Annotated in this window: 41 protein-coding genes and 1 tRNA gene; 18 read left to right on the top strand and 24 right to left on the bottom strand. The window is 74.5% G+C overall.

What is annotated here, in order from left to right:
- Nucleotides 1-346 precede the first annotated feature (346 nt).
- Nucleotides 347-423: transfer RNA gene (locus tag O4J56_RS05430), tRNA-Met, on the bottom strand.
- A 104-nt stretch (nucleotides 424-527) separates the two neighbouring features.
- Nucleotides 528-3584 carry a UPF0182 family membrane protein gene (locus O4J56_RS05425; RefSeq protein WP_270684010.1) on the bottom strand — a complete coding sequence of 1019 codons (3057 nt, stop codon included), beginning with the start codon at nucleotides 3582-3584 and terminating at the stop codon, nucleotides 528-530.
- Nucleotides 3585-3837: 253 nt separating this feature from the next.
- Here O4J56_RS05425 and O4J56_RS05420 point away from each other — a divergent pair, with 253 nt between their 5' ends.
- Nucleotides 3838-4362 carry a PPA1309 family protein gene (locus tag O4J56_RS05420; protein WP_270684008.1) on the top strand — a complete coding sequence of 175 codons (525 nt, stop codon included), beginning with the start codon at nucleotides 3838-3840 and terminating at the stop codon, nucleotides 4360-4362.
- Nucleotides 4363-4455: 93 nt separating this feature from the next.
- Here O4J56_RS05420 and O4J56_RS05415 read toward each other — a convergent pair whose 3' ends face one another.
- The 3 genes from O4J56_RS05415 to O4J56_RS05405 all read right to left on the bottom strand — a co-directional run bounded on the left by O4J56_RS05415 (nucleotide 4456) and on the right by O4J56_RS05405 (nucleotide 7415).
- Nucleotides 4456-5517 (bottom strand): YlbL family protein, encoded by a 1062-nt coding sequence (locus O4J56_RS05415; protein WP_270684007.1) that lies wholly within the window; start codon nucleotides 5515-5517, stop codon nucleotides 4456-4458.
- A 57-nt stretch (nucleotides 5518-5574) separates the two neighbouring features.
- Entirely contained in the window at nucleotides 5575-6018 is a 444-nt protein-coding gene (locus O4J56_RS05410) for a molybdenum cofactor biosynthesis protein MoaE (protein WP_270684006.1), read from the bottom strand.
- A gap of 299 nt (nucleotides 6019-6317) precedes the next feature.
- Nucleotides 6318-7415 (bottom strand): NAD-dependent epimerase/dehydratase family protein, encoded by a 1098-nt coding sequence (locus O4J56_RS05405; RefSeq protein WP_270684005.1) that lies wholly within the window; start codon nucleotides 7413-7415, stop codon nucleotides 6318-6320.
- Between the two features lie 145 nt (nucleotides 7416-7560).
- Here O4J56_RS05405 and O4J56_RS05400 point away from each other — a divergent pair, with 145 nt between their 5' ends.
- The gene (locus tag O4J56_RS05400) at nucleotides 7561-9000 is read left to right on the top strand and encodes a zinc-dependent metalloprotease (RefSeq protein ID WP_270684018.1); all 1440 of its coding nucleotides are present in this window, start codon (nucleotides 7561-7563) and stop codon (nucleotides 8998-9000) included.
- Nucleotides 8997-9557, top strand: coding sequence for an NUDIX hydrolase (locus O4J56_RS05395; RefSeq protein WP_270684004.1), 561 nt, complete (start codon nucleotides 8997-8999; stop codon nucleotides 9555-9557). The genes O4J56_RS05400 and O4J56_RS05395 overlap by 4 nt, the downstream gene beginning before the upstream one ends.
- Before the next feature lie 227 nt (nucleotides 9558-9784).
- On the opposite strand, the gene O4J56_RS05390 is transcribed toward O4J56_RS05395, so the two are convergent.
- The 7 genes from O4J56_RS05390 to O4J56_RS05360 all read right to left on the bottom strand — a co-directional run bounded on the left by O4J56_RS05390 (nucleotide 9785) and on the right by O4J56_RS05360 (nucleotide 15589).
- The gene (locus tag O4J56_RS05390) at nucleotides 9785-10270 is read right to left on the bottom strand and encodes a hypothetical protein (protein ID WP_270684003.1); all 486 of its coding nucleotides are present in this window, start codon (nucleotides 10268-10270) and stop codon (nucleotides 9785-9787) included.
- A 294-nt stretch (nucleotides 10271-10564) separates the two neighbouring features.
- Nucleotides 10565-11125, bottom strand: coding sequence for a M48 metallopeptidase family protein (locus tag O4J56_RS05385; RefSeq protein ID WP_270684001.1), 561 nt, complete (start codon nucleotides 11123-11125; stop codon nucleotides 10565-10567).
- Nucleotides 11126-11289: 164 nt separating this feature from the next.
- Nucleotides 11290-11463 carry a hypothetical protein gene (locus O4J56_RS05380; RefSeq protein WP_270684020.1) on the bottom strand — a complete coding sequence of 58 codons (174 nt, stop codon included), beginning with the start codon at nucleotides 11461-11463 and terminating at the stop codon, nucleotides 11290-11292.
- Between the two features lie 76 nt (nucleotides 11464-11539).
- A complete protein-coding gene (locus O4J56_RS05375; RefSeq protein WP_017627306.1) occupies nucleotides 11540-11818 on the bottom strand; it encodes a WhiB family transcriptional regulator in 279 nt (92 codons plus the stop codon).
- A gap of 191 nt (nucleotides 11819-12009) precedes the next feature.
- Nucleotides 12010-12342, bottom strand: a complete 333-nt coding sequence (locus O4J56_RS05370; protein WP_270684000.1) for a hypothetical protein — start codon at nucleotides 12340-12342, stop codon at nucleotides 12010-12012.
- Nucleotides 12343-12507: 165 nt separating this feature from the next.
- Entirely contained in the window at nucleotides 12508-13413 is a 906-nt protein-coding gene (gene tesB, locus O4J56_RS05365) for an acyl-CoA thioesterase II (protein ID WP_270683998.1), read from the bottom strand.
- Nucleotides 13403-15589, bottom strand: coding sequence for an ATP-dependent DNA helicase UvrD2 (locus O4J56_RS05360; protein ID WP_270683996.1), 2187 nt, complete (start codon nucleotides 15587-15589; stop codon nucleotides 13403-13405). Before O4J56_RS05360 ends, tesB begins: the two co-directional genes overlap by 11 nt.
- 341 nt (nucleotides 15590-15930) lie before the next feature.
- Between O4J56_RS05360 and O4J56_RS05355 the strand changes: the two genes are divergently transcribed.
- Nucleotides 15931-16191 (top strand): mycoredoxin, encoded by a 261-nt coding sequence (locus O4J56_RS05355; RefSeq protein ID WP_270681082.1) that lies wholly within the window; start codon nucleotides 15931-15933, stop codon nucleotides 16189-16191.
- A 100-nt stretch (nucleotides 16192-16291) separates the two neighbouring features.
- A complete protein-coding gene (locus tag O4J56_RS05350) occupies nucleotides 16292-16774 on the top strand; it encodes an ANTAR domain-containing protein (RefSeq protein ID WP_270683994.1) in 483 nt (160 codons plus the stop codon).
- A 33-nt stretch (nucleotides 16775-16807) separates the two neighbouring features.
- Here O4J56_RS05350 and nudC read toward each other — a convergent pair whose 3' ends face one another.
- Together nudC and O4J56_RS05340 are read right to left on the bottom strand one after the other, a co-directional pair.
- On the bottom strand, nucleotides 16808-17800 hold the full coding sequence (gene nudC, locus O4J56_RS05345; protein WP_270683993.1) for an NAD(+) diphosphatase: 993 nt from the start codon (nucleotides 17798-17800) through the stop codon (nucleotides 16808-16810).
- Between the two features lie 53 nt (nucleotides 17801-17853).
- Entirely contained in the window at nucleotides 17854-19230 is a 1377-nt protein-coding gene (locus tag O4J56_RS05340) for a dipeptidase (protein WP_270683991.1), read from the bottom strand.
- Between the two features lie 204 nt (nucleotides 19231-19434).
- Between O4J56_RS05340 and O4J56_RS05335 the strand changes: the two genes are divergently transcribed.
- The 3 genes from O4J56_RS05335 to O4J56_RS05325 all read left to right on the top strand — a co-directional run bounded on the left by O4J56_RS05335 (nucleotide 19435) and on the right by O4J56_RS05325 (nucleotide 23786).
- Entirely contained in the window at nucleotides 19435-21702 is a 2268-nt protein-coding gene (locus O4J56_RS05335; RefSeq protein WP_270683990.1) for an ATP-binding protein, read from the top strand.
- Nucleotides 21703-21711: 9 nt separating this feature from the next.
- A complete protein-coding gene (locus tag O4J56_RS05330; RefSeq protein WP_270683988.1) occupies nucleotides 21712-22392 on the top strand; it encodes a response regulator in 681 nt (226 codons plus the stop codon).
- A 140-nt stretch (nucleotides 22393-22532) separates the two neighbouring features.
- A complete protein-coding gene (locus O4J56_RS05325) occupies nucleotides 22533-23786 on the top strand; it encodes an acyltransferase family protein (RefSeq protein ID WP_270683987.1) in 1254 nt (417 codons plus the stop codon).
- A gap of 17 nt (nucleotides 23787-23803) precedes the next feature.
- Here O4J56_RS05325 and O4J56_RS05320 read toward each other — a convergent pair whose 3' ends face one another.
- The gene (locus tag O4J56_RS05320) at nucleotides 23804-24475 is read right to left on the bottom strand and encodes a GntR family transcriptional regulator (RefSeq protein WP_270683985.1); all 672 of its coding nucleotides are present in this window, start codon (nucleotides 24473-24475) and stop codon (nucleotides 23804-23806) included.
- 124 nt (nucleotides 24476-24599) lie between these two features.
- Between O4J56_RS05320 and O4J56_RS05315 the strand changes: the two genes are divergently transcribed.
- The 7 genes from O4J56_RS05315 (at nucleotide 24600) to O4J56_RS05285 (ending at nucleotide 31230) form a co-directional block, all read left to right on the top strand.
- On the top strand, nucleotides 24600-25373 hold the full coding sequence (locus O4J56_RS05315; protein WP_270683983.1) for an HpcH/HpaI aldolase family protein: 774 nt from the start codon (nucleotides 24600-24602) through the stop codon (nucleotides 25371-25373).
- Nucleotides 25370-26170, top strand: a complete 801-nt coding sequence (locus tag O4J56_RS05310; RefSeq protein WP_270683982.1) for a carbon-nitrogen hydrolase family protein — start codon at nucleotides 25370-25372, stop codon at nucleotides 26168-26170. Before O4J56_RS05315 ends, O4J56_RS05310 begins: the two co-directional genes overlap by 4 nt.
- Nucleotides 26171-26172: 2 nt before the next feature.
- Entirely contained in the window at nucleotides 26173-27285 is a 1113-nt protein-coding gene (locus O4J56_RS05305; RefSeq protein ID WP_270683980.1) for a C4-dicarboxylate TRAP transporter substrate-binding protein, read from the top strand.
- Complete coding sequence (locus tag O4J56_RS05300; RefSeq protein ID WP_270683979.1) at nucleotides 27282-27836, top strand: TRAP transporter small permease subunit; 555 nt, start codon at nucleotides 27282-27284, stop codon at nucleotides 27834-27836. The genes O4J56_RS05305 and O4J56_RS05300 overlap by 4 nt, the downstream gene beginning before the upstream one ends.
- The gene (locus tag O4J56_RS05295; protein WP_270683977.1) at nucleotides 27833-29224 is read left to right on the top strand and encodes a TRAP transporter large permease; all 1392 of its coding nucleotides are present in this window, start codon (nucleotides 27833-27835) and stop codon (nucleotides 29222-29224) included. The genes O4J56_RS05300 and O4J56_RS05295 overlap by 4 nt, the downstream gene beginning before the upstream one ends.
- A 57-nt stretch (nucleotides 29225-29281) precedes the next feature.
- The gene (locus O4J56_RS05290; RefSeq protein ID WP_270683975.1) at nucleotides 29282-29929 is read left to right on the top strand and encodes an RraA family protein; all 648 of its coding nucleotides are present in this window, start codon (nucleotides 29282-29284) and stop codon (nucleotides 29927-29929) included.
- 131 nt (nucleotides 29930-30060) lie between these two features.
- On the top strand, nucleotides 30061-31230 hold the full coding sequence (locus O4J56_RS05285; protein WP_270683973.1) for a type III PLP-dependent enzyme domain-containing protein: 1170 nt from the start codon (nucleotides 30061-30063) through the stop codon (nucleotides 31228-31230).
- A gap of 148 nt (nucleotides 31231-31378) precedes the next feature.
- Here O4J56_RS05285 and O4J56_RS05280 read toward each other — a convergent pair whose 3' ends face one another.
- The 6 genes from O4J56_RS05280 to O4J56_RS05255 all read right to left on the bottom strand — a co-directional run bounded on the left by O4J56_RS05280 (nucleotide 31379) and on the right by O4J56_RS05255 (nucleotide 41655).
- Nucleotides 31379-34855 (bottom strand): ATP-dependent helicase, encoded by a 3477-nt coding sequence (locus O4J56_RS05280; RefSeq protein WP_270683972.1) that lies wholly within the window; start codon nucleotides 34853-34855, stop codon nucleotides 31379-31381.
- 178 nt (nucleotides 34856-35033) lie between these two features.
- Nucleotides 35034-38204 (bottom strand): ATP-dependent helicase, encoded by a 3171-nt coding sequence (locus O4J56_RS05275; RefSeq protein ID WP_270684016.1) that lies wholly within the window; start codon nucleotides 38202-38204, stop codon nucleotides 35034-35036.
- Between the two features lie 164 nt (nucleotides 38205-38368).
- Entirely contained in the window at nucleotides 38369-38698 is a 330-nt protein-coding gene (locus O4J56_RS05270; protein WP_270683970.1) for an MGMT family protein, read from the bottom strand.
- 122 nt (nucleotides 38699-38820) lie between these two features.
- Nucleotides 38821-39180 (bottom strand): SPW repeat protein, encoded by a 360-nt coding sequence (locus O4J56_RS05265; protein WP_270683968.1) that lies wholly within the window; start codon nucleotides 39178-39180, stop codon nucleotides 38821-38823.
- 151 nt (nucleotides 39181-39331) lie between these two features.
- The gene (gene moeZ, locus O4J56_RS05260) at nucleotides 39332-40510 is read right to left on the bottom strand and encodes an adenylyltransferase/sulfurtransferase MoeZ (protein WP_270683966.1); all 1179 of its coding nucleotides are present in this window, start codon (nucleotides 40508-40510) and stop codon (nucleotides 39332-39334) included.
- Between the two features lie 239 nt (nucleotides 40511-40749).
- Complete coding sequence (locus O4J56_RS05255) at nucleotides 40750-41655, bottom strand: alpha/beta fold hydrolase (protein WP_270683965.1); 906 nt, start codon at nucleotides 41653-41655, stop codon at nucleotides 40750-40752.
- A 163-nt stretch (nucleotides 41656-41818) separates the two neighbouring features.
- On the opposite strand from O4J56_RS05255, the gene O4J56_RS05250 reads away from it, so the two are divergent.
- From O4J56_RS05250 to O4J56_RS05240, 3 genes are all read left to right on the top strand, one after another.
- A complete protein-coding gene (locus O4J56_RS05250; protein ID WP_270683963.1) occupies nucleotides 41819-42061 on the top strand; it encodes a hypothetical protein in 243 nt (80 codons plus the stop codon).
- Between the two features lie 354 nt (nucleotides 42062-42415).
- Nucleotides 42416-43057: a TetR/AcrR family transcriptional regulator gene (locus O4J56_RS05245; protein ID WP_270680997.1), complete on the top strand. Its 642-nt coding sequence runs from the start codon at nucleotides 42416-42418 to the stop codon at nucleotides 43055-43057.
- 294 nt (nucleotides 43058-43351) lie between these two features.
- A complete protein-coding gene (locus O4J56_RS05240) occupies nucleotides 43352-44170 on the top strand; it encodes a mechanosensitive ion channel family protein (RefSeq protein ID WP_270683961.1) in 819 nt (272 codons plus the stop codon).
- A 90-nt stretch (nucleotides 44171-44260) separates the two neighbouring features.
- On the opposite strand, the gene O4J56_RS05235 is transcribed toward O4J56_RS05240, so the two are convergent.
- The 3 genes from O4J56_RS05235 to O4J56_RS05225 all read right to left on the bottom strand — a co-directional run bounded on the left by O4J56_RS05235 (nucleotide 44261) and on the right by O4J56_RS05225 (nucleotide 46038).
- Complete coding sequence (locus O4J56_RS05235; RefSeq protein ID WP_270683959.1) at nucleotides 44261-44503, bottom strand: hypothetical protein; 243 nt, start codon at nucleotides 44501-44503, stop codon at nucleotides 44261-44263.
- Between the two features lie 247 nt (nucleotides 44504-44750).
- Nucleotides 44751-45062, bottom strand: coding sequence for a DUF6401 family natural product biosynthesis protein (locus tag O4J56_RS05230; protein WP_017627330.1), 312 nt, complete (start codon nucleotides 45060-45062; stop codon nucleotides 44751-44753).
- 262 nt (nucleotides 45063-45324) lie between these two features.
- Entirely contained in the window at nucleotides 45325-46038 is a 714-nt protein-coding gene (locus tag O4J56_RS05225; RefSeq protein ID WP_270683956.1) for a ferritin-like fold-containing protein, read from the bottom strand.
- Between the last annotated feature and the right edge of the window lie 120 nt (nucleotides 46039-46158).

Genomic DNA, 46158 nt, shown 5'->3' with positions numbered 1-46158 from the left:
TGCGACCTCTGGGTTATGAGCCCAGCGAGCTACCGAACTGCTCCACCCCGCGTCGATGTGCCTCCACACTAGCGCGGATCCGCACAGGTGCCAAACCGAATACCGCGGGCGCGCCGCCGGGACGGTACCGCACCCCGCTTCCCCCGGGACTACCCCCGGGACCGCCCCCGGAGCGGCACCGGACCGCCCCCGGAACAGCACCGAAGCAGCGCCGGAACGGACCGATTCCCTGTGCCGCGGAACACACCGGGCGCCCCTTCGGCGGACCCCTCATGCCTGGGGGAAACGCCTTCCGGTACCGCACGAAAAAGCCCGGCACTCTTTCGAGTACCGGGCCTTTTCCGCTTGGTAGCGGGGACAGGATTTGAACCTGCGACCTCTGGGTTATGAGCCCAGCGAGCTACCGAACTGCTCCACCCCGCGTCGATGTGCCTCCACAGTAGCGCGGATCCGCGCAAGGTCCAAACCGGTTTCCGCCGGGCGGGTCCCGGCGGCCGGGGAGGCATCCCCGGCCGCCGGAATCCGGGCTAGTTCCCGCTGTCCTCCTCGCGCGCCTTCTCCGCGCGCTCCAGAGCGTCGGCGAGCTCGTCCTGGGCCTTGCCGTAGGCCTCCCAGTCGCCGTCCTGCAGCGCCTGCTGGCTGTCCTCGTAGGCCTTGGCGGCGTCGTCCAGCGCCTGGGACAGCTCGTCGCCGCCCCCGCCGCCCCCGCCGCCGCCGTCGGAGCCGGCGTCGCCCTCGGACGTGTCCTGGCCGCCGTCGCCGCCCTCCTCGTCCAGCGGGCCTTCCCCGCCCTCGAAGAGGTTGTTCAGCGCGTCCTGGAGGTTCTCGCCGATGGCCACCTCGTCGCCGAAGGCCACCATCACCTGCTGCAGCAGCGGGTAGCTGGCCTCACCCTCGGCCTGCACGTAGAGCGGCTCCACGTACAGCATCCCGTCCCCGAAGGGCAGGGTGAGCAGGTTGCCGTAGGTCACCGTCGTCGCGTCGCTGTTCTCCAGGGGCAGCAGCACGTCACGGATGCTCGACTCGGCCTGGAAGGCGTTCTGCACCTGCCCCGGCCCCAGGATCACCTTGCTGCGCGGCAGCTCCAGCATCCGGATCTTGCCGTACTCCTCGGACTCGGGGTCGCTGACCACCGACATGAACGCCGCCAGGTTCTCCCTGCCCCTGGGCACGAACGTCGAGGTCAGGGCGAAGTTCCCGTTCTCGTCCCCGGGGTAGCGGATCGTCTGCCGGTACGGGGGCTCGGGGCTGTCGCCCTCCTTGGTCGGGTCGGCCGGGATGTCCCAGAAGTCCTGGCCGCCGTAGAAGGCATCGGCGTCGGTGATGTGGTAGCGCTTCAGGATCTCCCGCTGGACCTTGAACAGGTCGTCGGGGTAGCGGACATGGTCCTCCAGCTCATCGCTGATCTCGGACTTCTTGGTGACCACCCCGGGGAAGGCCTTGGACCAGGTCTGGAGGACCGGGTCCTTCTCGTCCCACCCGTAGACCGTGACGGTGCCGTCGTAGGCGTCCACCGTCGCCTTCACCGAGTTGCGGATGTAGTTCACCTGGTTGCCCGGAAGGGCGGTGGCGTTGTTCCCGCCCTGGCTGAAGGTGTCCTCGGTGGCCTGGGAGAAGTCGATCGGCGTGGAGTAGGGGTAGCCGGAGCTGGTGGTGTAGGCGTCCACGATCCACTTCACGCGGCCGTCCACGACCGCCGGGTAGGGCTTGCCGTCCGTGGTGAGGAACGGGGCGACCTTCTCCACGCGCTGCGACGGGTCGCGGTCGTACATGATCTTCGACTCGTCGGTGATGGCGGTGTTCAGCAGGATGTCCGCCTCGCGGTACTTGAGCGCGTACAGCACGCGGTCGAAGAACGAGCTCAGCTGGACGCCGCCGTCGCCCTCGTAGTGGTTGGTGGCCTGGCCGCCGCCTTCGCCGCCGGCACCGCCGCCGTCCTCGCCCTCCGTGGCCTCGGGGGACTGCTCAGGGGACTGCTCGGCGCCGCCCTGCTGGTCCTGGCCGCCGTCCTGGCCGTCGGCCGGAGCGCGGGCCTCGTCGGCATCGCCGCCGGAGCCGCCGCCCCCGCCCTCGCCTTCGACGTCCTCGGAGGTGGTGATGTCCTCGGTGCTCTCGTCGGCGTCGAGCGGGAAGTCGTACTCCGGCTCGGCGTTGACGATCACGTAGTCGGCGCCCTGCTGGCCGTAGTAGATGCGCGGCTCGTACTCGCCGGTGACCTCGGACAGCTCACCGGTGGGCGGGATGTTGTACTGCGTGAAGACCGGGCGGCCCTCGTTGTCGACCTGGTTGCCCGCGGCCGCCACGATGCCGAAGCCGTGGGTGTAGACGGTGTGCCGGGTCAGCCAGTTGTCCTGGCCCTCGGGCGGCCCGTCCAGCTCGCGTGTGGCGATGATGGTGTCGACCGAGTTGCCGTCCTGGTCCTGGTAGCGGTCCACGTCCAGCACGTCGGGGAACTGGTAGAACCCGCGGACCTGCTGCATCTGCTGGAAGGTCTGGGAGACGACCGAGGGGTCGACCAGGCGGACGCTGGGGATGGTGGAGGCCTCGTCGGAGAGCTGCTCGGGGGTGAGCTCGGTCTCGGCGTCGTAGGTCTGCGTCTCGGCGTCGGCGATGCCGTAGGCGTCCCGGGTGGCCTCGATGTTGCGGGTGATGTAGGGGTTCTCCGCCCGCTGCTCGTTCGGGCTGACCTGGAACTGCTGGATCGCGGCGGGGTAGACGCCGCCGATCAGCACCGCCGAGAGCACCAGCAGCCCCAGGCTGACCAGGGGCACCATGGCGTTCTTGAAGTAGATGTTGGCGAAGAACAGCGCCGCGCACACCACCGCGATGATGGCCAGCACGATCTTGGCGGTGAGCACCGCGTTCACGTCGGTGTAGGAGGCGCCGTAGGTGTAGCCCCGGTCGGAGAAGACCAGGCCGTACTGGTCCAGCCAGTAGGCGCCCGCCTTCAGCAGGACGAACACCCCCAGCAGCACCGACAGGTGCACCCGCGCCGCGGGGGTGGCCCGCTGGCCCTGGGTCTGCAGGCGGACGCCGCCGTACAGGTAGTGCACGATCACCGCGGCGATGAACGCCAGCACGACCGCGGCGAACAGGTAGCCCAGCACCACGCGCAGGAAGGGGTAGGTGAAGGCGAAGAAGGAGATGTCGACGCCGAACTGCGGGTCGGCCTGGCCGAAGGGGGTCCGGTTGGCCCACTGCAGGAAGGTGCCCCACTCCGCGCTGGCCGAGGCGCCGGTGAGCAGCCCCAGGCCGCCGGCGATGAGCCAGAAGAACAGCTTGCGGTGCGGGTCGATCGCCATCCGGTAGCGGTCCAGCCCCTGCTGCTCCAGGCTGGCCGGGCGGGTCAGCGGCCGGGTCCGGTAGGCGAAGTACACGCTCGCGCCGACGAACGCGGTCATCAGCACGGCCGCGCCCACGAAGAGCAGGGCCCTGGTGCGGATCTCGGTCCAGAAGACCGAGGTGTAACCGACCGAGGAGAACCATTTGTAGTCGGTCACGAAATTGGCGGCGACCAGCAGACCCGCGACTATCACGACGACGGCCACCGCGACAGGCGCGAGCAGCCGGTTACGTCGAGGCATGCGCGCGGTCGGTGCGCCGGGCGTTCGGAAGCTCACGCCTCCCCCTCGTCATGTTCGTCAATGGACGGCGAGGGGCAGGGCCCCTCTGTATCGGCAACTTATTGCGTGCGCGCCGGGTTCCCGAAACCCCGCGCCGGGCGGATGACAACATCACATCGGCGCGGCATCGGCGGTGTCTCGGTTGCGCGGCGCCCCCCGACCCTACTCGGCCGGAGCGGGACCGTCAGGGGCCGTGATCGGGCACCATGGACGCGTGACTCTCAACATCCGCGAAGCCGTCATGGACCTGGAGCGCCACGCCTCCGAGCAGGGGTGGGACCAGCCGCCCCGGGTCTACGCCCTGGTGCCCACCGCCGAACTGGCCCGGCGCGAGCCCGCGCTGGCCTCGATGCTGGGGCTGGACGCCTCGGCCGACCCGGCCGAGCTGACCCCGGTCGAGCAGGAGCCGCTGCCCGACGGGATGCCGCTGGAGGATGCTCTGGGCCGGATGGCCTGGCCCGACGCGGTGGCCGGGTGCGCCCTGGTGATGGAGCGCCTGGTGGTCAGGGGGTCCGACGAGACGCTGGACCCGCCGCGCGGCGGCTCGGGCGACTGGGCCGCCGCCCAGGACGGATCCGAGGAGGTCAGGATGGTGGCCGGGGTGCTGCGCGACGGCGGCCGCCACGCGGCGCTGCGGATGCGCGCCCACGACAGCGACGACCAGGTGCTCAACGGCCCGGACCTGGTGCCCGCGCTCACCTCGGCGCTGGAGCTGACCCTGCAGGAGGACGAGGACTGACCGCCCCGCCGTCGTTGATCTCGGGAGAAACGCCCCTACCAACGCGGTTTTAGCGTCGTTTCTCCCGAGATCAACGCGGGGGCGGCGGGGGCGTCAGCCCCCGGGCTCGCAGCGGGGCAGGTCGGACAGGCCCTCGCCGCTCTTGATGGCCTCCAGGGCGGTCAGCGCGTCGCCCAGCTCCTCGACCTTGAGGACCTCCATGTCGCCGGCGGCGGCCGACTCGAAGGTCTGCGGGCAGCTCTCCGCCGGCACCAGGAAGTACTCGGCGCCCTCGTCGCGGGCGCTGACCATCTTCTGGGCCACCCCGCTGACGCCGCCCACGGTGCCCTCGGCGTCGATGGTGCCGGTCCCGGCCACGTCCGCGCCGCCGGTGAGCCCCTCGGGGTCGAGGCGGTCCATGATCCCGAGCGCGAACATCAGCCCGGCGCTGGGGCCGCCCACGTTCTCGATCTGGAAGTCCACGTCGAAGGGGAAGTCCGGGTCGTCGGCGATCATGATGCCCACGACCGCCTTGCCCTCGCCGTCGTCCTCGGTGGTGACCTCGACGTCCTTCTTCTCGCCCTCGCGCTCGACGGTCAGCTCCACCGCGTCACCGGGTTCGCGGTCACCGACCCGCTCGGCCGCCTCGCCCTTGTCGGCCACCTTCTCCCCGTCGACCTCCAGGACCACGTCCCCGGCCTTGAGCCGGCCCTCGGCCGGGGCGTCCTCGGTGATCGCGGCCACGACGGGCCGCAGGTCGTACTCCACGCCCATCTCGCCCAGCGCCGCCGCCACGGCCGCGGTCTGCGACTCGTCCATCGCCATCGTCTGGGACTCGCTGACCTCCTCGGCGCTGCGGTCCGGCGGGAAGAGCGCGGCCTCCGGAAGCACCGACTGGGTCGGCGAGAGCCAGGCGCTGATGACGGTGAGGATGTCCATCCGGCGCCCGGGCCCGCCGGCGTACTGGACGGTGACCATGGCCAGGTCGCCGTCGTGGCGGTAGCTCTCGCGCCCGTCGATCGCGATGACCGGGTCGCCGTCGGCGTCGTCGCCGATGGTGTTCAGCGAGATGCCGGGCGAGGCCACCAGGTAGGGAACCGGGAGGAACGCCGCTCCCAGGGCGATTCCGACCAGCAGAGCGACCGCGGTGATGAGCGTCTTGGCGCGACGGAGCATGGTGACCAGACTACGGCCCTAGGCGGGGCGGATGCCTCCGGCGTGCCGCGGCCCGGGTCAGCAGGCGCCCACCCATTCGGCGTCGCCCTCGGTGAAGCGCTGGTGCTTCCAGATGGGGACCTCGGCCTTGATGTCGTCGATGAGCCTGCGGCACGCGTCGAAGGCCTCGGCGCGGTGCGCCGCCGCGGCGGCGACCACCACCGCGTTGTCGCCGATCTCCAGGTCGCCGACGCGGTGCAGGGCGGCGACCCGCCACACCGGCCGGCCGTCGCGGGAGGTGTCGGCCACGACCTTCTCCATGACCCGGCGCATCTCGGCCTCGGCGGTCGGGTGGGCCGAGTAGGCCAGCCCGGTGACGCCCCGCCCGTGGTCGTGGTCGCGGACGGTGCCCACGAAGAAGGCGGTCCCGCCCGCCCGGGGGTCGCCGACGGCCGAGACGACCTCGTCGATGGTGATCGGGGTGTCGCGCAGTCCTACGAGAGTGATGGCTTCCACATGCATGACCGTATCAACGCCCTACGACGGCAGGAGGAACGTCCAAGCAGCTCACAGGGTGGACGGCGGTACCTTGGAGACCTCTACGACCCGGCCTGCGGTCCCCCATCGCCCTCGCTCCCCGCGTCCCCGTGGTGAAGTGGTTCCCGCATTAGACCACTGCACGGGCGTGTGGTCCATGCCTTTGCACGTTCCGTTGCACGTTCGCGGGCGGCGCCCCTCCCCCGCGGAGGGGATGCTCCCATGGTCCCCCCTCCCGGTCCGGATGCGGCCGTCCGGGTCCGGCCACGCCCCGTGGGCCCGGTTCAGGACTTCCGGCGCTTGCGCAGGTGGCGGACGGCCGCCGCGGTGCCGATCGCGGCCACGGCGGCGCCCGCGGCGCCGGCCGCGGTGACCGCGGCCTCCTTGCGGCCCAGGCGGCGGCCGACGATCGCGGTGGCCTCGCCCTCCTCCTCCACCAGCTCGCGAAGGGCCTCGGCGTTGCCGTAGGACGGCTTCCACCCGGCCTCGCGCAGCGCGGCGCAGTCCACCACGCACGGGTACACCAGGTGCTTGAGGTCGCCTGCGGCGGCCGGGGTGATCCCGGCGCGGTGCAGGCGGCCGGTGGCGCCGAAGGCGATGCCCGGCGGCACCTCGAACCGGCGCAGGCCGGTGATCTCCTCGGCCTCCTCCTGGCCGAGCGAGCCGTCGCAGCCCACCGCCAGGGCGGTGTCGCCGCCGCCCGCCCCTCCCAGGGCGACCAGCTCCAGCGCCGAGGCCAGGTCCTCCACGTGGCAGAACTGCCAGCGCTGCTCCACCCCCTTGACCGAGATCAGCCGGGGCGCGGCGAAGTGCCGCCCGACCACCGTGTCCAGGCCCGGGCCGACCAGCGGCGCCGGGCGCACCACCGCCACCGACAGCCCGGGGTGGGCGCGGCGGGCCCGCTCGCCCACCTCCTCCACCTCGGCGAAGTCCCCGGCCAGCCCGTCGGCGCCCTCGGTGCGCACCGGCGCGTCCTCGGGCAGGGGCACCGGGTTGTCCGGGGCGGCGCCGTAGACGGCGGTCCCGGTCACCAGGACGGCCTGCGGCACGCGCTCGGCGGCGGCCGCGGTGAGCACGGTCTGGGCGGCCCGCACCGCGCGGGCGCGCCGCTCCCGGCGCGGCGTGTCGGCCGAGCGGTCGGTGTCGGCGTGCACCAGCACGTCCACCCCGCGCAGCCGGGAGGCCAGGGCCGGGTCGCACACGTCGGCCGAGCGCCACTCCACCCCGGCGGGCAGGTCCTCGGGGGCCGGTCCGGCGTCCAGGGCCACGACCCGCCCGGGCGCGGGCAGGCCCCACGGCCCCTCCGCGGAACCGGCGGCGGCCCCCAGTCGTTCCACCAGCAGCCGGCCGGCACCGGCGGCGGCCCCTGTCACGGCCACCACCGGCCCATCACCCCGCGGACTGTGCTCAGGGCGAACCTGGCTGTTTCGGGTACTCACTCCGGCCTGCTCCCAGCTAACGTGACAGTGGAGACATTCCTATCCTGCCTGAGGTCTGATCGTGAGCGACCTGCCATTTGGTTTCAGCATGCCCAACGACCCCGACGACGAGTCGGGTCGCGGCTCGGGCGACTCCGGCTCCGGGAGCGGCGGCCCAGGCGGGGAGGGCCCGGGGATGCCCGGCGGGTTCCCGCTGGGCGACCCGCAGCAGATGGCGCAGATGCTGCGCCAGTTCGCCGACATGATGGCCGCCCAGCCCGCCCCCGGCGCCCAGCAGGCGTCGCCGGGCGGCGTCAACTGGGACATGGCCAAGAACATCGCCCGGCACACCGTCTCCCAGAAGGGGGACGCCAGCGTCTCGCCCGTCGACTCGGCCAAGGTCTCCGAGGCGCTGCGCCTGGCCGACCTGTGGCTGGACGGCGCGACGCCGCTGCCGTCCGGCGTCCAGACCTCGCAGGCCTGGAGCCGCTCGGAGTGGGTGGAGCGCACCATGCCCACCTGGACCCGGCTGTGCGACCCGCTCACCTCCCGCATCGTGGAGTCGATGGGCGCCAACATGCCCGAGGAGATGCAGTCGGTCGCCGGGCCGCTGATGGGCATGGTGCGCCAGATGGGCGGCATGCTCGTGGGCCAGCAGGCCGGGCAGGCCATCGGTGAGCTGGCCGGAGAGGTCGTCGGCTCCACCGACATCGGCCTGCCGCTGGCCGGGGAGGGGCGCGCCGCGCTCATCCCGGCCGGCGTCGAGGGCTTCGGCGAGGGCCTGGGCGTGCCCGAGGAGGAGGTGCGGCTGTACCTGGCCGCCCGCGAGGCGGCGGTGCACCGGCTGTACGCGCACGTGCCGTGGCTGCGCGCCCACGTGCTCGGCCTCATCGAGGAGTACGCGGCCGGGATGTCCTTCGACATGAGCGCGCTGGAGGAGCGGCTCGGCGGCATCGACCTGTCCGACCCCGAGGCCCTCCAGGAGGCGCTGTCCGGCGGGGAGGGGCTGCTGCAGCCCCAGGACACCCCGCAGCAGAAGGCGTCGCTGGCCCGCCTGGAGACGGCGATCGCGCTGATCGAGGGGTGGGTCTCGGTGGTCGTGGACGACGCGGTGCGCGACCGCCTGCCGCAGTCCGCCTCGCTGGCCGAGGCGATCCGGCGGCGCCGGGCCACCGGCGGCCCCGCCGAGCACACCTTCGCCACCCTGGTCGGGCTGGAGCTGCGCCCGCGCCGCCAGCGCGAGGCGGCCCGGCTGTGGACCGCCCTGACCGAGGCGCGCGGCGCCGAGGGGCGCGACGCGGTCTGGGAGCACCCGGACCTGATGCCCTCCGGCGACGACCTGGACGACCCGGACGCGTTCGTGTCCGGGCGCGCCGCCGACGGCGACCTCGACCTGGACATCTCCCGGCTGACCGGGGACCTGGGCTCCGGCTCCGACGGGGACCGCGGGCGGGACGCGGACGGCGGGGACGGCACAGGCGGCACGGACACCGGGGACGGCACGGACGGCGGCGAGGGCCGCAAGAGCGACGGGGACGGGGGCGCATGAGCCTGGCCGACGACGTCAGGTCCGTGCTGGAGGCCTGGTCCGCGCCCGACGCGCACAACGAGGAGCTGCGCCGGTCCTACCTGGCGCACATGGACGCCCACCCCGGCGCCCTGAGCCGGACGTGCGCGGCCGGGCACCTGACCGCCAGCGCCGCCGTGCTCGACCCGACCGGGTCCAAGGGCGTGCTGACGCTGCACGGCAAGGTCGGCCTGTGGCTGCAGACCGGCGGCCACTTCGAGGAGGGCGACACCACCCTGGCGGGCGCGGCCCTGCGCGAGGCCGAGGAGGAGAGCGGCATCCGCGGGGTCGAGGTGCTGCCGGACCCGGTGCGGCTGGACCGCCACCGTGTCGGCTGCTGCGGCGGCACCTGGCACCTGGACGTGCAGTTCGCCGCGGTGGCCCCCGACGGCGCCGTGCTGACCATCGACCCGGAGGAGTCCGACGACCTGGGCTGGTTCCCGGTGGACGGCATCCCCGATCCGACGGACGACGCCTGCCGGGCCCTGTTCGCCGCCGCCTCCGAGAAGGTGCGCGCGCGGCCGCCCCTGCGTCGTTGATCTCGGGAGAAGCGCCCCTACAGGCGGCCCGGTAGCGTCGTTTTCCCCGAGATCGACGCCGGGCGCACCGGCCCGTCCGCACGGGCGGCCGGGGGACCTGGAAGCGGGGGGACCTGCGTGACGGGGGCGCCGGGAGCGGTCATCGGACGCGGCGCCCCCGTCACTTTCCGTGGCCGCCCGGGGCCGACCGCCGGACCGCGGTCAGGGCGCCCGGGCGGGGGCGGGGATCAGCGGAAGGTGAGGGAGGCGGTCACCGACGCGGGGTCGGGGCACAGGAAGCCGCCCTCGGCGAGGGGGATCTCGGTGCTGGTGGTGTAGGTGCGGGTGTCGCCGTCGCGCTGGGCCGACACGCCGGCCCCCTCGTAGCGGCAGGTGACGCCGAGGACCGACACGGAGATGTCCAGCACGTCGACGGTGAGGGTGCCCGCGGCGTCGTCGAAGGTCACGTTCGGGTCGTTGTTGAGGGTGGCGGTGGTGTCGCCGTCACAGGACAGGTTCCCGGTTCCGGACGGGTTGATCGTGGTGCGGTCGACGGTCAGGGCGTTGGGGGCCTGGTCGCTGGTGACCCCGTCGGTCCAGGAGCACGACTGGCCCTCGGCCGAGATCGTGCCGTCCAGGGCGCCCTCCGCCGCCGCGGCGGGCGAGGCGGCCAGGCCGGTCAGGGCCAGGGTGCCCAGGACGACGGCGACGGGTCTGGGGGAGATACGGGACACGGTACCTACCTTCGGGTGCGGGGTTACCGCCGGGTGTTACCGCCGGTAATTTACGCGAAGGTAATTTCGCGTCTCGGGCGCGTCAATCCCCCGAAGACGGGCGGATTCCGCCGTCCCGCCCCACCCCCGCCGCCACACACAGGTGACCTGCGGATACGGAACGTCGCCACCAAAAAGAGGCGGGGACCACGCTGCGCCGCGGAGCGGCTCCACCGTGTGAGGAGGGCCGGGCGCGGAAGAGGCGGGTGCGGCGCGGTGTCCCGCGCCTGGGCGGGGCCGGGCCCTACGGGACGGTCATTCGCCGATGACGTCGTCCTCTTCGGGCGCGGACTCCTCCGCGCTCCCGCCGTCGGCCAGGCGGGAGGCGGCACTGACGCCTTCGAGGTACCCCCGGGCCCGCTCGGCCTTGGGGTAGCGGTGCACCATCTCCCAGAACTCGGGGCCGTGGTGCGGGATCACCAGGTGGACCAGCTCGTGGACGAGCACGTAGTCCACCACCCACGAGGGCATGCCCGACAGCCGTCGCGAGAGGCGGATCGCACCGGTGTCGGGGGTGCACGACCCCCAGCGGGTGTTCTGGTTGTCCACCCAGCGCACGCTGTCCGGGGCGACCAGCCCGTCCAGGTAGCGCTCCGCGAGCTCCACGGCGCGCTCGTGCAGCGCGGCGTCGCCGGGACGGCGGCGCTCCTCTCTGGCCTCGAGCCGGTCCAGCATCCGGCTCACCCAGCGCTTCTCCTCGGCGCGGGAGAACGTGGCGGGGACGAGGACGACCGTCTTGTTCCCGTCGCGGTAGGCGGACACCGTCCGCCTGCGGCGGGCACTCCGCCGTACCTCGATCTCTGTGTTCTGAGGCACAACGTCACGGTATCCCAGAGTTGACTCGTACCACAGGGGGAGATTGCGCATTTTTAGGGATGCGGCCCGACCGATCCCCTGGTCGGGCCGCTGGGTCCGCTCCGGAACGGCCGGAGGCCGGCGCCCCGGTGGGACGCCGGCCTCCGGCGAGTGCCGTCGCGCCGTCAACACAGGCGCGACCACCCTATTTCCATGAGCGCGCGCTCCATGCGGGCGTGTTCGCGCATCTCGGCCCGCAGTTGCCGGGCCGAGAGCCTGCGGCGTTCGCGGTCGCGCTGGGCGGTGTCGTCCTCGGTCTGCGGGGCGGTCTTCATGGCGGCCATGAGTTCGTTCAGCACGGGTACGGCTTCCTCTCGGATTCGGTGTGAACCGGGATGTCGGGGCGTGGGGTGCGGGGGCGTCCGCGCCGCGCGGTCAGGCCGCGACGGGCTGCGGGTGCTTGCGGGGGCGGCCCCGCGGACGCTTGCGCGGGACGACCTTTCCGGCGACGAGCAGTTCGCCGCCCCAGACCCCCCACGGCTCGCGGCGCTCAAGGGCGTCCGACAGGCACTGCTCCCGGAAGGGGCAGCTCTGGCAGACGGCCTTGGCCGCCTCGACATCGGCCGGTGCCTCGGCGAAGAAGAGGTCGGGCTCCCTCCGGCAGGGAACCTCGGCCTCACCGAGCCACGGAGTCTCCAGGACCGACGCGAGCATCGGTGTCCTCCTGATCTTTCGTCTACGCGTTGCGACTTCGACGGTCGGATCTTGCGATCCGGGGCCGGTGCCTGGTTGCCGCGCCGCGGAGATCGGGCTCCGCCCTCGGGGCGGGGACCGGTTCCGCGGAGACGAATATGGCCGCGGCCCCTGTGCGGGGCCGCGGCCATGGAAGACTCGCTCGGCGTAATCTACGCCGGTCTACTCCATGGACACGCCCCCACTGCGCCCTGCGGGCGCGGGGTTGCTGCGTGAACGAACCCGGGCAGTCCGCGTTCGGCCTGGACCGGACGCACTCCTCCCGTGATCGCCGCCTTGACGTCGGCCTGGATCAGGCCGGCCTTCAGGTCGCGGAGGCGCTTGGCGCCGCCGACGGCGAAGGACACGTCGAGGCCGCTACGGGCGGAATAGGCGGTACGGCCGAACTGCACGCCGCGCTCGGTGCCCCACTCATCGGCGGAGAGCACCATGAAGCGCGGGGCCGTGCCGGACACGGCGCCGAATGCGCTCTTCGTTGCGATCATCGGATTGGGACACCTCCTCTCGGTCAGGTACGCGGCTCTCGCCGCGGACCATGCGCGGTCGCTGACGGGAGTTAACACTAGACGGGGTCGCCGATGCGCGGCAACCAATTTTTGACCTGCGATTTCGTCCGGATCCGGCCGAAAGTCCACGGGAACCGCCCGGGCTCAGGATCCGTCGCCGACGACCCGGATCAGCCCCTCCTGCACCACCGAGCAGACCAGCTCGCCCTCGCGCGTGTAGAACAGGCCGCGGGCCAGCCCGCGCGCGCCCTCCGCCGAGGGGGTCTCCTGGGCGTAGAGCAGCCACTCGTCGGCGCGGAAGGGCCGGTGGAACCACATGGCGTGGTCGAGGCTGGCCATCGCGATGCCCTCGAAGGACCGGCCGTGCCGCAGCAGCACCGTGTCCAGCAGGGTCAGGTCCGAGGCGTAGGTCATCAGGCACACGTGCAGCAGGTCCTCGTCCGGAAGGCGCCCGTCGACCCGGATCCACACCAGGTTCTCCGTGGTGCGCAGCGCCGGGTCGGCGCCGACCTCGAAGGACATCGCGCCCACCGGGCGCATCTCGATCGGGTGCCAGTAGGCGAACCGCGGCACCGTGCCCAGCGCCTTCTCCAGCCGCTCGCGCGCGGTGGGCAGCTCCTCGGGGCCGGGCACCTCGGGCATGCGCACCTGGTGGCTCAGGCCCGGCTCGGACTTGTGGAAGGAGGCCGACAGGGTGAAGATCGCCCGGCCGTGCTGGACCGCGGTCACCCTGCGGGTGGTGAAGGAGCGCCCGTCGCGGACCCGGTCGACCTGGAAGACGATGGGCACCGACGGGTCGCCGGGGCGGATGAAGTAGGCGTGCAGCGAGTGCACCGCCCGCTCCGGGGGCACCGTCCGCCCGGCGGCCACCAGCGCCTGCCCGGCGACCTGGCCGCCGAACACCCGCTGGGGGCCGTGGTCGGGGCTGGAGCCCCGGAAGATGTCGTCCTCGATCCGCTCCAGGTCGAGGATGCCCAGCAGGGACTCCAGGGACTGGCCGGACGCGGCCGCCTCCCCGCCCGCGGCCGGCGCCGCCGTCTCATCCGCCATCGCGCTCCCCCTCCTCCTCGGGCACCGGGGGCTCCTCCCCCGCGCACAGGGCCAGCACCGCCTCACCGTAGCGTTCCAGCTTCACGGCGCCGACACCGGATATCCGCGACAGTTCGGACACCCCTGAGGGCTCCAGCTCGGCCACCGCCTGCAGGGTGGCGTCGGTGAACACCACGTAGGCCGGGACCCCCTGGCGCTGCGCGGTGTCCTTGCGCCACTCCTTGAGCCGCTCCAGCAGCGCCTCGTCGTAGTCGGCCGGGCAGTCCGCGCACCGGGCGACCTTGCGCTCGGCGGCGTCGGTGAGGGTGTTCCCGCAGATCCGGCAGCGCACCACCTTCCCGGTGCGGGACCGGTCGCGGCGGTTGGAGGCCAGCGACGGGGAGGCCGGGCGCAGCCCGTCCAGGAAGCGGCTGGGGCGGCGCCCCTTGCGCCCGCCCGGGGAGCGCGCCAGCGCCCACGACATCGACAGGTACTCGCGGGCCCGCGTGACGCCGACGTAGAACAGCCGCCGCTCCTCCTCCACCTGCTCGTCGGTCTCGGCGTAGACGATGGGCAGCGTGCCCTCGGTGAGGCCGACGAGGAAGACCGCGTCCCACTCCAGGCCCTTGGCGGCGTGCAGGGAGGCCAGGGTGACCCCCTCCATCTCCGGGGCGTGCTCGGTGGCGACCCGGGCCTCCAGCTCCTCCACGAAGTCGTCCAGCGTGGCGGTGTAGGGGCGCCCGCAGGGGCACTCGGCCGGGAGCGGCCCCGCGCCCGGCGCGGCCGGGGCCCCGCCCTCGCCGGGGGCGGCGCAGGAGCCGCGGTGCCGCTCCACCGCGATGTCGTCGGCGAGCTGGGCCAGCGCCGCCAGCGACTCCCAGCGCTCGCGCGCCTGGCGCCCCTCGGGCGCCGCGGGGGTCAGCCCGAGGGGGGCCAGCAGCGGCCGGACCGTCCCGGCCAGCGGCTCGCCTCCCCCGCCCTGGCGGGCCCCGCGCAGCGTGTGCACGGCCTGCTTGATCTCCTGGCGCTCGAAGAACCGGGTGGCGCCGCGCACGGTGAAGGCGATGCCCGCGTCGGCGAGGGCCTGCTCGTAGGCGGCGGACTGGGAGTTGGTGCGGAACAGCACCGCGATCTCCCGCGCCGGGGTGCCCGAGTCGACCAGGGCGGCGATGCGGCGGGCCACCGCGGAGGCCTCGGCGGGCTCGTCGTCGTACTCGGTGTAGGAGGGGTCGGGCCCGTCGGGGCGCTGGGCGACGAGCTCGATCCGCTGGTCGCCCCCGCCGATCGGCCGGGACCGCTTGAGCACGTCGTTGGCGACCTTCACCACCTGGGGGGTGGACCGGTAGTCGCGCACCAGCCGCACCACGGTCGCGTGCGGGTAGGCGGCGGCGAAGCGGGTCAGGTAGGCGGGGGTGGCCCCCGCGAAGGAGTAGATGGTCTGGCCGGGGTCGCCCACCACGCACAGGTCGTCGCGGTCACCGAGCCAGGCGTCCAGCAGCAGCTTCTGCAGCGGGTTGACGTCCTGGAACTCGTCGACGACGAAGTAGCGGTACTGGTCGCGCACGCGCTCGGCGATCTCGGGGCGCTCGGCGAGCATGGCGGCGGTCAGCTCCAGCATCGACTCGAAGTCGAGCAGGTTGCGCTCGCGGCGGATCTCCTCGTACCCCTCGAACACCCGGGCCACCTCCACCGGCGCCATCGGGGCGGTGCGGCCCGCCTTGGCCACGGCGCTCTCGTAGTCGGCCGGGCGCACCTGGGTCACCTTGGACCACTCGATCTCCGAGGCCAGGTCGCGCAGGGCGGTCCGGTCGGCCTCCACCCCGCAGTCCCGGGCGGCGCGCGCCACCACCTGCAGCTTGGAGTCGATCAGCGTGGGCGGGGGGCCGCCCACCACCTGCGGCCAGAAGTAGGAGAGCTGGCGCAGCGCCGCGGCGTGGAAGGTGCGCGCCTGCACCCGGGGGGCGCCCAGGGCGCGCAGCCGCCCGCGCATCTCGCCCGCGGCGCGGGTGGTGAAGGTGACCGCGAGGACCTGCTGCTCGGCCGCGACGCCCGAGGCCACCGCGTGCGCGATCCGGTGGGTGATGGCGCGGGTCTTGCCGGTCCCCGCCCCCGCCAGGATGCACACCGGCCCGCGCAGGGCGCGCGCGGCCTCCAGCTGTTCGGGGTCGAGCCCCTCCAGCACGCGGTCGGGGTCCATGCGGCTCCTCCGTTCCCTGCTTTCGTTCCGGCCCGGGGGCGCGGCCGACTCCGGCCACCCGCGCCCCGCTCCGCCCGTCGAGTCTCTCAAGTATCGGGGGCCACCGCGGACGTGTGCGCAGATGCGGGCCCCGCCTGTGGACGGCGCCGGCAGCGCGGGAACGCCGGTGCCGCAGGCGTTCCGGCGGGAACCACCCGGCCGCCGGAGGCGTCCCACGAGGTGATGCGGCCGATACGGGGAAGCTCGGGGAGGCCCGCCGCGTTGTCTCTAGGCGGTGTTCTGATCGCCTTCGGGCGGCGTGCACCGGCGACGGCCTGTTCGACGGAACGAGGAGAGGTTCGATGACCACCCCGAGCACCGGTCCGATCACGATGTACACCACGCCGTGGTGCGGCTTCTGCAAGCGGCTCAAGAGCCAGCTCGCGCGGGAGGGCATCGCCGTCGACGAGGTGGACATCGAGCGGGACCCGGCCGCGGCGGAGTACGTGATGCAGGTCAACGGCGGCAACCAGACGGTTCCGACCGTGCTGTTCGGCGACGGTACGGCCCTCACCAACCCGTCCGCCAAGCAGGTCAAGGAGAAGATCGCCGCGCTCGCCTGAGGCGGGCCGCCTCCGGGCGGCCCCTCCCGGGCGCACCGCGCCGCCCGACCGGCCCGCACCGCACGGGGCCGGTCGGGGCCCAGATCACGAGGGGGACCACGTGGCAGCACACAGCCGGACCAGAGACGGCGAGGAGACGACGGCCGAGGCGGGGGTCATCCGGCGCACGCCCGGCGGCTGGAGCGTGCAGGGCGAGCAGGTCCCCGACCTGGTCAACGCGATGGTGCTGGCCGACATCCTGGCGGCCGAGCAGCAGCGCGTCCCCGAGGCGCCGCCCGCGCCGCCGCGCGCCGGCGACGACGCGACCGAGGTGGAGCGGCTGCGCATCACCGTCGCCCAGCTCGAACACGCGCTGCAGACGCGGGTCGTGGTCGAGCAGGCCATCGGGGTGCTCGCCGAGCGGCACCGGCTCGCGCCGCGTGAGGCCTTCGAGAAGCTGCGCTCGGCCGCCCGCTCGCGCGGCCGCAAGGTCGCCGACCTGTCCCGCGACGTGGTCGGCAGCTGCACCAACCCGCTCACCCCGCTGCCCGCCGAGCTCGCCGGGGCCGGGACGGCGGCCGAGGCCGGCAACGGCCGCGTCTGAGCCGGACCGCGCCGGTGACGGGCCCCGCGCCGCTCACCACTCGCCCGGGAGCCGCCCGCCGTACCAGCGCTCGATCAGCAGCCGGGCGATCGACACGCGCCCGGGGAGCGCGACCGCGCCGCTCTCGGCGGCCGCCCGCAGCTCCGCGCGGGACAGCCACCGCACGTCGGTGATCTCCTGGTCGTCGGTGCGCTCGGCCTCGCCCACGGCGCGGGCGGTGAACCCGAGCATCAGGCTGCGCGGGAACGGCCACGGCTGGGAGGAGACGTACTCCGGGTCCGCCACGGCCACGCCCACCTCCTCGGCGACCTCGCGCACGACCGCGTGCTCCAGGGACTCCCCCGGCTCGACGTAGCCCGCCAGCACGGAGTAGCGGTCCTGCGGCCAGGCGGGGTTGTGCCCGAGCAGGCACCGCTCCTCACCGTCCGGGTCCTCCCGGACCACCAGCATGATCACCGCCGGGTCCATGCGGGGGAACTGCTCGGTGCCCTCGCGCTCGCACACCCGCACGTGCCCTGCGGCCGACGTCCGGGTCGGCGCCCCGCACACGGGGCAGAAGCGGTGCGAGGCGTGCCAGTTGGCCAGCGCGACGGCGTGGGTGAGCAGCCCGGCCTCGGCGTCGTCGAGCACCGCCCCGGCCTCCCGCAGCGACGCCGCGCGCACCCCGGGCTCGCGCTCCGCCTCGGCGAAGGGGTCCCCCTCGTCGGCGTGCACCGCGAAGTAGGCGCGCCCGTCGGCGTCGGCGCCGAGCAGGTACCGGTCGCCGTCCGGGGCCTGGGCGGGGGAGGTGAACTCCAGCCGGACGCGGTCGCCGCCGGCACCGCCGCCGTCGCGCACCAGCGCCCGAGACTGGCGGGACATCAGGTTGCGCCAGCCGTAGGTGACGGGGTCGCCGCCCTCCAGCACCATCACGCGGGTCGCGGGGTCGGCCCAGGCCTTCTCCAGCCACTCCTCGTCGCCGCGCCGGTGCCCGGCCATGTCGACGGCGCTACGGGACAGCAGGGGCATGGGGTCGGGCGTGCTCATGGGGCCTTCCCGGGTCTTCCTCGATCGGAGCGGTGCGGTGTGCGGAGGAGGGCTCAGCCGCGCTGGGCCAGGCCCTCCCACAGGTAGGCGGCGCTCTCGGCGCCCTTGAGGAGGAGGGGGACCTCCACCTTCTCGTTGGGGGCGTGGATGCGGTCGTCGTCGAGGCCGACGGCGACGAAGACCAGCGGGGCACCGAGGATGTCGGCCAGGTCGGCCTCGGGGCCGCTGCCGCCCTCGCGGGTGTAGAGGACCTCGGTGCCGAAGGCGCGGGACATCGCGGCGCGGGCGGCGCGCACGGCCTCGGAGGACAGGTCGGAGGCGCAGGGGCGCACTCCGGGGCCGCCGAACGCCACCTCGGCGCGGATTCCGGCGGGGACGGCGGACGCGACGTAGGCCCGCACGTGCTCCTGGATGCGCAGCGGCTCCTGGTTCGGCACCAGGCGGAAGCTGAGCTTGGCGTGGGCGGACTTGGGGACGATGGTCTTGCCGCCGGCGCCGGTGTGGCCGCTCCACATGCCGTTGATCTCGGCGGTGGGGCGCACCCAGATGCGCTCCAGGATGCTGTACCCGGCCTCGCCGGAGGCGGCTCCGCTGGAGGCGGTGGCCAGCCACTCCTCCTCGTCGAAGGGGAGCCGGGCGATCAGGGCGCGCTCCTCCTCGCCGATCTCCACGACGTCGTCGTAGAAGCCGGGGACGGCGATGCGGCCGTCGGCGTCGTGCAGGCCGGAGAGCAGGTCGGCCATGGCGGCGGCGGGGTTGGGCACGGCGCCGCCGAAGGTGCCGCTGTGCAGGTCGCGCTCGGGGCCGTACAGGTCGATCTGGCAGTGGGTCAGCCCGCGCATGCCCACGCACATGGAGGGGGTGTCGGCGGCCCACATGGTGGTGTCGGAGACGACGACCACGTCGCAGCCGAGGCGGTCGCGGCGGGATCTGAGCAGGTCCGCGAAGTGCGGGGAGCCGGACTCCTCCTCGCCCTCGACGAGGAGCTTGAGGGTGACCGGCGGTGCGTCGGCGCCGGAGGCGGCCAGCCCGGCGCGCACGCCCAGGGCGTGGAAGAGGACCTGGCCCTTGTCGTCGGAGGCGCCGCGGCCGATCAGGCGCTCGCCGCGCTCGACGGGGGTGAACGGGTCGGTCTCCCACTCCTCGGCGGGGTCGGCCGGCTGGACGTCGTGGTGGCCGTAGACGAGGACGGTGGGGGCGCCGGGGTCGGCGGCGGGCCATTCGGCGTAGACGGCGGGCAGGCCGCCGGTCTCCCAGACCTCCACCGAGGGGAAGCCGGTGCCCTTGAGGTGGGCGGCGAGCCACTCGGCCGAGCGCCTGACGTCACCGTGCCGGTCGGGGTCCGCCGAGACGGAGGGGATGGCCAGCCATTCCTTGAGGGCGGCGACGAACTCGCCGCGGTGCTCTTCGATGTAGGTACGCGCGTCCATTCGCAGGCACCGTCGCCTTTCCGTTCCGACTGCGGCCTTGTGGGCCGGTATCGAGGGTAGTCCTCCGATGTTTGCGCCCGGACCCCGCGTCGTCGAGAGCGGGAGGAGACCCCTGTGTCGTGATCTACCGCCGTGGGGTGATGGCGACGGCCCCTGCTCGGGCCTAACGTTCGGTCCGACGGGGCTGTCACGGGCGGGAGCTGTATGGACGAGGGCGCGGGCGGGCACGAGCACGGGGCGCGGGCGCCGTCCCGGTTCTGGAGGGCGTTCCACGACGCGCTCTGGCGCCCCCCGTCCGAGCTGGAGCGCATCCTGCCCTCCCCCGCGCCCGAGCCCGTGCCCCCGCCCCGGGTCGGCGGCGTGTGCGCCGAACGCGCGGCGCGCAAGGGCGTCCCGGCCAGGCGTGTGCGCCGGAACTTCGCCCTCACCGTGGTACCCGTGCTGCTGTACCCGGTGCTGTGGCTGGTGCACGCGGCGGGGCGCCCCCGGGCCCGTGGACGCGCCGCCGCGAACCGGCAGCTCATCCTGGTGGCCGCGGCGCTGTTCACCGCGTGGGCGGTCGGGCCCGAACTGTACGACTACGGGATCCCGCGATGGGCGGCGCTCGTCGTGGGCGCCGCGACCGGGGCGCCCATGCTGCTCCTCGCCCGCTCCCCGCTGCTGACCTGGCGCCTGATGGTGCCCGCGCAGGCCGTGGTGTTCGTCCTGCCGCGCGACATCGCGGTCGAGACCGGGGTGCCCGACTACCTCCTCCCGCCGTTCCTGATCGTTCTCTACCTCGTCGGGGCCCAATACCACCGCGGCGTGGTGAGCGTGGTCGGCGTGGCCACCACCGCCGTGTTCCTCACCCAGGCGGGCCTCCCCGGGCGCGACCTGTCCGACGCGCTGGTGTACATCTTCGCGGCGGTCGCGGCCCTGGTGGTCGGGGACAACGTGCGCGTGCGCCGCGAAGAGCACGGCGTGCGCGCCGCACCGGCGCCGCCCCCGTCCGACCGGCCCGCCATCCCGCTGCTCGACGGGCTCGTCGACGCTGTGTGGCGGGCGCCGGTGCGCAGGCCGGGCGGACCCATGCGGCTGCTCGGCGGGCCGCGCCGCCCCCGGGACACCCGGCTGATCGCGGGCGTGTGCGCGGCCTTCGCCCGCCGCTCCCGGTGGGGCCGCATCGCCCTGCGCGTCGTGGCGGTGGTGCTGCTGCCCGGCACCGCCGTGGTGGTGGTCGGCGTCTACGCGGTCCTCTGGCTCCTCATGCCCTCCGAGGACGACCCCCCGCCCGCCTCCGGCACGGGGCCGGGCCCCAAGGTGCTGGTCCGCGAGCGGATCGCCTGGGGCGTGCTGTGCGCCGTCTCCGTCGGGGCATCGGCGGCGGCCGGGGCACAGCTCGCCTTCCTCCAGCAGATCCCGCAACCGCTGCCGTGGGCGCTGGGGGCCGCGGTGGGGCTGCCGTTGGCACTGGTCCCGGCCGTCCCCCTGCTCGCGTGGCGGCTCGGGCTGGCGGGCCTGGCGCTGGCGGTCGTCGGCGGGGGCGTGTACGGGGAGCCGCCCACCAACCTGTGGCCGTGGCCGGCGGCGGGCCTCGTGGTCATGGCCCTGCTGGTGTACGCGGTCGCGGTGGCGCACGGCGGCCGGACCGCCGCGGGGGTGGCCGCGGCGACGGCGCTCGTCGGGTTCCTCCCCGCCACCGTGCTGACCGGGACGCCGGTGCTGCAGACGCTGTGGCCGTGCGCCCTGGCGGCGGGGATCGCGGCCCTGGGTGCGAACGTGCGGGGGCGCCTGTCGGCCCAGCGGGAGCTGGCACGCGAGGCGGAGCTGCGCCGCCGCGAGCACGCCCGCCAGGCGGCGCTGGAGGAGCGCTCGCGCATCGCGCGGGAGCTGCACGACGTGGTGTCGCACCACATGTCGATGATCGCCATCCAGGCCGAGGCGGCGCCCTACAAGTACCCGGGGCTCCCCGACGGCGCCGCGGAGACCTTCACGACCATCCGCGACGCCTCCCGTGAGGCGCTCACCGAGATGCGCAGGGTGGTGCGGCTGCTCCGGGAGCAGGGCGAGGACGCCGAGCGGGCACCGCAGCCGGGGCTGGACCGGCTCGGGGAGCTGGTCGAGGGGGCGCGCACGGCGGGGATGCGGGTCGAGGTGGACGACCGCTCCGGGGAGGCCGACCTGTCGGAGGCGGTGGGGCGCTCGGCCTACCGGATCGTGCAGGAGGCCCTCAGCAACGCGGCGCAGCACGCGCCCGGGGCGCGGGTGGAGGTGGCGCTGGCCCCGGTGGACGGAGCGCTGGAGGTGAGCGTGGCCAACGGCCCGGCGGCGCAGGGCGGCGGCGGGGGCGGGCTCGGGTCGGGCGGGCACGGCCTGGTCGGCATGAGGGAGCGGGCCGCCGTCCTCGGCGGGACCCTGCGGGCCGGGCCGACCCCGGACGGCGGCTTCTCGGTGGAGGCGCGACTTCCCCTGGGGGCGGGCGGTCCGCAGTAGGGTGGTCCGGTGCCGATCTCCGTGATAGTCGCAGACGACCAGGCCATGGTGCGCGACGGGATCGCCGCGCTCCTGGACGCGGCCGAGGACATCAGCGTGGTGGCGCAGGCCGCCGACGGCCGGGAGGCCGTGCGGCTGGCGGGCGAGCACCGGCCGGACGTGGTCGTGATGGACGTGCGCATGCCCGCGATGGACGGCCTGGAGGCCACGCGCCGCATCACTTCGGACTCCCCTGCCGACGGCACCGGGGACGCGGCCGGAACCGGCACGAAGGTGCTGGTCCTCACCACGTTCGATCTGGACGAGTACGTGTACGAGGCGCTGGGGGCGGGCGCCAGCGGGTTCCTGCTCAAGGACGCCCCGGTCGACGACCTGCGCGCGGCGGTGCGCACGGTGGCGCGGGGGGATGCGCTGCTGGCGCCGTCGGTGACCAAGCGCCTGATCGCCGACATCGCCGCCCGCCGCCGCGAACGGGCGACGGCCCGCCCGGAGGCCTACTCCTCCCTGACCCCGCGCGAGGCGGACGTCCTGCGCCTGGTGGCCAGGGGCCTGTCCAACGGCGAGATCGCCGAGGAACTGGTGCTGTCCGAGCAGACGGTGAAGACCCACGTGGGCCGGATCCTGATGAAACTGGGCCTCCGCGACCGGACCCAGGCCGTGGTCTTCGCCTACGAGAACGGCGTCGTCTGACCACCCCTGCCGGCCCGCCCCTCCCCCTTTGAGGTGACGTGGCGCATCGCTCCCCAGGGCGACGACGCCGCGGCCCCGGCCGGGCATCAATGGAGGACAGGGGGCGCCGAACGGCGGGCGCCGGGCTCACTGGGGCGGACATGGACGCGGGCACACGATGGGGCGCGGCCGCACGGTCGCGGCTCGGGCACGCCCTCCGGCGGCTGGACTCCGCCACGCCACCCGACCGGGAACGGGCGCTCGACGGGCTGCGTGCGCTCGGCGTGGGCGGAATCGTGCTGGGCCACTGGCTCGTCACCGCACTCGTCCTCTGGGGCGACGGCGGGCTGCGGATCTCCAGCCCGCTGCGCGACCTGCCCCAGCTCGCCCCCTTGAGCTGGGTGCTCCAGACCCTCGCCCTGTTCTTCCTGGTGGGAGGCTACGTATCGACCCTCGCGCTGGACCGCGCCCGGGAGCGCGGGGAATCCGAACGGTCCTGGCTGCTCTCCCGCGCCCGCAGGCTCGGCCGCCCTGTGGTGCTGGTCGCCGCCGTCTGGGGCGCGGCGGCCGTGCTCCTGGCCGCGGCAGGGGTCCCCGACGCCACTCTGCGGAGCCTGGTGCTGCTGGTCCTCCAACCGCTGTGGTTCATCGGGGTCTACCTGGCCGCGACGCTGCTCACCCCGCTCGCCGTCGCCGCCGAGCGCCGTGTGGGTCCGTGGGCCGCGGCCGCCCTGGTCGTCCCCGTCGCCGCCGTGGACCTCCTCCTCTACGGCCCCTGGGGCGCGCACGCCCCCGCCTGGGCCGGCTTCGCGTCGGTGCTGCCGGCCTGGCTGTTCGCCTACCTCCTGGGCGTCTCCTGGGCCCGCGGGCGCCTGACCCGCCGTCTGGCGTGGGGCCTGGTGGCGGGCGGCGCGGCGGCACTCGCGGTGCTGGTGCTCGTGCTGGACTACCCGGCGAGCGCGGTGGGCCTGCCCGGGGCGGGGCGCTCCAACCTGAACCCGCCATCGCTGTTCGTCCCGGCCCTGGCCGCCGTCCAGACCGGCGCCGCCGTCCTGCTGCGCGGGCCGCTGGAGCGACTGCTGCACCGCCCCGCCGCATGGGCGCCCGTGGCCGCGGTGAACCTGGGGGCGCTGACCGTCTTCTGCTGGCACCTGACGGCCGCCGCCGTGCCCGCGTTCGCCGCCGCGCTGGTCCAGACGCCGGTCGCCGGGCTGACCTCGGCCCCCGAGGGCATCGGCTGGATCGCCGCCCGGCTCGCCTGGCTGCCCGTGTTCGCGCTGGTCCTGGCGGTCCTGTGCGCGGCGTTCCGGCGCTTCGAGGGGCCGTGGCGGGGGTGGGCGGCGTCGCGCCCCTTCCGGACCGCCGTAGGCGCGGGCGCCGCCGCATTCGCCCTGGCGGCGGTGTACCTCGCCTGATCCGCGCCCGGCCCCGGTCACCCGGAGAAGGCACGGACGAGCTCGGGCACCTCCCGGAGGTGGACCTTCAGCAGCTCCACGCTGCGCTCGCCGTCGTTGGCGCTGAGGGCGGCGTCGAGCTCGCGGTGCTCGCGCTCGATGACGGGGAGGCGCTCGGGGGCCTCGGTGATGGTCCGCACGGCCAGGCGCACGTGCCGGGGCCGCATGGCGTCGTACATCTCGGCCAGCACGGCGTTGCCGTGGTGGCGGACGAGGGAGGCGTGGAAGGCCTGGTCGAGCTGGGCCATCTCGTTCCAGTTCCGCTCCCGGCCGGCGGCCTCCATCGCCTCGATGAGATCGCCGAACCCGGCGGGGGCGCCGCGGCCCCGCTCGCAGATCCGGCGCGCGCAGTCGGACTCGATGACGAACCGCGCCTGGTAGATCTCCTGCATCTCGGTGGCGGTGACGACCCTGACCTGGGCACCGCGGCGGGGGACGAGCTCGACGTAGCGCTCGGCCTGCAGCCGGTGGAGGGCCTCGCGCACGGGCGTCCGGGAGGTCCCGACCTCCCGCGCCAGGGCGACCTCGTCGAGGAACTGCCCTTCGGCGTACACCCCGGACAGGATGGCCGAGCCGATCCAGTCGTAGGCGCGGTCGCGCGCCGAGGGCCGCGGTCCGCCGGTCCTGCCGCTCTTCCTTTGGTCTGACACGGACTCAGCTTACCTTTACAGCTCCGGCATGCCACGTGTATACATGTCGTCCACAGTGCATATACCGATGGCGCCCGTCACATCCGCACCCGTCCGACACCGTACGACCAGGGGGGACATCCGCATGCACGACCCGGAGGAATCTCAGAGGACACCGCGACACGGCGTCTGGCTGTCCGAGCCGTCGGCCGCCGCCGTGGAGATGGCGCACCTCGCCGGATACGGCACCGTCGTCCTCGACATCGAGCACGGGCTGTTCGACCTGGCGGCCCTCGACTGGCTGATCCCCTTCGCCCGCAGCACCGGCATGGAGGTCGTCGCCAAGGTGCTGGGCCCCGAGCGCGGCCCGATCCAGCAGGCCCTGGACTTCGGCGCGGACGCCGTGGCCGTCCCGCACATCGAGTCCGCCGAGCACGCCGCCCGGGTCTGCGGCTACGCGAAGTTCCCCCCGCTGGGCGACCGCTCCTTCGCCGGGGGCCGCACCTGCGGGTACCGGGGGTTCACCGACGCCTGGGTCGCCGAGCAGGACGCCGTGACCCGCTGCTACCCGATGATCGAGGACGCCTCGGCGCTGGAGGAGGTCGAGCGGATCCTCGCGCTGCCCGTGGTCGACGGCGTCTTCATCGGCCCCTCCGACCTGTCGCTGCGCCGCGGGCGCGGCGCCTACACCGTCGGCCCGGACGACCTGGAGGACCTGCGCGGGATCGCCCGCGCCGCGCGGGCCGCGGGCAAGCCGTGGACCCTGCCCGCCTGGAGCGACGCGGAGAAGCGCCTGGCCGTGGAGGAGGGCGCCGGGACCATCGTCACCACCATGCAGTACGGGGCGCTGCTGTCCGGGTTCACCGGAGCGCTCGACGCCCTGCGGGAGATCGAGAACGAGCAGAGGAGCCGTCGATGAGCCTGACCGCCGCAGTCGTCCAGTTCGCGCCCGCCGAGGACAAGGACGCGAACCTGGCGACGATCGAGGCGCTGCTGGGCGAGGCCGCCGGGCGCGGCGCCCGCCTGGCCGTCCTTCCCGAGTACGCGGTCTTCACCGCCCCCGCCATGGACGACCGGTTCGTCGACAGCGCCGAGCCGCTCGACGGGCCGGCCGTGACCCGCCTGGCCGCCGTCGCCGCCGGGCTCGGCCTCACCGTCATCGCCGGGGTGAACGAGGCGGCCGGGAACGGGCGCATCCACAACACCCTGGTGGGCCTCCAGGGCGGAGGGGTCGCGGCCGTCTACCGCAAGGTGCACCTCTACGACGCCTTCGGCTACCGGGAGTCCGACCGCGTCATCGCCGCCGACCCGGGCGAGCCGGGCCTCCTGGAGGTCGACGGCTTCACCGTGGGCATGCAGACCTGCTACGACCTGCGCTTCCCGGAGACCACGCGGGTCCTCGCCGACGCCGGGGCCGACGCCGTCGCCCTGCCCGCCGAATGGGTGCCCGGCCCGCTCAAGGAGTACCACTGGAACACCCTGGTGCGCGCGCGGGCGATCGAGAACACCGTCTACGTGCTCGCGGCCGGCCAGAGCGGTCCCGCCGGGTCGGGCAACAGCGCCGTCGTCGACCCGATGGGCATCGCCGTCGCCGCGCTCGGCGAGGCGCCGGGCATCGGCACGGCCGCCCTGGAGCGCGAGCGGATCGACCACGTCCGCGCGGTCAACCCCGCCCTGTCCCTCCGGCGCTACCGCGTGGCACCCGCGGGAGGCTGACCATGAGGCCACGTGCGAACCGCCCCCGCGGCGGCGCCCGGCGGCTCACCGCGGCCGCCGCCACGGGCACCGCCCTGGCGGCCGCCGCGGTCGGACTGACCGCCTGCGGCACTCCGGACACCTATGTCCTGCACTACACGACCTACTCCAACCCGACCTCCGACCAGTCGCGCGCGGCCCAGCGCTGGGCCGATGAGGTCGAGGAGCTGACCGGCGGCGGTGTCACCGTCCGGCTGCACTACTCCGAGAGCCTCGTCGGCGCCGACGAGTCGGTCCAGGCGACGCTGGACGGGCGCGCCGACGCCGCCCAGGTCGGGTCCATCTACGCGGCCTCGGACCTGTCCATGTTCACCGTCGTCGAGCTCCCGTTCGAGACCCGCAACCCCGAGGTGCAGATGAGGGCGATCGAGCGGCTCTACGAGGAGAACGAGGTCTACCGCGAGGACTTCGACCGGCAGGGCGTGCGCCTGCTCTTCCCGCTCCCGCTCGGCGTCAACGCGATCGGGACCCGCGAGAAGGTCGGCGGCCTGGACGACCTGCGCGGGATGAGCATCCGCGCGGGCGGCCTGACCTCGGAGGTCATGCTCGCCGCCGGGGCCAACCCGGTCGCGATGACGGCCACCGACATCTACGAGTCGATGTCCCGCGGCGTCGTGGACGGCTACACCTCGCTGGCCCTGGCGAACCTGCCCACCTTCGGCCTGTCGGAGACCACGCCCTACATCACCGACCCCGGGATCGGGGCCTACTCGTCCTCGATCGTCGTCATCAACGGGGACCTGTTCGACTCCATGCCGGAGGGCTACCGGAAGGCGCTGCTCAGCGCCTCGGAGAACGGCATCGCCAACGGCCTGGAGGAGATGGGGGCGCTCGGGGACACCTCGTGCGAGGAGCTCGACGCCTCCGGGGCGGAGTTCACCTCCCTGCCCGAGGAGGAGGTCGCGGCCTGGAAGGAGAAGGCCGGGGTGGCCGAGGACTGGGTCGCCCGCTATGAGGAGCGCGGCTACGACGCGCGGTCCGTTCTCGACGACTACCGGCGGATCATCGAGGAGGAGTCCGCGGCCTCCGACTACACCGCTCCGCTGGCCGAGTGCATGGAAGGGGCGCAGCGATGAGCCGGCCGCACCTCCCGCGCGCGGCCACGGCGGTCGCCACCGTGTTCAACGCCGCCGCCGGGCTGCTGCTCCTGGTCCTGATGCTGCTCACCGTCGCCGACGTCGCCGGCCGCAACCTGCGGGGGCAGTCGGTCCTGGGGACCGTGGACATCTCCACGCTGCTCCTGGTGGCCATCGCCTTCCTCGGCCTCGCCTCGGCGGAGACCGGAGGGCAGCACGTCTCCGTCGGGCTCGTCGAGATGCGGCTGGGACGGCGGGCGCGCACGGTCCTGTCCGTGCTCCGGCTCGTGCTCCTGGCGGCCCTCGGGTCACTGATCGTGTGGGGGCTGGGCGAGGTCCTGCTCTCCGCGATCGACCGCGGGGAGACGACCAACGACATCCTCCGGCTGGCCACGTGGCCCGCCAAGCTCGTGCTCTTCGCGTCCTTCCTGCTCTTCTTCGCCGCCGCGGTCGCCAAGGAGGCGCAAGGGCTGCGCGCCCTGCGCTCCGGCGGGGCCGACACGGCGGAGGGCGCCGGGACCGCCCGCCACGAGGACGGAGGCCGCCGATGACCGCCGGAACGCTCATCGTCGTCATCGCCGTGCTGGCGCTCTTCCTGGCCCTGCTCGCGATCCGGCTGCACGTCGGCCTCGCGCTCATGACGGCGGGCCTGACCGGCACCGTCCTTCTGCGGGGTCCGGAGGCCGCGGTCAGCACCGTCGCCAACCAGCCGTTCTCCACGGCGGCCGACTACTCCCTGACGATCATCCCGCTGTTCATCCTGATGGGGGTGTTCGCCGTCCGGGCGCGGCTCGCACAGGCGGGGTTCGACCTCGCCTCCCGGGTGCTGCGCCGCCTGCCCGGCGGGACGGCGCTCGCCTCGCTGTCGGGGTCGGGCATGTTCGCGGCGGTCACGGGGTCCAGCGTGGCGACCGTGGCCACCATGGCGCGCGTGTCCACCGACGCGATCACCAGGGCCGGGCACGGCATCCGCCTCGCCGCCGGGACCGTCTGCGCCGGGGGCACGCTCGGCGTCCTCATCCCGCCGTCCATCGTGCTCGTCCTGTACGGCGTGGTCACCGAGGAGAGCATCGGGCACCTGCTCCTGGCGGGCATCGGCCCCGGTGCGCTGACCATCCTGCTCTACGCGGCCACCATCGTGCTGACGGTGCTCGTCCGCCGCCGCCGGAAGGCCCGGGCGGGCGTGCGGGGCGCGGGCGGCGGGGAGGCACCGGAGAAGGACGGCCGGGAGGCCGCCGGTGCCGGGGAGCAGGCCGACAGCGGCGCGACGGGCGCCCGCCCGGACATCACCGGCTTCGGCTTCCTCGTCGTGATCTTCCTGGTGTCGGTGGGGACCATCTACCTCGGGCTGGCCACCGCCACCGAGGCCGCCTCCTTCGGCGCGCTGTCCGCGCTGGTCATCCTGCTCGTCCGCACCCGCCCGCCGCGCTGGCTGCGCGCCGTGGGCGACTCGGTCGGCGAGGCCGTCGGGCTGACCGCGATGACGTTCCTGCTCATGGTCGGCGCGGGGGTGTTCACCTACTTCCTCGCGCTGTCCGGGGCCAGCACCGCGCTCGTCGACGCCGTCATCGGCGCCGACCTTGCCCCCTACGCCGTGCTGGTGCTGTGCCTGCTGCTGTTGCTGCCGCTGGGCATGTTCCTCGACGGGATCTCGATGATCCTCGTCGCGGCGCCGCTGCTGCACCCGATCCTCGTCGGGTACGGCTTCGACGGCATCTGGCTGGGCGTGCTCATCGTCAAGGTCGCCGAGATGGCGCTGATCACGCCGCCGGTCGGGATGAACGCGTTCGTCTACTCGGGGTCGGTCCCCGAGGCCGGACTGGGCCGCGTCTTCCGCGGCATCCTGCCGTTCATCGCCGCCGACGCCGTGGTCGTGGCCGCCCTCATCGCCTTCCCCGACATCGTCACCCTCGTCCCGGACCTGTCGAACGCGCGGTAGCCGGCCGCCCGCGCCCGCTCCGGCCCGTCCACCGATCCGTCCCCGAAAGGAACGACCATGTTCACGGTCAACGACATGCCCCGGCAGATCGACGAGGGCATCGCCGCCGAACTCGGCGGGGCCTGCGTCTCGACCCTCGGCCACCTGCGCGACCACGGCTTCGCCCTGGGCCTGCGGCCGAACCGGCGCCCGCTGCGCTTCACCGGCACCGCCGTCACCGTCCGCATCCCCCACCTGGACTCCACCGCCGTCCACATGGCGGTCGACATGCTCCGCCCCGGCGACGTCCTCGTCGTCGACCAGTCCGGCGACCACGCGCGCTCCTGCTTCGGCGGCCTGGTCTCCTTCACCGCCAAGGCGCGCGGCGCCGTGGGCGCGGTGATCGACGGGTCGGTCAACGACCACGACGAGACCCTCGCCTACGGCTTCCCGGTGCTCTCGCGCGGCTTCAGCCCGCTGACCACCCGCATCTCCGGCATCGAGGGCGCGATCAACGTGCCGGTCACCGTCGGGGGCGCGGTCGTGCACCCGGGGGACGTCGTGTTCGCCGACTCCGACGGGGCCGCGTTCCTCAGGCCCGAGGAGGCGGTGGGCCTCGGCGCCCTTCTGAAGGCGAAGGAGGACGCCGAGGCCCCGGCCCGGGAGTCGATCGCCGAGGGGGGTTCCATCGCGGAGTTCTCCGGCGCGGCGAAGTACCGGCCCTGAGACCGGGGCGGCGGGGCCTCAGGGGGTGGGCCCCGCCGCCCGCGTTCGTCCCGGTTCGGGGCGATGGGCCCACTATGTCCGGGCACCGCGGGGTAGGACCCCAGCAGCGACCGGCCACCGTTGGAGCCCCCATGATCGAGTTGCCGAAGCGCGTCCACGAGCATGCCCTGCGGCTCACCCCCCGGAGCCTGCCGGCGTGCGTCCACGACCTCCCCGCGATGACCGAGCGCGCCCGGCTGCTGCGCGCCTGCCTGCCGCCGGCGTTCGGCCTGTACCTGCCGCTGCCCGACCCGCCGCCCGGCGCGGCCGGGGTCCTGGCCCCGCACGTCGTGGGCCTGCTCGTCGACACCGTCCCCGCGGTGCGCACCGTGCTGCGGGAGTGCCCGGGCGTGCGGGCCGTCCTGGCCGGGACCGGCAAGACACCGGGCGAGCTGGAGGCCGTCGTGGCCGATGCCGCCCGCGGCGAGGCGGTGGTCCTCGCCGACAGCCCGGGCGAGCTGCGCCTCCTGGAGCACTGCGCGCGCCGCGCGGGGAACCCGGTCGGCGTGCTCCTGGCGGCCGACCCGTGCACTGGCGGCTCCGCCGACCCCCCGTCCGACCCCCTGCCCGACACGGGCCCCGGCGTCCCCGGTGCCCCGGACTCCCCGGGCGCGCCCGGCACCGAGGGCGCCCCGTGGGCGGGGATGGACGCGGCGGCGCTCGTGGAGTGCGCCGGGCTGCTCGGGCCCGACCCCGCCGTCCGGCTGCTGGGGTTCGCCGCCGCCCCGACGGGCTCCCGCCCCCAGGGCATCGCCCCGGTCGAGACCCTGCGAGCGTGGGGGTCGCTGCTCGGCATCGCCCGGCCCGAGTACGCCTTCGCCCTCTCCCCCGAGCCCCCCGGTGCCGGGACGCCCGGCGCCCCTGGGCCCCCCGGGGTCCCGGGCCCAGCGGGCGAACGGATCTCGATCGTGGCGCCGCCGCCCGGCGAGGGCTGGTCCGGCTGGTTCCTGACCCCGGTCCTGGACGTGAAGCACCGCCGCGGCACCGCCTATGCGGTGGTGGACGGCGGACGCGCCCCGGAGTCGCCCGTGTTCGCGGTGGTGCCCAGGGACGACGCCTGGCCCCACCCGTGGGAGCGCCCGGAGCTGGCGGACGAACCGGTGACCGTGGTCTTCCGCGGGCCCGGCCCCGTTCAGGCGCCGTTCCCGCCGGTCCCCGTCGACCGCCTGCGCCCGGGCGACCTCGTCGCCTTCCCCGCCGCCCCGCCGCACCCGTCGTCGCGCGCCGCCGGGCCGCAGGTGCACTGCCTGGGGGACCCTTGAGCGGCCGCCCGCGGATCTTGAGACCGGCCCGGAAGCGTCGTTTCTCCCGGGATCGACGCCGAGCACACCCGCCTGCACGCGCGGGCTCTTGGACGGGATGAGCGAGCGGTCCGTCGGGGTCGCTCGCCCACGGGGCCGGGTGCGGCCTTCAGCCCTCTCCGGACTCCGGGACGCGGTTCAGCAGCTCCGCCAGGCCGTCGGAGTCCGGCAAATCGGCCGGACGGACGGTCGTACCGGCCCGCACGTAGTGGAACGCGGCGCCGACCTCCTCCAGGGGGACGCCCGCCAGCTCCGCCCACGCGACCCGGTAGGCCGCGAGCTGGACCGCCACCGCCGCGCGCTCGCGGCCGCTCTCCGGCGGCCGCCCCGTCTTCCAGTCGACCACGTCGTAGCGCCCGGTGTCCGCGTCGTGGAAGACCGCGTCCATCCGCCCCCGGACCAGGCGGTCGCCGATCACGGTCTCGAACGGCACCTCCACGTCCAACGGCACCCGGCCGCCCCACTCGCTCTCCTCGAACCGGCGCCGCAGCTCCTCCAGGTCCTCGTCGTCCCCGGCGGTCTCGTCGGCCGCCCCCGGCAGCTCGTCCGGGCCCAGCAGGCTCTGCTGCCCGTGCCGCTGCTCCAGCCAGGCGTGGAAGGCCGTCCCGCGGCGGGTGTGCGGCGCCGGGGGGCGCGGCATGGGGCGGCGGATCCGCCGCGCCAGCGCCTCCGGGTCGCGCGCCAGGACCACCAGCGACGACACCGACAGGTGCGCGGGCAGCTCCACCTCCACCGGCCCCCCGCCTCCGGGGTCGGCCGCACGGTGCGCCAGCAGCAGCTCGGTGTCGCGCTCCCAGCCGTCCAGCCGCTTGCGCGCCCGGGCCGACAGCGGGGACCGCTCCAGCGCCTCCGCCCACGCCCCGCCCTCCACGGCGGCCCGCTCGACCAGCGCCGCCCCTTCCACCAGGCCGCGGTGGCGCCGTGCCGGCGCCCCGGTGAACTCCTCGGGCGGCAGCGGCCACTCGACCGGCTCCTCGCCCGACGTCTGCGGGTTCTCCTCCCCGTCGTCCGGCGGCGGCGCCCACACGGCCACCCGCCCGGCCCCGGCCTCGCAGGCCTCCCGGACCTCCTCCAGGAACGGCGACGGGCCGCGCTTGGAGGCGCTGTCCCGGCCCCACCAGTGCCCGGTGCACACCAGCGCGAACGACGCCCGGGTCACGGCGACGTAGGCGAGCCGCCGCTCCTCCAGCAGGTGGCGCTCCTTCTCGGCCTCCTTGATCGCCTTCACCGACGCCTTGTCCACGTCGTCCAGGCGCGGCAGCCCGGCCGCGTCGCCCCGCAGCGGGTAGGGGAGCCGGTGGGCGTGGCGCACCCACCCCCCGGACTCGCGGGGGCTGGTCGGGAAGACCGACGAGCGGCCGCCCTCCCCCGCCAGGCCCGGCACCACCACCAGCGGCCACTGCAGGCCCTTGGCGGCGTGCACGGTCATGAGCTTGACGGTGTCGCCGGTGCCGACCCTCTCCCCCGGCTGCAGCCCCCGCTCGGCGCCCTCGGCCGAGCGCAGATAGGTCAGGAACGCCGCCAGCGTCGGATCGTCGGTGTTGCCCGCGAACCGCACCGCCGCGTCCATGAACGCGTCCAGGTCCGCGCGGGCCGACATCGGGTCGCGCCCCGGGCGCGCCGCCACCTCGATGTCCATCCCCAGCGCCCGTTCGACCTCGGCGATCAGGTCGGGCAGGGGCTGCCCGGCGAGCTTGCGCAGCCCGCGCAGCTCGGAGGCGAGCAGGGCCAGGCGCTCGTACCCGGCCTCGGAGTAGCGCTCGGTGGGCCCCAGGTCGTCGAGGGCGTCCACCAGGCTGCCGCTCTCGGCGGTCAGGTCCAGCACGGTGTCCCGCAGCAGGTTCTCTCCGAGGGACGCGCCGTCGGCGGCCCTGTCGCCCGCGCCGTCGGCGCCCGCGCCGTCGACACCCGCGCCGTCCCCGGCGCCTCCGTCCGCGCCCGGCGCCCGCGCGGCCTCCCCCCTCAGGTCCCTGCGGGCCTCCCGGACCAGCTCGGCGGCCCTCTCCCCGAGCGCCACCAGGTCCCGCGGCCCCAGGCGCAGCCGCGGACCGGTGAGCAGCCGCGCGAGCTCGTTCCCGGCCGAGGGGTCGTGCACGACCCGCAGGGCGGCGATGACGTCCCGCACCTCGGGGACGGTCATCAGCCCGCCCAGGCCGACGATCTCCACCGGGATGCCGCGCGCCTCCAGGGCCTCGCGCACCGAGGTGAACTGGGAGCGCTTGCGGCACAGCACCGCGACCCCGCCCGGCGTCAGCCCGGAGCCGCCCTCTCCCTGCGGCCAGGGGCGGCCGTCCGGGGCGGTCCCGTCCGCGCACTCCTGCAGCGCCGCCTCGACCATCTGCGCGATCCAGGCGGACTCCTCGGTCTCGGTCCGCAGCAGGGCGCAGGTCACCGCCCCGCGCCCGCGCCGTGCCGGGCCGGGGTGCAGCACCGGGACCTGGGCGCCCTCGCCCCGCAGCGGCCCCGACATCCGGGTGGCGACCGACAGGACGCGCTCGCCGTTGCGGAAGCTGGTGGCGAGCGCGCGCACCGGCGCCGGGCGGCCCGGCCCCTCCGGGAAGTCGGTGGGGAAGCTCTTCAGGCTGCCCGCGCTGGCGCCCCGCCACCCGTAGATCGACTGGCAGGGGTCGCCCACCGCGGTGACCGGGTGGCCGCCGCCGAACAGCGCGCGCAGCAGCATGAGCTGGGCGTGGCTGGTGTCCTGGTACTCGTCCAGCAGCACCACCCGGTAGCGGCTGCGCTCGGCCATGCCGACCTCGGGGTGGCGCTCGGCGATGCGCGCGGCCAGCGCCACCTGGTCGCCGAAGTCCATCGCCTCCAGCCCCTGCTTGGCCGCGGTGTACCGCTCCACCAGCGGGAGCAGCTGCTCGCGGGCGGCCTGGGCGTCCTCCAGCGCCCCGGTGGTGTCCTTGGTGCGCTCCCGGGCCGGCAGCGCGGCCGCCCGTTCGCGGATCCACCGGCCCACCCCGCGCACGTCGTCGGGGGTGCGCAGGTGGTCGGCGAGGTCCCCGGCCAGGGCGAGCACCCGGTCGGTGACGGTGGCCGGGGCGACGTTCACCGCGTCCATCGGCCCGTCGTAGGCGGCGACGGCCTGGGCGGCCAGCTGCCAGCTCTGCCCCACGCTGAGCAGCCGGGTGGACGGCTCGACCGCCTCGCGCAGCGCGTGGTCGGCGACCAGGCGGGCGGCGTAGGCGTTGTAGGTGGCCACCTCCGGTTCGCCGTCGAGCACCTCGGCCGGGACCTGGTCGACGGCGCGCAGCTGGTCCAGCCGCTTGCGCACCCGCTCGGCCAGCTCGGACACGGCCTTGCGGGTGAAGGTCAGGCCGAGCACCTGCTCGGGGCGGACGTGGCCGTTGGCGACCAGCCAGACGACCCGGCCGGCCATGGTCTCGCTCTTGCCGGACCCGGCACCGGCCACCACCACCGAGGGGCCCAGCGGCGAGGAGATCACCTGCGCCTGCTCGGCGGTGGGCTCGGGCTGGCCGAGCAGCCGGGCGATCTCCGCCGGGGTGAGGATCCGCCGGGGCCGCGCCGGGGCCCCGGCCTCTTCGGCCTCCTGCGCGTCCGCCTCCCACGCGCCGCTCATCGCCGATCCCCTTCCCCCGCCGCGGCCTCCGATGCCGCCGGTACCGTCCGCTCCGTCCACTCCGTCCGCGCCACCCGCTCCGTCCCTGCCGTCCGCGCCGCGAACCCCGTCCCTGCCGTCGGCTCCGCCCATGCCGCCGTCCGGCTCCGGCCCGGCGGCCCGCCGACGCGCGCCCCGCTCACAGCCGCTTCCCCTCGTCGTGGGCCGGACAGCTCGACTTGACCGGGCACGAGTCGCACCGGTCGTTGCGGGTCGCGGCGAACCGCGCGCCCGCCATCCCCTCAGCGGTGTCGCGCACCAGTTCCTCGGCCCACCCGGGGTCGCCGTCCTCGCCCAGGGCGCCCTGCTCCTGCTCGCGGGCCCGGTTCGTGAGCCCGCCCTTGCCGACGTGCACCAGCGACGCCCCGCCCGGATCGGCCAGGCCCAGCCGCGCGAACGCCCCCTTGAGCACCGCGAGCTGGTACACGCCGAGCTGCGGCAGCCGCGCGATGTCGTCCTTGTGCGGCGCCGACGACCCGGTCTTGATGTCCACCACGAACCCGCGCCCCTGCTCGTCGCGCTCCAGGCGGTCCACCCGCCCCGTGATCTCCACCCCGCCCACGTCGACGGTGAACCCCTCCTCGGTGACGACCAGCTCCCGGGGGTCGGCCCGGTGCCAGGCGATGAGCCGGTCCACCATGCGGTCGGCCGCCTCGCGCTGCTTGCCCGCGTACCACCGGCCGCCGAAGTCCAGCTCCGACCAGACCTCGTCCATCCGCCGGTCGATCTCCTCCTTGGGCACCCCCTGGGCCACCAGCACCGCCACCGCGTGCACGATGCTGCCCAGCGCCGAGGCGGTCTCGGCGGCCGAGGCGCCCGCGCCCTTCTCCAGCAGCCAGCGCAGCCGGCAGGTGCCGAACAGCTCCACCTGGGACGGGGAGACCCGGATGCCCTCGCCGTCCTCGGCCAGCGGCCGCTCGTCGGACCAGGGGGTGAGCCCGTGCCACTCCGAGGGCGCCGCCCCGCGCACGCCCTCGCGCGCCAGCCGGGCCAGGTGCACGGCGGCGGCGCGGCGCAGCGCCTCGGGGCGCTCGGGGTCGGTCACCACCGACCGCAGGTCGGCCACCAGCGCCGGGAGCGACAGCCACCGGCGCCCGGTGCCCACCCGCTCGGGCTCGCCCACCCCCAGCTCGCCGAGGAACCGGGACGGGCGCTCCTCGGTGTCCTCGCCGCCCACGGCGGTGACGACCAGGCGGGACCGGGCGCGGGTGGCCGCCACGTAGAACAGCCGCCGCTCCTCGTCCAGCAGCTTGGAGGCGACGGCGGCGCCCGCGGCCGGCCCGCCGTCGGGGCCGCCGTGCCCGGAGACCGCGTCCACCAGCGCCTCCACGCCCAGCAGCGACCCGCGCAGCCGCAGGTCGGGCCACTCGCCCTCCTGCACCCCGGCGACCACCACCAGGTCCCACTCCAGGCCCTTGGAGCGGTGCGCGGTCAGGATGCGCACCGCCTCGCCCTCGGGCGCCCGCTCGGCGAGGGTGTCACCGGGGATCTCCTGGGCCTCCAGGTCCTCCAGGAACCCGTCCGGGGTGCCGGGCGGGAGCCGGTCGCAGTACCGGGCGGCGTTCTCGAACAGCGCCACGACCGCGTCCAGGTCCCGGTCGGCCGCGGCGCCGCGTGGCCCCCCGGCCTGGCTGGCGCGCAGCAGCCGGTCGCCGAGCCCGGCGGCGCTCCACACCTCCCAAAGCACATCCTCGGCGCTGCCGCCGGAGGCGGCGGTGTCGGCGACCGTGCGCAGCAGCGCGGCCACCTTCCGGGCGGGCGCCGCCACCGCCGGGTCGACCAGGGTGAGCTCGCGCGGGTCCCGCAGCGCGTCGGCGACCAGCACCGCCGAGGGCCGCGGCACCGGGGCGGCGCCGCCCTCGGCCGCCTCGGCGGCGACCCGGTCAAGCTCCAGGCGGCGCAGCGCCCGGCCCAGGCGCCGCAGCCGCACCGTGTCGGCGTCGCCGAAGGCCGAGATGAGCAGCTCGTGGGCGGCGTCGGCGTCCAGGGTGTCGGGGTGCAGGCCGCAGCGCACGAGCAGCAGCAGGGGCCGCACCAGCGGCTCGGCGGCCAGGGGCAGCTCGTCGCCGCCCACGGCCACCGGCACCCCGGCGGCCATCAGCGCCCGCCGCAGCACCGGCACCTGCCGGGTGGCCGAGCGCACCAGCACCGCCATCCGGGACCAGTCCAGCCCCTCCACCAGGCGGGCGCGGCGCAGCAGGTCGGCGATGACCGCCGCCTCCTGGGCGGGGCTGTCGGCCACCAGGGCGCGCACCTCCCCCTCGGCCGCGCCGGGAAGGGGGTCCAGCTCGCGGTGGGCGTTGACCGGCCCGCCGCCGGGCGCGGGAGCGGCGGGCAGCCGCCGGGCCACCCCCCGGCTCGCGCGCAGCAGCGCGGGGCCGCTGCGGCGGCAGGTGGTCAGCGCGACGACCGGCGCGGGCACGCCGTCGGCGCCGGGGAAGCGCTGCGGGAACTCCAGGATGCCGCGCACGTCGGCGCCCCGGAAGCCGTAGATGGACTGGTCGGGGTCGCCGACCGCGACCAGGTCGCGCCCGTCCCCGGCGAGGGCGCGCAGCAGCTCCTCCTGGGCGGGGTCGGTGTCCTGGTACTCGTCGACGAACACCGCCTCGCGGCTGGCCCGCTCGCGCGCCAGCACCTCGGGGTCGCTCAGCAGGTTGGCGGCGATGCGCACCAGCTCGGCGTAGTTGAAGGTGGGCACCGGGGCCACGTCGAACCGGCCGGTGTAGCGGTCCATGAAGTCCCCGGCGGCCACCCAGTCGTCGCGCTCGTAGGCGCGCCCGAGGCGGTCCAGTTCTCCGGGGTCCAGCCCGCGCTCCTGGGCGCGCATGAGGAAGTCGCGCAGCTCCTCGGCGAAGCCGCGGGTGCCCAGCGCGGGGCGGAGCCGCGCGGGCCACATGTCCGCGCCGTCGGCGGCCTCGCCCGCCAGGATCTCCCGCATCTCCATGAGCTGCTCGGGACCGGAGAGCAGGCGCGGCGCCTGGTCGCCCATGCGCTGGAACTCCCGGCGGATGAGCGCGTAGGCGTAGCTGTGGAAGGTCAGCGCCAGCGGCTCGCGGGTGGTGCGGCGCAGCCGCGCGGTGATCCGGTGGCGCAGCTCCTCGGCGGCCTTGCGGCTGAAGGTCAGCACGAGCACCGCCGAGGGGTCGGTCCCGCGGTTCTCGATGCGGTCGACCACGGCCTCGACGATCGTGGTGGTCTTTCCGGTTCCGGGCCCGGCGAGCACCAGCAGCGGCCCGCCCTTGTGCGCGACGACGCGCCGCTGGTTCTCGTCCAGCACCGGCGGCGGCGCTTCGGTGTGCGCACGCCGCACGAGGCGGTACGGGGACGGGTTCACCCGACCCAGTTCACCACATGCTCACCCGCATCGGGGAACAAGGACTCGAACATCCGTACCCATTTTTCCGGGAAATGACTCACACCCGGTACGCCGCCCCCGCCCCGGAGCGCTCGCGTCCGCCCGGCGGGAGCCGCGCGTCACACGGGGTCGGAGGGGTCGGGGCCCTCCCAGCGCGCGACGGCCATGTCGACGCGGCCCGACGGACGCAGGGGCGTGCCCTCGGCCGCGTAGTGGGACCGCGCGCGGACCTCCAGGCCGGGCGCGGGCGTCCCGTCGGCGCGGAGCACCCTCCACCAGGGGACGCCGCCGCCCCAGACCGACATGACCGTCCCCACCTGGCGGGGGCCGCCCTCCCCGAGGAGCTCGGCGATGTCCCCGTAGGACATGACCCTTCCGGGCGGGATCCGCTCGACGATGTCGAGCACCCGTTCGGCGTACTCGGTCGGATGGCTGTCGGGTCGCGGCATACCGGGGACCCTAGCGCCCCCGCGTCGTTGATCTCGGGGAAAGTGCCCCTAAAAGCGGCCCGGAAGCGTCGTTTCTCCCGAGATCAACACAGGATCCGCCCGACCGTCCGCGCGGGCGCGGGTCAGTGCGGCACGGGTCCGCGCCGGTGCATCGTCCCCGATGCCTGGAGGCTGCCCACGACGCCCGCGACCATCGCGACCAGACCCAGGATCCAGGAGGTCCACGCGGCCGCCATGTTGGCGGTGAACTCCATCAGCCACGGCAGGACGAACACCAGCGCCCCCAGCGCGAAGATGAAGGCCTCGCTCGCCATCAGCCCGGGGCGGGTGATGGACATCGTCGCCGAGAGGATGATGAGCAGCCCCAGGATGAACATCGCCGCCCGCGGCGGACCGACCATCGCGTCCCAGATCCAGCTCACCGACAGCAGCACACCCGCCGCGACGGCGGCCCAGTCGGCCGCGCGCCCCTTGATCTCCATGGCCGCACCTCCCTCGCTGCCGATCCGTCGGGTCGGCGCCTGATAGATACCCAGGAGTGGCACAGATCACAACCGATGCGCGGCGGGGACCCTGGACACACGGAGGCCCGGCCCGCTGAGAGAGCGGACCGGGCCCCGGCGGTTCAGCGCGTCAGTAGCTCGGCAGGCTCGGGTCGACCTGCTTCACCCAGGCCAGCACGCCGCCGCCCACGTGGACGGCGTCGGAGAATCCCGCGCCCTTGAGCGCGGCCAGCGCCTCGGCCGAGCGGGCGCCCGACTTGCAGTGCAGGACGATCTTCTTGTCCTGCGGCAGCTTGGCGAACGCCTCCCCGTTCAGGAACTCGCCCTTGGGGATGAGGACCGAGCCGGGGATGCTGACGATCTCGTACTCGTTCTTCTCCCGGACGTCCACCAGCTGGAAGTCGTCGCCGTCGTCCATCATCCGCTTGAGCTCGGCGGCGGTGATGGTGGAGTCGGCCGCGGCCTGCTGGGCCTCGTCCGAGACGGTGCCGCAGAACTCCTCGTAGTCGATCAGCTCGGTGATGGAGGGGTTCTTGCCGCACAGCGGGCACTCGGGGTCCTTGCGGACCTTCACCGAGCGGTAGTTCATCTCCAGGGCGTCGTAGATCATCAGGCGGCCGACCAGCGGCTCGCCGAACCCGGCCAGCAGCTTGATGGCCTCGTTCACCTGGATGGAGCCGATCGAGGCGCAGAGCACGCCGAGCACGCCGCCCTCGGCGCAGGAGGGCACCATGCCGGGCGGCGGGGGCTCGGGGTACAGGCAGCGGTAGCAGGGGCCGTGCTCGGCCCAGAACACCGAGGCCTGCCCGTCGAACCGGTAGATCGACCCCCACACGTACGGCTTGCCGAGCAGGACGCACGCGTCGTTCACCAGGTACCGGGTGGCGAAGTTGTCGGTGCCGTCGACGATGAGGTCGTAGGGCTCGAAGATGCGGAAGGCGTTGTCGGAGTCGAGCCGCTCCTCGTGCAGGACCACCTCGACGTTGGGGTTCACCTCGCGGATGGAGTCGCGCGCGGACACCGCCTTGGGGCGGTCCACGTCGCTCTGCCCGTGGATGATCTGGCGCTGCAGGTTGGACTCGTCGACCACGTCGAAGTCGATGATGCCGAGCGTGCCCACACCGGCGGCGGCCAGGTAGAGCAGGGCGGGCGACCCGAGTCCGCCGGCGCCCACGACCAGCACCTTGGCGTTCTTCAGGCGCTTCTGGCCGTCCATGCCCACGTCGGGGATGATCAGATGGCGAGAGTAGCGGCGCACCTCGTCGACGGTCAGCTCGTCGGCTGGTTCGACCAGCGGCGGCAGCGACACAGCGGCTCCTCAACAGTTCTCGTCGGCGCCACGCCGCCCGCGGTCCCTCCGGAGGGGGCCGGGGCCGGCCGGAGGTTCGGATCGGGCACGTGACGAGCTTGCTCTTATACCCAACCTACGGGGTGGGGTTTTTGATTCCCCGCCCGGGGACCCGGCTCGGACGGCGGCCGCGGACGGCGCGGGCGCCCCGGGTCGGGCGAGGTCAGGCGGGGCGGCGGTGGGCGGGCGGTGGGCCGGGGTCAGGCGGGGCGGGTGCGGGCCGCGTCGGCCCCGGCGAGGAACGGGCGCACCTCCCGGGCGACCGCCTCGGGGCGCTCCATCATCGCCACGTGGCCGGTCTCGTTCATCACCACGAGCCGGTTGCGCGGGAAGACCCGGGCGGCGCGGCGGGCGATCCGCGGGTCGACGAACCGGTCGGCCATGGCGTAGACGAGCAGCGTGGGCACCTGGAGCCCGGAGGCCTGCCGCCACAGCGAGCGCGGTCCGCGCCGCAGGTACTCGGCCACCAGCCCGCGCAGGCTCTCCAGGACCGCCTCGACGGCGTGCCCGCACCTCTCCCGCTCCCGTTCGGCCTCCAGCGCCTCCATGACCCGCTGGGCGGGGACCGCGGCGGGGTCGTAGTAGGTGGCGTCGAGCATGTCCTGCACGCGGACCTCGGCCGGTCGGCTCTGGATGCGCGTGTACACGGCCGGGCCGAGCACCGGGAACAGGGCGCCGACCATCTGGTAGGGCACCAGCCGGGGCCGCAGGTCGGGCAGGGCGGGGGAGATCAGGGTGAGGGTGCGCACGAGCTCCGGGTGGTCGGCGGCGAGGCGGACCGCCACGGTGCCGCCCAGGGAGTTGCCGACCAGGTGCACGGGGTGGGCGCCGGAGCGGATCACCCCGGCGGCCGCGGCGGCGTGCGCGTCGACCGAGTAGTCGCCGTCGTCCGGGGGCGGGGACAGGCCGAACCCCGGGAGGTCCGGTGCCTCGCCGAGGTGGTCGTCGGCGAGGGCGCCCATCAGGTCGGTCCAATTGGTGGACGACCCGCCGAGCCCGTGCAGGTAGACGACGCGGCTGCCGCCGTTCCCTCCGGCGCGGACGTGCAGCCGCCGACCGCCGACCGTGCGCAGCTCCCCGGGCCACGGGTCGATGGGGTCGATCACGGACACCCCCTCACGGGTCCACGGTTCTCGTTGTGCGGATCACCTTGTGCGGAGAACTCTACGGACTCGGACGGCCACAGGTGCAGGGGCCGGGGATGCGCGCCACCCGTGGCGGGTAGACATCCGGTGGCAGGAAGGCTTCACGACGATCCAGGGGGGACTCGTGGCAGCTCAGTGGCAGCAGGAGAACGGGCGGAAGGCCCAGGAGGCCGCCGAACGGGACGCCGAGTTCGAAGGGGACTTCGAGACGTCCGAGGCCGACCTGGCCGAGCAGCGCGCGGAGGTCGGCGAGGAGGAGACCTGGTCGGCCGACCGGCCGCTGGGGGTGTCCGACGACGTCCCGGAGGGCGATGCGGTGGAGCAGCACCTCGAGGTCGGTGGGGACGACGACGAGTACCGCGAGTAGGGACCGCACGGTTCCGCTCCGGGAGCGCCTGGCCTGGTACGCGTGACTCCGGCACTCCTGGTTCCGGCACGCCTGGTTCTATGCCTGAGGCGTTGGCCGTAGGGCGGAGGGGCGGCGGTGCGGAGCGTGGCTCGTTGAGGGTGGTGGTGGGCGACACTGCGGGAGGGCTGCTGCGCGGAGCGCAGACGGTTGAGGGTGGTGGTGGGGGACGGGCGGGCGTAACCTACGTCCCAGTAAGATGACCAGAAGGAACACGCGCCGGGCAGCTCCCCATCCTTCGTCTCCGAGGCGCGTTCCTTGTCCGACCGTCGACCGCGGCGCCCGCCGTGCCGCACCAGTTCGGAGGATGTGGGTGTGACAGCTCCTTCAGACGCCCGGCCGCGCGGAACCCGCCTGCCCCGGCTCGCCCGCAGGCGGCAGCTGCTGGCCGCCGCCCAGGAGGTGTTCGTCGCGCAGGGGTACCACCAGGCCGCGATGGACGAGATCGCCGAGCGCGCCGGCGTCAGCAAGCCTGTGCTCTACCAGCACTTCCCGGGCAAGCTGGAGCTCTATCTGGCCCTGCTGGAGCAGCACTCCGAGGCCCTGGTGGAGAAGCAGCGGGACGCCCTGGAGAGCACGACGGACAACCGGGAGCGCGTCAAGGCGAGCTTCCAGGCGTTCTTCGACTTCGTGGCCGGGGACGGCGAGGCGTTCCGGCTGGTGTTCGAGTCGGACCTGCGCAACCTTCCGGCGGTGCGCGAGAAGCTGGAGCAGACCCTGCACCGGTGCGCCGCGCTGATCGGCGAGGTGATCCGCCAGGACACGAGCATCTCCGAGGACGAGGCGCACATCCTGAGCATCGGCCTGGTCGGCATGGCGGAGACGAGCGCCCGGTACTGGCTGAGCCTGTCGGGGTCGATCCCCAAGGAGGCCGCCGAGCAGCTGGTGGCCCGTCTGGCCTGGCGCGGCCTGGCCGGGTGGGACCTGACCCGCGAGGGCGGGTCCTCCGAGTCCTAGCGGCCCTGGCGCGGCTCCGCCGCGCCGCCTCCTCCACCCCCGCCCCGCCCCCGTCCCGTCCGACGCCTCCCTCAGGCGCGCACCCGGCCCTTCCGTGCCCCGGTCCGACCCCCGGCCGGATGGTCGGCGCATGACCCGCCCTTTACCGAGAGTTGCCCATCGTCACCCTCCGACGATTCGGCCCTGCTCATAACGGGTAATCGCCGGGATGAGAAGCGATTCTTTTCGTTTCGCCGAGCGTACGCGGGGCGGTTACCCGGGTACCGGGCGGGGCGCCATCGGGGGTGAGACGACATGGACATCGGGCAGGGGCTGACGACGGCGTGGACCGCCATCGCGGCCTTCGTTCCCAGATTCGCCGCGTTCCTGGCCATCCTGATCATCGGTTGGCTGGTGGCCAAGTTCCTCGGCATGGTCGTCGGCAAGGGCCTGGCCCGCGTCGGCCTCGACCGGGGGCTGGACCGCACGGGGGTGGGCGAGTACTTCCAGCGCAGCCGGTACTCGGCCAGTGAGCTGTGCGGCAAGATCGTGTACTACGCCGGCCTGCTGATCACCCTGCAGCTGGCCTTCAGCGTGTTCGGGCCGACCAACCCGATCACCCAGATGCTCAACGCCGTGGTCGCCTGGATCCCGCAGGCCGTGGTGGCACTGGTCATCGTGGTCGTGGCGGGCATCGTCGCCAAGGCCGCCCGGGACGTGGTCTCGGGGGCCATGGGCGGGCTCAGCTACGGGCGGCTCGTCGCCAACCTGGTCGGCGTGTTCATCATGGCGCTGGGCGTCATCGCGGCCCTGAACCAGATCGGGGTCGCCACCACGGTGACCCAGCCGGTGCTCATCGCGGTGCTGGCCACCGTCGGCGGCATCCTGGTGGTCGGCGTCGGCGGCGGCATGATCCGGCCGATGCAGCAGCGCTGGTCCCGGTGGCTGGACGCCGCCGAGCGGGAGACCTCCCGCATGCAGGAGGGCCAGGCCTACGGCTCGGGCCGGTCGGACGCGATGGCCGGCGGCGGCATGCCGCAGCAGCGCGACGAGGGGACCGAGCGCGCGGGCCACGGCATGTCGGCGGGCCGCCACACCGCGGGGGGTGAGAGCCGCGGCACCGAGGAGACCTGACCGAGACCCTGGCGCGCCCGGAGACGCCTGCGGGCGCTCCTGAAGGGGGCGGGACCGTTCACCGGTCCCGCCCCCTTCCCGCGCGTGGATCTAGAGCAGTTCCTCGGCGCGCAGCTCGTCCCGGGACAGGCGGTCGATGCGCCGGATCATGAGGACCACCGTCGCCGGAACGGACAGCAGCGAGACCCAGAACGCCGGGCTCGTCCATCCGGTCAGGGCCATCACGCCCACGGCGACCAGGAGGATCACGGCGAAGAGAATGAAGTCGGTGCGATCCTGCTGGATCAGGACCCCGACGGGTGGCCGAACGGCCCCGTGCCGACCGCTCCTCATGCGCTCTTCCTTTCTCGCGGCACCTCTCGGCCGCAGCTTCGATCCCGGGGCGGGTCCTCGAGGGGGCTTCTCGGATTCCGCTCCGTGTGCGCCGGCTGCGGGGGGCTCCCCACGCCAGGTGAGGGGCCCGCGGCCGATACGTGACCCCGGGTACGGATCAGCGTACGCCCCGTGAGTGCCTCTGCGAGATCACTTCGCGGATCGGCGCGCGCTCGTGCGCCTGAGGTTCCACTGGGGCCAGACCAACTTAGCGGACGAATCCGCATTCCTTGGCCAGGCGGCAGATCGCGAGCAGCCGCAGGGTCTCCCAGTCGTACTCGGAGGAGGTGCTGTGCCAGCCGCGCTCACGGCAGCCGTCCACGAACCCGCGGAGGTAGCCGGTGAGGCTCCGGCGCGTCAGCCGGGCGCCGCCGCCGACGATGGAGTCGCGCACCGCGGCGGCGTGCTGGTCCAGCTCAGCGGTGAGCCAGGGCTCGGCTCCCCCGCCGAGGGGACCGAAGACGTCGAACTCGCGTGACAGTCGGGCCAGCGGGCCCTGCGCGTCGAACCCACTGCGCATGGACGCACAACCTCACAGTCGGGGGACGGACTCCGGACCCGTCCGACTATATGTCAATTCGGGACCGAAACATGACCTTCCCGTGTCCGAGTGACCGGGCTCACTTTTCCGACACCCTTGCTGTGACCTGCGGTTCCTCCCACGCAGGCGGATCCGGCCCGATCACGGCCGATGCCGTCGGCCGACCCGCTCGATCCGGCCGCCGTCGGCCGATCCGGCCCATCCGGCCGGCCTCCGCGCCCGGCCGCACCGGCGCCGCGGGTCAGCCGCTCAGCCCCATGGCCTCCAGGCGCGCCGAGTGCGCCTCGGTCAGCCCCGCGAAGAGCCGGCTGACGGCCGCGAGGTCGCCCTTGCCCCCGCTCCCGCCCTCGCCGGAGTCGCCGCCGGTCGCGCCCCGGGCCACCAGCGCGGCCAGCTCCGGGCGGGCGGCGGCCACCAGCTGGGCCTGGCTGAGCGCCTCGCCCACCAGCCGCCGGGCCCACAGCGACAGCGGCCCGGCCAGCTTCGGATCCTCCTGCACCGCGGTCCGCACGCGCACCGCGACCGCCTCGGCCCGCTCGGTCTCCGACACCGCGCCGCGGACGGCCTCGGCGGTCTCGGCGTCGGCGTGCTCGGCGACGGTGCGGTAGAAGTCACCGGCGATGCCGTCGCCGACGTAGGTCTTGACCAGGCTCTCCAGCCAGGTGCGCGGCTCCGTGCGGCCGTGCCAGGCGTCCAGGGGCTCCACGAACGGCGCCATGGCCGCCTCCGGATCGGCGCCCATCGCCGCCAGGCGCTCGTGCAGCATCCGGTAGTGCCGGTACTCGGTGGCGGCCACCCCCGCCAGCTCTCCCTTGGCGGCCAGGTCCGGCGCCAGCCCGGCGGCGTCGGAGAGGCGGAAGAAGGACACGAGCTCGGCGTAGGCGAGCAGGCCCAGCAGGTCGACGACGCCGCTGGGGGCCTGCGCGGCCGCGGAGGTGGCGGAGGTATCGGTCATGAAGGCAAGGTTAGCCAGCCCCGCGACCCCGCCGGTCGGCCCGGCCGGCCCGCCCGCACACGCGGACGCGGCCGCGCGGGCAGGGACGGAGCGGGGCCCACAGTTTCCGGATCCGCGCGG

The organism is Nocardiopsis endophytica, assembly GCF_027706725.1.
Lineage (GTDB): Bacteria > Actinomycetota > Actinomycetes > Streptosporangiales > Streptosporangiaceae > Nocardiopsis_A > Nocardiopsis_A endophytica.
This window is presented reverse-complemented; position numbering and strand designations above follow the sequence as displayed.

Bases quoted from the DNA above. Each gene is read 5' to 3' on its own strand.
- O4J56_RS05425 (WP_270684010.1), bottom strand. From the start codon at position 3,584: ATGCCTCGACGTAACCGGCTGCTCGCGCCTGTCGCGGTGGCCGTCGTC.
- O4J56_RS05415 (WP_270684007.1), bottom strand. From the start codon at position 5,517: ATGCTCCGTCGCGCCAAGACGCTCATCACCGCGGTCGCTCTGCTGGTC.
- O4J56_RS05410 (WP_270684006.1), bottom strand. From the start codon at position 6,018: ATGCATGTGGAAGCCATCACTCTCGTAGGACTGCGCGACACCCCGATC.
- O4J56_RS05400 (WP_270684018.1), top strand. From the start codon at position 7,561: ATGCCCAACGACCCCGACGACGAGTCGGGTCGCGGCTCGGGCGACTCC.
- O4J56_RS05395 (WP_270684004.1), top strand. From the start codon at position 8,997: ATGAGCCTGGCCGACGACGTCAGGTCCGTGCTGGAGGCCTGGTCCGCG.
- O4J56_RS05375 (WP_017627306.1), bottom strand. From the start codon at position 11,818: ATGCTCGCGTCGGTCCTGGAGACTCCGTGGCTCGGTGAGGCCGAGGTT.
- O4J56_RS05370 (WP_270684000.1), bottom strand. From the start codon at position 12,342: ATGATCGCAACGAAGAGCGCATTCGGCGCCGTGTCCGGCACGGCCCCG.
- tesB (WP_270683998.1), bottom strand. From the start codon at position 13,413: ATGGCGGATGAGACGGCGGCGCCGGCCGCGGGCGGGGAGGCGGCCGCG.
- O4J56_RS05360 (WP_270683996.1), bottom strand. From the start codon at position 15,589: ATGGACCCCGACCGCGTGCTGGAGGGGCTCGACCCCGAACAGCTGGAG.
- O4J56_RS05355 (WP_270681082.1), top strand. From the start codon at position 15,931: ATGACCACCCCGAGCACCGGTCCGATCACGATGTACACCACGCCGTGG.
- nudC (WP_270683993.1), bottom strand. From the start codon at position 17,800: ATGAGCACGCCCGACCCCATGCCCCTGCTGTCCCGTAGCGCCGTCGAC.
- O4J56_RS05340 (WP_270683991.1), bottom strand. From the start codon at position 19,230: ATGGACGCGCGTACCTACATCGAAGAGCACCGCGGCGAGTTCGTCGCC.
- O4J56_RS05335 (WP_270683990.1), top strand. From the start codon at position 19,435: ATGGACGAGGGCGCGGGCGGGCACGAGCACGGGGCGCGGGCGCCGTCC.
- O4J56_RS05325 (WP_270683987.1), top strand. From the start codon at position 22,533: ATGGACGCGGGCACACGATGGGGCGCGGCCGCACGGTCGCGGCTCGGG.
- O4J56_RS05315 (WP_270683983.1), top strand. From the start codon at position 24,600: ATGCACGACCCGGAGGAATCTCAGAGGACACCGCGACACGGCGTCTGG.
- O4J56_RS05310 (WP_270683982.1), top strand. From the start codon at position 25,370: ATGAGCCTGACCGCCGCAGTCGTCCAGTTCGCGCCCGCCGAGGACAAG.
- O4J56_RS05305 (WP_270683980.1), top strand. From the start codon at position 26,173: ATGAGGCCACGTGCGAACCGCCCCCGCGGCGGCGCCCGGCGGCTCACC.
- O4J56_RS05300 (WP_270683979.1), top strand. From the start codon at position 27,282: ATGAGCCGGCCGCACCTCCCGCGCGCGGCCACGGCGGTCGCCACCGTG.
- O4J56_RS05295 (WP_270683977.1), top strand. From the start codon at position 27,833: ATGACCGCCGGAACGCTCATCGTCGTCATCGCCGTGCTGGCGCTCTTC.
- O4J56_RS05290 (WP_270683975.1), top strand. From the start codon at position 29,282: ATGTTCACGGTCAACGACATGCCCCGGCAGATCGACGAGGGCATCGCC.
- O4J56_RS05285 (WP_270683973.1), top strand. From the start codon at position 30,061: ATGATCGAGTTGCCGAAGCGCGTCCACGAGCATGCCCTGCGGCTCACC.
- O4J56_RS05280 (WP_270683972.1), bottom strand. From the start codon at position 34,855: ATGAGCGGCGCGTGGGAGGCGGACGCGCAGGAGGCCGAAGAGGCCGGG.
- O4J56_RS05270 (WP_270683970.1), bottom strand. From the start codon at position 38,698: ATGCCGCGACCCGACAGCCATCCGACCGAGTACGCCGAACGGGTGCTC.
- O4J56_RS05265 (WP_270683968.1), bottom strand. From the start codon at position 39,180: ATGGAGATCAAGGGGCGCGCGGCCGACTGGGCCGCCGTCGCGGCGGGT.
- O4J56_RS05240 (WP_270683961.1), top strand. From the start codon at position 43,352: ATGGACATCGGGCAGGGGCTGACGACGGCGTGGACCGCCATCGCGGCC.
- O4J56_RS05235 (WP_270683959.1), bottom strand. From the start codon at position 44,503: ATGAGGAGCGGTCGGCACGGGGCCGTTCGGCCACCCGTCGGGGTCCTG.
- O4J56_RS05230 (WP_017627330.1), bottom strand. From the start codon at position 45,062: ATGCGCAGTGGGTTCGACGCGCAGGGCCCGCTGGCCCGACTGTCACGC.
- O4J56_RS05225 (WP_270683956.1), bottom strand. From the start codon at position 46,038: ATGACCGATACCTCCGCCACCTCCGCGGCCGCGCAGGCCCCCAGCGGC.